The 57,671-nt window shown below is 67.4% G+C and carries 46 protein-coding genes (1 of these 46 running past the window's edge); 18 read left to right on the top strand and 28 right to left on the bottom strand.

Annotation, left to right across the window (positions count from 1 at the left end):
* From Cba03nite_RS36885 to Cba03nite_RS36875, 3 genes are all read left to right on the top strand, one after another.
* A protein-coding gene (locus Cba03nite_RS36885; protein ID WP_203756782.1) for an NACHT domain-containing protein crosses the window boundary here: on the top strand, positions 1–2,444 show its 3' portion. It extends 1,180 nt beyond the left edge of the window; 2,444 of the gene's 3,624 nt are visible here — the last part of the coding sequence; its start codon lies off the left edge, out of view; its stop codon occupies positions 2,442–2,444.
* A gap of 218 nt (positions 2,445–2,662) precedes the next feature.
* Complete coding sequence (locus tag Cba03nite_RS36880; RefSeq protein ID WP_203756780.1) at positions 2,663–4,585, top strand: ATP-dependent nuclease; 1,923 nt, start codon at positions 2,663–2,665, stop codon at positions 4,583–4,585.
* Entirely contained in the window at positions 4,582–6,240 is a 1,659-nt protein-coding gene (locus Cba03nite_RS36875; protein ID WP_203756778.1) for a UvrD-helicase domain-containing protein, read from the top strand. The genes Cba03nite_RS36880 and Cba03nite_RS36875 overlap by 4 nt, the downstream gene beginning before the upstream one ends.
* A 132-nt stretch (positions 6,241–6,372) precedes the next feature.
* Here the strand turns inward: Cba03nite_RS36875 and Cba03nite_RS36870 are convergent, their stop codons facing one another.
* From Cba03nite_RS36870 to Cba03nite_RS36860, 3 genes are all read right to left on the bottom strand, one after another.
* Complete coding sequence (locus Cba03nite_RS36870) at positions 6,373–7,767, bottom strand: hypothetical protein (protein WP_203756776.1); 1,395 nt, start codon at positions 7,765–7,767, stop codon at positions 6,373–6,375.
* A complete protein-coding gene (locus Cba03nite_RS36865) occupies positions 7,757–8,938 on the bottom strand; it encodes a TerB family tellurite resistance protein (protein ID WP_239126294.1) in 1,182 nt (393 codons plus the stop codon). Before Cba03nite_RS36865 ends, Cba03nite_RS36870 begins: the two co-directional genes overlap by 11 nt.
* Positions 8,939–9,380: 442 nt before the next feature.
* Entirely contained in the window at positions 9,381–10,376 is a 996-nt protein-coding gene (locus Cba03nite_RS36860; RefSeq protein WP_203756772.1) for a hypothetical protein, read from the bottom strand.
* Between the two features lie 687 nt (positions 10,377–11,063).
* Between Cba03nite_RS36860 and Cba03nite_RS36855 the strand changes: the two genes are divergently transcribed.
* The 3 genes from Cba03nite_RS36855 to Cba03nite_RS36845 all read left to right on the top strand — a co-directional run bounded on the left by Cba03nite_RS36855 (position 11,064) and on the right by Cba03nite_RS36845 (position 15,718).
* Positions 11,064–12,461, top strand: a complete 1,398-nt coding sequence (locus tag Cba03nite_RS36855) for a hypothetical protein (protein WP_203756770.1) — start codon at positions 11,064–11,066, stop codon at positions 12,459–12,461.
* Positions 12,458–14,890, top strand: a complete 2,433-nt coding sequence (locus Cba03nite_RS36850; RefSeq protein WP_203756768.1) for a phospholipase D-like domain-containing protein — start codon at positions 12,458–12,460, stop codon at positions 14,888–14,890. The genes Cba03nite_RS36855 and Cba03nite_RS36850 overlap by 4 nt, the downstream gene beginning before the upstream one ends.
* A gap of 180 nt (positions 14,891–15,070) precedes the next feature.
* The gene (locus tag Cba03nite_RS36845) at positions 15,071–15,718 is read left to right on the top strand and encodes a hypothetical protein (RefSeq protein ID WP_203756765.1); all 648 of its coding nucleotides are present in this window, start codon (positions 15,071–15,073) and stop codon (positions 15,716–15,718) included.
* 66 nt (positions 15,719–15,784) lie between these two features.
* On the opposite strand, the gene Cba03nite_RS36840 is transcribed toward Cba03nite_RS36845, so the two are convergent.
* The 20 genes from Cba03nite_RS36840 to Cba03nite_RS36745 form a co-directional block, all read right to left on the bottom strand.
* Complete coding sequence (locus Cba03nite_RS36840; RefSeq protein WP_203756763.1) at positions 15,785–16,678, bottom strand: IS5 family transposase; 894 nt, start codon at positions 16,676–16,678, stop codon at positions 15,785–15,787.
* Positions 16,679–16,813: 135 nt separating this feature from the next.
* Entirely contained in the window at positions 16,814–17,341 is a 528-nt protein-coding gene (locus Cba03nite_RS36835; RefSeq protein WP_203756761.1) for an SMI1/KNR4 family protein, read from the bottom strand.
* A 347-nt stretch (positions 17,342–17,688) separates the two neighbouring features.
* Complete coding sequence (locus tag Cba03nite_RS36830; RefSeq protein WP_203756759.1) at positions 17,689–18,108, bottom strand: hypothetical protein; 420 nt, start codon at positions 18,106–18,108, stop codon at positions 17,689–17,691.
* Between the two features lie 350 nt (positions 18,109–18,458).
* Positions 18,459–18,965: a DUF6262 family protein gene (locus tag Cba03nite_RS36825; RefSeq protein ID WP_203756758.1), complete on the bottom strand. Its 507-nt coding sequence runs from the start codon at positions 18,963–18,965 to the stop codon at positions 18,459–18,461.
* Complete coding sequence (locus tag Cba03nite_RS36820; protein WP_203756757.1) at positions 18,962–21,193, bottom strand: tyrosine-type recombinase/integrase; 2,232 nt, start codon at positions 21,191–21,193, stop codon at positions 18,962–18,964. The genes Cba03nite_RS36825 and Cba03nite_RS36820 overlap by 4 nt, the downstream gene beginning before the upstream one ends.
* Positions 21,190–22,353 carry a tyrosine-type recombinase/integrase gene (locus tag Cba03nite_RS36815; protein ID WP_203756756.1) on the bottom strand — a complete coding sequence of 388 codons (1,164 nt, stop codon included), beginning with the start codon at positions 22,351–22,353 and terminating at the stop codon, positions 21,190–21,192. Before Cba03nite_RS36815 ends, Cba03nite_RS36820 begins: the two co-directional genes overlap by 4 nt.
* A gap of 160 nt (positions 22,354–22,513) precedes the next feature.
* A complete protein-coding gene (locus tag Cba03nite_RS36810; RefSeq protein ID WP_203756755.1) occupies positions 22,514–23,584 on the bottom strand; it encodes a TY-Chap domain-containing protein in 1,071 nt (356 codons plus the stop codon).
* 163 nt (positions 23,585–23,747) lie between these two features.
* Entirely contained in the window at positions 23,748–24,035 is a 288-nt protein-coding gene (locus Cba03nite_RS36805; protein ID WP_203756754.1) for a DUF4193 family protein, read from the bottom strand.
* A 158-nt stretch (positions 24,036–24,193) separates the two neighbouring features.
* Positions 24,194–25,144, bottom strand: a complete 951-nt coding sequence (locus Cba03nite_RS36800; protein WP_203756752.1) for a hypothetical protein — start codon at positions 25,142–25,144, stop codon at positions 24,194–24,196.
* Positions 25,145–25,298: 154 nt separating this feature from the next.
* A complete protein-coding gene (locus Cba03nite_RS36795) occupies positions 25,299–26,078 on the bottom strand; it encodes a class I SAM-dependent methyltransferase (RefSeq protein WP_203756750.1) in 780 nt (259 codons plus the stop codon).
* Between the two features lie 251 nt (positions 26,079–26,329).
* On the bottom strand, positions 26,330–26,521 hold the full coding sequence (locus tag Cba03nite_RS36790) for a hypothetical protein (RefSeq protein ID WP_203756748.1): 192 nt from the start codon (positions 26,519–26,521) through the stop codon (positions 26,330–26,332).
* Entirely contained in the window at positions 26,518–27,186 is a 669-nt protein-coding gene (locus Cba03nite_RS36785) for an ABC transporter ATP-binding protein (protein ID WP_203756746.1), read from the bottom strand. Before Cba03nite_RS36785 ends, Cba03nite_RS36790 begins: the two co-directional genes overlap by 4 nt.
* Positions 27,183–27,884, bottom strand: a complete 702-nt coding sequence (locus Cba03nite_RS36780) for an ABC transporter ATP-binding protein (RefSeq protein WP_203756744.1) — start codon at positions 27,882–27,884, stop codon at positions 27,183–27,185. Before Cba03nite_RS36780 ends, Cba03nite_RS36785 begins: the two co-directional genes overlap by 4 nt.
* Positions 27,881–28,816 carry an ABC transporter permease subunit gene (locus Cba03nite_RS36775; protein WP_203756743.1) on the bottom strand — a complete coding sequence of 312 codons (936 nt, stop codon included), beginning with the start codon at positions 28,814–28,816 and terminating at the stop codon, positions 27,881–27,883. Before Cba03nite_RS36775 ends, Cba03nite_RS36780 begins: the two co-directional genes overlap by 4 nt.
* Positions 28,813–29,670, bottom strand: coding sequence for a branched-chain amino acid ABC transporter permease (locus Cba03nite_RS36770; RefSeq protein WP_203756742.1), 858 nt, complete (start codon positions 29,668–29,670; stop codon positions 28,813–28,815). The genes Cba03nite_RS36775 and Cba03nite_RS36770 overlap by 4 nt, the downstream gene beginning before the upstream one ends.
* Positions 29,667–30,452 carry a class I SAM-dependent methyltransferase gene (locus tag Cba03nite_RS36765; RefSeq protein ID WP_203756741.1) on the bottom strand — a complete coding sequence of 262 codons (786 nt, stop codon included), beginning with the start codon at positions 30,450–30,452 and terminating at the stop codon, positions 29,667–29,669. Before Cba03nite_RS36765 ends, Cba03nite_RS36770 begins: the two co-directional genes overlap by 4 nt.
* Before the next feature lie 111 nt (positions 30,453–30,563).
* On the bottom strand, positions 30,564–31,763 hold the full coding sequence (locus tag Cba03nite_RS36760; RefSeq protein WP_203756739.1) for an ABC transporter substrate-binding protein: 1,200 nt from the start codon (positions 31,761–31,763) through the stop codon (positions 30,564–30,566).
* A gap of 17 nt (positions 31,764–31,780) precedes the next feature.
* Entirely contained in the window at positions 31,781–32,389 is a 609-nt protein-coding gene (locus tag Cba03nite_RS36755) for a GTP-binding protein (RefSeq protein WP_203756737.1), read from the bottom strand.
* On the bottom strand, positions 32,382–32,786 hold the full coding sequence (locus tag Cba03nite_RS36750; RefSeq protein WP_203756735.1) for a roadblock/LC7 domain-containing protein: 405 nt from the start codon (positions 32,784–32,786) through the stop codon (positions 32,382–32,384). The genes Cba03nite_RS36755 and Cba03nite_RS36750 overlap by 8 nt, the downstream gene beginning before the upstream one ends.
* Positions 32,783–35,026 carry a sensor histidine kinase gene (locus Cba03nite_RS36745; RefSeq protein ID WP_203756733.1) on the bottom strand — a complete coding sequence of 748 codons (2,244 nt, stop codon included), beginning with the start codon at positions 35,024–35,026 and terminating at the stop codon, positions 32,783–32,785. The genes Cba03nite_RS36750 and Cba03nite_RS36745 overlap by 4 nt, the downstream gene beginning before the upstream one ends.
* A gap of 527 nt (positions 35,027–35,553) precedes the next feature.
* On the opposite strand from Cba03nite_RS36745, the gene tmk reads away from it, so the two are divergent.
* The 3 genes from tmk (at position 35,554) to Cba03nite_RS36730 (ending at position 38,675) form a co-directional block, all read left to right on the top strand.
* Complete coding sequence (gene tmk, locus Cba03nite_RS36740; protein WP_203756731.1) at positions 35,554–36,171, top strand: dTMP kinase; 618 nt, start codon at positions 35,554–35,556, stop codon at positions 36,169–36,171.
* A gap of 237 nt (positions 36,172–36,408) precedes the next feature.
* Positions 36,409–37,782 (top strand): helix-turn-helix domain-containing protein, encoded by a 1,374-nt coding sequence (locus tag Cba03nite_RS36735; RefSeq protein ID WP_239126292.1) that lies wholly within the window; start codon positions 36,409–36,411, stop codon positions 37,780–37,782.
* Positions 37,779–38,675, top strand: a complete 897-nt coding sequence (locus Cba03nite_RS36730; protein WP_203756726.1) for a phosphotransferase enzyme family protein — start codon at positions 37,779–37,781, stop codon at positions 38,673–38,675. The genes Cba03nite_RS36735 and Cba03nite_RS36730 overlap by 4 nt, the downstream gene beginning before the upstream one ends.
* A 117-nt stretch (positions 38,676–38,792) precedes the next feature.
* Here the strand turns inward: Cba03nite_RS36730 and def are convergent, their stop codons facing one another.
* A complete protein-coding gene (def, locus tag Cba03nite_RS36725; protein WP_203756725.1) occupies positions 38,793–39,350 on the bottom strand; it encodes a peptide deformylase in 558 nt (185 codons plus the stop codon).
* Positions 39,347–40,957 (bottom strand): helix-turn-helix domain-containing protein, encoded by a 1,611-nt coding sequence (locus Cba03nite_RS36720; protein WP_203756724.1) that lies wholly within the window; start codon positions 40,955–40,957, stop codon positions 39,347–39,349. Before Cba03nite_RS36720 ends, def begins: the two co-directional genes overlap by 4 nt.
* 399 nt (positions 40,958–41,356) lie before the next feature.
* On the opposite strand from Cba03nite_RS36720, the gene Cba03nite_RS36715 reads away from it, so the two are divergent.
* The 6 genes from Cba03nite_RS36715 (at position 41,357) to Cba03nite_RS36690 (ending at position 49,751) form a co-directional block, all read left to right on the top strand.
* On the top strand, positions 41,357–41,491 hold the full coding sequence (locus Cba03nite_RS36715; protein ID WP_203756786.1) for an FxLD family lantipeptide: 135 nt from the start codon (positions 41,357–41,359) through the stop codon (positions 41,489–41,491).
* Between the two features lie 84 nt (positions 41,492–41,575).
* Positions 41,576–44,671, top strand: a complete 3,096-nt coding sequence (locus Cba03nite_RS36710; protein ID WP_203756723.1) for a lantibiotic dehydratase — start codon at positions 41,576–41,578, stop codon at positions 44,669–44,671.
* A complete protein-coding gene (locus Cba03nite_RS36705; protein WP_203756722.1) occupies positions 44,668–45,921 on the top strand; it encodes a lanthionine synthetase C family protein in 1,254 nt (417 codons plus the stop codon). The genes Cba03nite_RS36710 and Cba03nite_RS36705 overlap by 4 nt, the downstream gene beginning before the upstream one ends.
* Before the next feature lie 16 nt (positions 45,922–45,937).
* Positions 45,938–47,974 carry a methyltransferase, FxLD system gene (gene fxlM, locus Cba03nite_RS36700; protein WP_203756721.1) on the top strand — a complete coding sequence of 679 codons (2,037 nt, stop codon included), beginning with the start codon at positions 45,938–45,940 and terminating at the stop codon, positions 47,972–47,974.
* A 227-nt stretch (positions 47,975–48,201) separates the two neighbouring features.
* On the top strand, positions 48,202–49,230 hold the full coding sequence (locus tag Cba03nite_RS36695) for a hypothetical protein (RefSeq protein ID WP_203756718.1): 1,029 nt from the start codon (positions 48,202–48,204) through the stop codon (positions 49,228–49,230).
* 56 nt (positions 49,231–49,286) lie between these two features.
* The gene (locus tag Cba03nite_RS36690; RefSeq protein WP_203756715.1) at positions 49,287–49,751 is read left to right on the top strand and encodes a PPC domain-containing DNA-binding protein; all 465 of its coding nucleotides are present in this window, start codon (positions 49,287–49,289) and stop codon (positions 49,749–49,751) included.
* Between the two features lie 57 nt (positions 49,752–49,808).
* Here Cba03nite_RS36690 and Cba03nite_RS36685 read toward each other — a convergent pair whose 3' ends face one another.
* A complete protein-coding gene (locus Cba03nite_RS36685) occupies positions 49,809–50,102 on the bottom strand; it encodes an STAS domain-containing protein (protein ID WP_203756712.1) in 294 nt (97 codons plus the stop codon).
* Positions 50,103–50,315: 213 nt separating this feature from the next.
* Entirely contained in the window at positions 50,316–53,030 is a 2,715-nt protein-coding gene (locus Cba03nite_RS36680; RefSeq protein WP_203756709.1) for a UvrD-helicase domain-containing protein, read from the bottom strand.
* Between the two features lie 478 nt (positions 53,031–53,508).
* Between Cba03nite_RS36680 and Cba03nite_RS36675 the strand changes: the two genes are divergently transcribed.
* The gene (locus Cba03nite_RS36675; RefSeq protein ID WP_203756707.1) at positions 53,509–54,825 is read left to right on the top strand and encodes a helix-turn-helix domain-containing protein; all 1,317 of its coding nucleotides are present in this window, start codon (positions 53,509–53,511) and stop codon (positions 54,823–54,825) included.
* A complete protein-coding gene (locus tag Cba03nite_RS36670) occupies positions 54,822–55,550 on the top strand; it encodes a creatininase family protein (RefSeq protein WP_203756706.1) in 729 nt (242 codons plus the stop codon). Before Cba03nite_RS36675 ends, Cba03nite_RS36670 begins: the two co-directional genes overlap by 4 nt.
* A 273-nt stretch (positions 55,551–55,823) precedes the next feature.
* On the opposite strand, the gene Cba03nite_RS36665 is transcribed toward Cba03nite_RS36670, so the two are convergent.
* A complete protein-coding gene (locus tag Cba03nite_RS36665) occupies positions 55,824–57,047 on the bottom strand; it encodes an IS110 family RNA-guided transposase (protein ID WP_203756705.1) in 1,224 nt (407 codons plus the stop codon).
* A gap of 313 nt (positions 57,048–57,360) precedes the next feature.
* On the opposite strand from Cba03nite_RS36665, the gene Cba03nite_RS40700 reads away from it, so the two are divergent.
* Complete coding sequence (locus Cba03nite_RS40700; RefSeq protein WP_373315805.1) at positions 57,361–57,552, top strand: helix-turn-helix domain-containing protein; 192 nt, start codon at positions 57,361–57,363, stop codon at positions 57,550–57,552.
* Positions 57,553–57,671 lie beyond the last annotated feature (119 nt).

The raw sequence follows: 57,671 nt of genomic DNA, 5'->3' as shown, positions 1-57,671 counted from the left end.
AGGTCGCAGCCCAAATCGCAGCCGCAGCCACCCGCTTGCAGCAAAACGCCGCAGACATCATGATCTTGGTGACTACTCGGCCGGGTGCGTCGATCTCCGACGTACTCACCAGCGAGCACTTCCCAACTCTGCACATGCAGCGGCTCACCACTGACCTTCGGCTGGGCTACCTGGGTCGCTGGGCTCAACAAGCCGGGCTACACCCTGACCAGGTCAACGATCTACGCAACACCTTCATCGAGAAGCAGTCTCTCCCCCACGTTCGGGAGCTTAGCTCCAACCCGATGCAGCTGGCGATCCTTCTGCACCTGATGCAGCGGCGAGGAATTCTGCCCGAGCAGAGAACCGAACTCTACAGCGACTACGTGAAGACCTTCCTGGACCGCGAGGCGCCGAAGGAGCCCGTGGTCCGGCTCCATCGACCCATAGTTGAGGATGTCCACGCGTACCTGGCCTGGCACCTGCAGTCTGAGTCCGAGCGAGGCCGAAGCAACGGCGCGCTGACGGCCGACCAGCTCCAGCAGCTTCTCGACGAGCATCTGCGAGACCGCGGCAACCGGGGCCAGCTCGTTCACGAGCTGTTCAAGGCGATCACCGGACGAGTCATCTGCCTCGTCGAAAGACCAGCCGGGATCGAGTTCGAAGTCCAGCCTCTCCGCGAGTACTTCGCGGCGAGGTATCTACATGACGATGCGCCGCTCAAGGGCGAGAAGAATACGAAGGACGACCGGCTTGACGCGCTACTCCGCAGACCTTACTGGTCGAACGTACTGCGGTTCTTCGCCGGCATGCTCTCCAAGGGCGAAGTGCGTGGACTTCCCTCCAATCTTCGCAGCCTTCGGAAAACGCGGCCTTTCAATGTCCTGCCGCTCACGCGTTCGCTGGCCGTCCAACTGCTCGAAGACCAGGTGTTCATCAGGCAGGGAACATTGCCAATTCGCGATGTGATCGACGTCGCCTTCGACGGCCCAGGCGCGGTGCTCGCCGTGGACCGGCTGCTCACCACGACCGGCGGGTCGGTGAGCATCGAGGAAGGTGCAGGGCGCGCTGAACTGCTGGACCACGTTCAGGAGCGGTTGACACGCGAAACCGACCCAGCAACCAGTGCCGCACTGACCAACCTGCTCATGCACAACTCATCCGACTTTCGAGCCCGTTGGCGTGATCAAGTGTGCGCCAACCTCGCAGCCTGGATGTCGGTAGCAGCCGAACTACGGCTGCTCGACGGCGACAACGCCTCATCGATCGAGCGCATGATGACGTACGAACAGAACCGCGGTGACCACGATGAGCCGCTCGTTGGGCTGCTCCTTCGCGCAGGTAGCCAATGTTCCGATGACCGCGTTCTGCAGCTGTGCGCTACGGCTCTTGGCGACGGAGCCGGCGATCGCGGCCTTGGGGTAGGAGCAGATTCGCTGATCTCCCGGATGTACGTCTGGTCGAGCCCGGCACTCTTCTACAGCCATCGAGCGAGATCACCTCGCCTTCCAGCGATCCAGCCGGCTGTCGAGCCTCGAGCGCGACGCCGCAATCAATCTCCGGCTGCAGCGGCTTGGCGTCAACGGCTCGCAACGCTCCAGGCATCACATGATCTAGCAGCAGACTGGACGCTCCTAGATGCCTGGTTAACGGCCCTGGACTCGCAGCACGAACTTTTGGGCGACTGCTGGCTAGTTCGGGAGTCAGCGTTCATCGTTCCGGCCGCGATGCTCCCCCAGCGCGAAGTTGCTGCGATCTCGGCCGGTGCCACGCCTACAACGGTGTTGGCGTGGATACGCCAGGCACGCGACAACTCGGCCGACGCGGCGTGGTGGCAGGCGCAGCTGTCGTCGGCAGCCGACGACCTCAGCCGCAGAACATGCCTGCTTGGACTTCTGATCTACGGGAGAGCGATCGTCTTCTCCGTCTGCGCCGCGGAGATCGACCGGATGCTGGCGGCCCTGAAGCCTGGGAGCGTCATCTCGATGATCGAGGCAGTCCGTCGGCAGCAGAGTTCTCTCTCGATCCGCCAGCTGGATCTTCACAGCCACCTACGCAACAAACGGTACGCGCCCGCCGCACTCACCGCACTGGTGCTGCACGACCTCTGCTTTGAGACATCGCGGGCCGAACTCGCCAAGGTTGTCGCTCTCCATCTTGAAGACCTGATAAGTCTGGCTCCGGCGCTCGGTCACCGCGTTCTTGAGATTGCCTGCTCGGATCAAAGCGGCACCATCCCGATCAAAACGTTCCGCGGGACCCGCAGTGCGTTCGGAGCGAACATGCTGTCCGGCCGCATCAAGGTGAAGAAGATGTCCCGTACCGAGGCGCAGACGATCTTGACGGAGCCGGAACAGTGGCCGACGGACATCGTCAGGATCGCCGCCGAGATGGCATCTGCAGGACTGTCTGATCTTCCGCCGCTGGCCCAGGTGGCCGAGGCCGACGGCTGGTTCATCAGATAGCTGCCTGCCGACCGTGCTCGACCGACTGTTCAGCCTCGCACGAAGTGTCAGGCCGCGACCAAGCTCGGACCCCGCCTCAGTGATCGAAAAACGGCATGTAAAGGTGATGTCCACGGACCGTGGCCTACGCATTACCAGCCTGCGGGACGAGCAGTGTCAATGCATTTCAAAGGCGCCGTTGGGAGCATCGGCGTAGCGATGAAGGTGAACGAGAGCCGATGAAGATCACGACGTTGCGACTGTGCAATTTCCAGTCGTTCGGCCCAGAACCGACTGCGATTGAGCTCGACGAGCTGACCTATGTTCTTGGCCCCAACGGCTCAGGCAAGACCGCCGTCCTGCAGGCGCTCACGCGGCTGTTCGGCCCCCTTGAAGCGCAGCGCAAGATCCGCCTCGAGGACTTTCACATTCCGATCGACAAACGGGCGAGTGAGGTTCAAAGCGGCGAGCCGGCCCTATGGCTGGAGGTCGATGTGAGGTTTCCGGAAGCGGGAAGCACTGGGCAACACGCTTCCGTTCCCGCGAACTTCTCCCACATGGCGATCGACGAGGCAGACGGCGTTCCGGGAATCCGTGTACGCCTGACGGCCAAGCTCGCCGCGGACGGCGTCATCGACGAGAAGATCCAATATGTGCTCGAGGCGGACGAAGCGGGTGAGCCGACGAAGCTGACCGAGATGTCGCGCTATGACCGTCGACACATCGAAGTGCATTACCTTCCCGCCCGTCGCGACCCGGCCGATCACATCGCCTACACGGCGGCCTCGCTTATCGGGCGCATCCTGCGCGCAGCAGACTGGACTACCGAACGGGCGGCACTGAGCGTTCTGGCCGATCAGATCACCACATCGCTTGGCACCAATGCGGCGGTCGCCAGTGCCAGCGCGCAGCTGGCTGGTGAATGGCAGGGCCTTCACAGCGGCTCATACTTCAAAGACCCGTCGATCGCCTTCGGGCAGGGTGACCTTGAAAGCGCGTTGCGTCAGCTCACCCTGATGTTCTCGCCCTCCCACAGCGGTACTCCGCTGCCTTTCGATCGGCTCAGTGACGGCCACAAGTCTTTGCTGTACGTCTCTCTGGTGCTTGCCTGGCAGTCTCTGGCCCGGCGGGTACTCAGTGGCGCCGAGACGTCGCTTGACCCTGACCGCCTGCGGCCGCCGGTGCACACCGTCATCGCTCTCGAGGAGCCCGAGAACAGCCTTGCACCGCAGTATCTCGGTAGGATCATCCGTCAGCTGCGTGGGGCGAGCTCGCACGGAGATGTGCAGTCGCTCGTCGCCACCCATGCGCCCACCCTGCTTCGTCGGGTCGAGCCCCATTCCATCCGTTTTCTACGGCTGAACGGGGTCCGGGAGTCGACCGTCCACCGTGTTGTTCTTCCAACCGAGGACCAGGCCGCCGCTAAGTATGTTCGGGAGGCAGTTCAGGCTTATCCGGAGCTCTATTTCTCCCGTTTCGTCGTTCTCGGTGAAGGTGACAGCGAACAGGTCGTCCTACCGCGGGTCCTGGCAGCGGCCGGGATCGCCGAGGACGACGCGTCGGTGTCAGTGGTCCCTTTGGGCGGTCGGCACGTCAATCATTTCTGGCGCTTGCTTAACGAGCTGCAGGTCCCGCATGCCACGCTGCTTGACCTGGACAGTGGCCGCCACCAAGGTGGATGGGGCCGGGTGCGCAACGCCTGGAAGCAGTTGAACAAGGTTCGGCCGGGCACGCTCCCCGCAGACGAGATCGACGCCTTGCCCAAGTGGGACGCCGACTGCGACTTCCCGGAGTTCACCGACGGGAGCGGCTCAGTTTGGCACCTGGAGACACATGGGGTTTTCTTCTCCCACCCCGTCGATCTTGATCTGATGATGCTGGAGGCGTATCCCGTCGCCTACGATGTCGATCCTGAGGATCCGGAAGACAAGACCGTCGTGGCGGTGCTCGGAAAGAGCCACAAGAACGAAGCCCGCCTCCCGGTCGGGGTCTTCAAACTCTTCGGCGACTACCACGACAAGTTCGATCTCGCGAGCAAGCCCGCCACCCACCTTTCTGCCCTCGCGACCCTAGGGGACAAGGAACTGTTGGCTGATCTCCCGGCGGTTCTCCAGCGGCTGGTGGAGCGCGTGCGGACCGGTCTTGCAGGATTGCCGGAATGATCAAGCCCGAGCTGTGGCGTCCCGTCGACGGTCTGGTCCTCGAACCGAACGCGATGACGGCCGCGACGATGTCGGATGAGAACGTGGTCGTCGCCGCTGGGCCGGGGGCCGGCAAGACCGAGCTGCTCGCGCAGCGGGCCGACTTTGTCCTGCGCACCGGACAGTGTCGCTACCCGCGCCGGATTCTTGCGGTCTCGTTCAAGGTCGACGCGGCCCGAAACCTGCGCGAACGAGTCCGTACTCGCTCCGGACCACACCTGGCGTCCCGGTTCGACAGTCTCACCTTCCACGCTTTTGCCAAGCGTCTCATCGACAATTACAGGCCAGCGCTCACCGGGTTTAACGCCCTGGACCCGGACTATCGAATCGACCCCGACACCCGCGTTGCCCGCAAGCAGATCACGTTCCGCGACCTTGTGCCGTTGGCGCTGGAAATCGTCGAGACCAACGTCTACGTCCAGGAAGGCATCCGCCAGACGTACAGCCATGTCTTCCTCGACGAGTTTCAGGACTGCACAGACCAGCAGTATCGCCTGATCCAGGCAGCGTTCGGCCGGTCGACAGCTGTCCTCACCGCCGTCGGCGACACCAAGCAGCGGATCATGGTCTGGGCAGGGGCGCTGGAGGGGGTGCTGCAGACCTTCGCAGAGGACTTCTCCGCCAGACCGCTTCCGCTCTATCAGAACCGTCGGTCCGCTCCTCGCTTGCGGCGGATGCAGAACCGGATGATCGCGGACATGGACCCCTCGGCGGTCAGCCCCGTCGAGGATCTCACCGGCGACGAGGGCGTCATCGAAGTGCTCAGCTTCGACACCGAGACAGACGAAGCCAAAAGTGTCGCGGACATCATCGAGAGCTGGCTCAAGGACGGCGTCCCGCCACACGAGATCGCGGTCCTCGTGCGACAGCAGCCCCACCTGGTCGCCCGGTCACTGGGCAGCGAACTGATCGACCGCGGCATCCCCTTCCGCAACGAGCAGGAGAGCCAGGATCTCACCGCCGAGCCGGCTGCAGCGCTGATATTGAACTTCATCCGGGTAGTCGCCAACGACCGGCGACCCTTCGCATACGCCGAGCTGATCCGGCTGGCTAACCGACTAGGCGCATCCGAGGAAGACGCCGCTCGGTTCGACAGCCAGTTGAAACGCTCACTCGCCGCGGCCCGCGCGCAGGTCCGCGATCAGGCGTTCCAGATGGACCAGCCCGCGGCCTGGCGCGGACTCGTCGACGAGTTCCTGCAGATGGTTTCGCGACCGGTTCTGACCGCTCTGTCGCCCGGGTACCAACAGGGCCGACGACTCGATGACCTGATCGAGCAGACCTTTGGCGCCTTCAGCAGAGAACTGTCCGTCGATGGAGACCCCGCTCAAGCACTCCAGCGGCTGTCGGAGACGGACGCAGTCCGCTTCCTCACCATCCATAAATGCAAGGGCCTCGAATTCCGCAATGTCATCGTGCTCGGAGTGGAGAGGCAACTCTTCTGGGGCAACGCTGCCGCGACGATGTCCGAGTTCTTCGTCGCGGTGTCCCGTGCCAAGCAGCATCTCGTGATGACCCATGCCTCGCATCGCGAGCGGCCAGAAGGCGCCACCGGCAGATGGGACGAACACCGCGAACCGTACGAGCAACTACTGGCTTTCGCCCACGAAGACTAACCCGCCGAATTCTTGAGGCGAGCACAAGGTCGAACGATTGGATCCTCGTATTGAGATTGTTACGCGCCCACGGTGACGCTCAACCCTCCGGACGTCAGCCGATCTGCCAGCTCTGCCTGGCTGCCTCCTAGATCATCGGACGTCGGCAAGGAGTAGTTCCCATTCCTTGTCCAGTGCCCGGCTGATGCGATGGTCGCGGGCGATGGCTTCTTTGAACCAGGCGATGGTGGCAGGCGCCATGGCGAGGATCTGGTTGTAGTTGAGGGCTGCCGGGTTCATGCCGAAGATCAGCCCGGTCTTGATCAGGGTGCCCGAGGTGGCGATCGTGTGCCCGAGCAGCAGCATGGAAGTGAGTTTGGCGTGCTCCAGCTTCCGCTGTGTCGCGGTGCCGCCAGTGGTGTAGCTCTTGAGCAGCCAGTAGCCGCGGATGACCGCGGACACGACGCCGGGGGTGATGCCCATGGTGAAGAAGTGGCGCAGGTCGTAGCCGTTGGTGTACATGTAGCGGGCGACGTCGGTCCAAGGCACCTTCACGCCGGACGGTCCCAGCGAGAAGGGTGACTCGATCTGGCCGAGCTGGAGCAGGGTGAACAGCGGCGGTTGCAGGCCGGCGGGGGTGTAGACGTCCGACAGCAGGTGCCGTACCTGCGTGAGGAGGGCGTTGATCAGCCCGACTGGGTCGGCGACGCCAGCGACCTGGACCAGCTGCCCTGCCTTGTCAATGTAGGTGCCGGTGCCGTGCATGATGTCCGCGACGCCGACGAGGAACCCCAGGGCCGGGTCGTGGCCGAAGCTCTGCAGGCGATGGGTGGCCGGCCTCATGCCGCTGACCAGTCCCCCGGTGGCCTTCGTGGTGGGGGCGTCGTAGGGCACTTTGGCCAGTTTCTCGAACCCCTTGAAGAAGCGGTCGTGGACGTCTTTGGCCCGGTCGCGGTCCTGGAGCCACTTCGTGAGCGGCGATCCCGTCTGTTTCTCGCCCAGGAAGGTGGTGTCTCGGGGAATCCGGACGAGGATGACGTCCAGCAGGGTCGCCAGGAATCCTGCGGCCAGGACGACCGTCCAGTCGGCCTTGTCCCAGCTGATGTCGCCGTGTTTCTCGGTGTAGCTGCGCAGGCTGCGGGCTATCTGGCCGGTAGGCAAAACCTGCTGGAGCGGGTCTCGGGTCAGGTCGACGCCCAACCGGTCGAGTCTGGCTTCGGCGAGCCTGACCAGCTGGTCGAAGTCGCCGCCGGTCGAGAGGGTCGGCACGGTATAGCGGGGGCGCTCTGGTGTCTCGGCGCTCACGGGGCTCGCCGCGTTCGACGAGGTGTCCGCGGCCGGTACGTGGATGCCCATGGCGTGAAGGCGTGCGCGGACCGCATGGAACTCGGATTCGACCGTGTCCAGGGTGTCGCTGACGCGGTGTTCGCGTTCGAGGACGTCCATGAGATCGAACTCCACCTGGTCGAACAAGCCGCGCAGCTCAGTCAGCGTGACCGCCTGGTAGGCCACAACCGTCGCAGCGGACCGGAGCGGGTCACCCGACACGCAGCGGCTCCCGCCGTTCGAAGGCGTCCTGGCTGGTCTGCAGGTTCACCAGCGCCAGTTGGAACGCGGCCAGCTCGCCTCTGAGCGCGGCGAGCCGCTGCTCGTTCCTGGTGGTCTGGACGAGGTACTCCTCCATCTGGGCAGCCAGACCTGCGATGTCGTCGGCGAGCTCGGCCATCGCCTGCTGATGGCTCCGGATGACCTGCTGGATGAGATGCTCGCGCCGCTTCTCCCGCTCACGCTCGTTGGCCGACAGCAGATAACGCGTGCCCTGATGGACCGCGACGCCGAGGATCACCACGGTGCCGATCCCAGTGACCATCGCACTCAACCCCAGCAGGCCGCCGAACCCGAGGGCCGCCAGACCTGAGGTGATGCCTGCTCCGCTGAGGCCGGAGACGCTGCCAGCGAGGCTGACTGCGGTGATCGGGGCACCGAACGCCGCGGCCTTAGCGGCGATGTCCTTGGTGGTGGACTCCAGCTGACTGGTCGTGATCTTGCCGGTGGCGAACTGCTCCTCGGTGATCACCAGCTGCTCGGTCGCCTGCACGACCTTTCCAGCCGACTCCCGGTACACCAGACCCGCGACCAGCGCGATCCGCTCGCGCTCCACGTCGGCGGCGTGCCGGTCGGCACGGGAGATCCGCACCAGGTCACGCACCAGCACCGTGAACACCGGCTCGCGCTGATCTTCATCGAGCAGGTCGTGCAGCTGCCTGGACAGGCCCACCGTGGTGTCGTGGCCTGCGGCGAGGTCCGCCGCGCCGCGTCGGGCTCCGGTGACTTCGCCGCGCAACGCCGACCGCGCGTCGCCGTCGAGGCCGATCGTCGATGCGAACAGGTACAGGTTCGCGATCTCGCGCGGATCGAGCTGGTCGTCGACCAGCGCCAGGCTCACCAGTATCCGGCAGTAGAGCAGCTTCGCCTCGGGGCTGAGCGCGGACAGGTCAGCGGGGGTGTCGCGGTTGCGGGACACGCGCGCCGCCACGCTGTCCTTCACGTCGGCGACCTTTGCCTTCACTTGCTCGGCGGACTGCCGCACCCTGTCCTGGGCGTCACCTGCGGCGTCGGCAACGCGCTGCCTCGCGACGCTCGTGCTGTCGGCGAGCTTACGCCCAGCGGAACCAGCGGCATCTTTCAGCCGACTGAGCCCCACGTCGCGAGGTTCCATCGCCATCCCTTTCGATCACCGGCCACAACACGGATCGGAGCCGCGCTGATGCCGCACTGGTCGTTGGGTAACCCTACGGACACAGGGAGCTTCCGTGCCGCCGCCGGTGATCTAAAAGTCCGTCAACCGAATGGTCGAGTCATTTCGACTGATGTCCCACGTATTCGAAGGTGACCCGTCCGGTGTGAGAACGCCCTGGAGATACGGAGACACGGTCAGGTAATGCAGGTCCGCGAACCGGCCCGGCAGGTCACCTCCGACGGCTTGCTTCCGGTGCCGACACCATCCGAGGCAGCCCCGGCGTGCCGTTGCCCGCCCTCACCGCCAAACCTTCCAAAGGGCGTAGCCGAAGCCGACGCTGGATCAAGTCCTGCTTGTCGGTTTACACCTGCCCTCGACACCTATTGCCAGGGCGCCGAGGGCAGGTTAGAAGCCCTACGAGTCAGGCGTCGTCGCGCACGGCGACTGAGATCGACGTCCCGGCCAGGTTGGCACCGGCTGGGGTGGTGGCCCACGCGGACAGCTGGTTCTCGTCCTTGGCGCAGAGGTCTAGCAGGTGCACGAGCTGGTCTATGTCTGGCTGCGGTCCGAGGTCGCAGGTGAGTACGCCTTCGTTGTAGTGCCCGTCGGCTTCGCCTGTCTCGTCCCAGCTATCTGGCACCCACTTGTCGATGCTGACCTTCCAACTCGTTCGATGGTGGTCACCCGGTACGGGCGCGGAGATCAACAGGAAGAAGTCTCGCCCCATCATCATCTCGTCGTACATGATCGACATTCGCGATGTCTCCCACTCCGCTTCGTCGTTGACCGTGCGGTCCGTGATCTGCCAGAGCAGGCGCAGGCTGACGAGGGCCTGACTGAGCTGGTCGCCCTCGAACCCGTCTTCGACGTCGTCCAGCTCACCTCGGGTGTGGTCGGTCAGGTCGGGGAGATCTCCGTCCGACACGACATAGGGCCCGTTCCGGATCCACTGGCGTGTGATCGACCGATTCGGATCGAAGCCGTGTTTGTGTTCGTCCAGCACCAATGCGATCTGTTCCGCCTCGGTCTGCAGTTCGGCGGTCACTGCGATCGCGACTGGTGGCGGCACATCGTTGAGCACCTGCTGGAGGTCTCGTAATGCCTTGTGAAGGCCGGTCATGGCCAGCCCGTACCAGAGGCTGTGATCGCCAGCGAGGAGTTCGGCGCTACGCGAGGGGTCGGTGAGCGCCCCGAGGTGGTCGTGCGGGTAGTTGGCGTACCCGTCATCACGGTCGTCGGTGACACTGACCGGGACGGTGGCATATGCTGAGACCCGGTTGAGCGCATCGGTGATCGCGGCTGCGCACTGGGCATCTTCGACGCTGGTCACGGTGGTTGCCGTGATGCCAAGCGGTCCACGATACGTAGCCAGAACCTGCGTTTTGCCACGGCTCGGGTGCGAGGCATAGACAGTCACAGACGTGTCCTTCCTGTCGACGTGCCAGCACGGCAGCGTCGATCCGAGGTGAAGGTGGGTAGGCGGTGGCGAAGGTTCGATCCGACGCTCCGTGCCGAAAGAGATCCGCGGTCGCTCAGGCGCTATCCCGAACTCCATGCGTCTGTCCACTGTAGCGCGTAACGGCGGTCGCGGGAGCATCCGTCACTCGTCTGGCTGTTACCGAGGCCGGGACCAGCACGCCGGATAAAAGATCGGCCACCGCACTGAAGTGACCCCTACCGGCCGGGCACCTCGAGGTCTGTCAACGACTCGTAGTAGATCTTCTCGTAGGTGTCAGGGCTGAGGCTACTCAGAGGGCTGTGCCGCCGGCGCGGGTTGTAGAAGCCTCACGAGGGGGCGAGCGTACGGGTGGCCTACTCTGCCGCTTCGCAGGAGTCCAAGGACGTTTCGCAGCAGGTAGGTTATCGATCGAGCGAATCCAGATGCCCGGAGAGGCCCGCCCGCAAAGCCGCAGGGTCAACATTTCAGGAGGAGTGTCCGCGGGTAGCGCAGCCTCCTACACACCCGTAAGCCCGTGCCGACCGGATGGACATTCGATTGTTGATCGCAGGACCCGCCTGGTCGGCGCGGCCCGATAGCATCGTCGACGCTGGCAGGCAGCCCTTGGCCGTCGAGCGGGTGATCAGCGAGCACGCGGCCCGGCTGGTGCCGGGCGTCATCACGACCACACCTCATGCCCGATACCTGGCCCTGCACACGCGCCTGGCGCACGAGGCGCAGCGTCGAGGCTGGTCTCATGACGACCGCCAGGAGTTCCGGGTCCTGCTGCGTCGTTGCGAGGCGCTGTTCGCGGCGATCGCCGTCTGCCACTATGACGCTCACCCCGCCGAGCATGCCGCGAGGGCGGGGACGTCCCAGCCGCACGGCGCGCAGGCGATGGCCGGCCTGCTGCGCAAGTCGTCGTTCTTGGTGACCGACCTGGCCCGCGTCTACAGCGAGCAGCTCGCAGGATTCCTCGGCACATATGGCGGCATCGAGACGCTGCTCGGCCTCACCGACGGCGGTCCGGTGCCGCGACCGGCCGTCGGTGACGACGTCGAAGGGCTCGCTGGTCTCGACGATCTGATCGCCATGGCCGACCGGTCGCAGGACGACGTCCTGACGCGCGCCGACCTCGCCGATCTCGAGCACCTCTGCCTTTGCCGGGTCGCCGACGCCCCGGACGGCGTGCTGCTTCGGCGGGCGTACTTCGCAGTCGGGCAGCACGCGAAGACCCACCGTCTGAGCGCGGCGCTGCTGTCGCTTGCGTTGCGGGGCGAACGCGATGCTCAGTCCATCGATGATGCGATGGACCTGCTCTGTTGCTTCACCTCGGACCTGCGTCAGGTGTGTCAGGGCGACGACCTCTACCGCCACGCGCTGACCTGGCGAGGTGTGCTGCTGCGCAACTGGTCGGTCTGGGCGTGGCGCATGTTCTGGGCGCGGCTGGTGGCACCGCTAGACCAGCCGGACACCCTCGACAGCGCGGTGGCGTCCTTCGTCGAAGGGCTGCCGCACACGACGGTCCGGCAGGCTCTTCGCCTGGATCTGCCGGACCTGGTCGATCCGGCCGGCAACCTGCTGCCGGCCGAGCATGAGATCCTCGCGCAGCGGCCGGGCAGCGAACGGCTGTGGGATCCGCTGACGATCGTGCGGATGCTCGCCGTCGGAGCGCACCGGCTCGACCACCTCGGCGGCGGCAGTCTCGCCTCCTTCAGCGACGACAGGGACGCCGAAGACCTAGGGCCCAGGTATGTCGCCGCGTGGCTGGCCCGCAACGCCGATCGCCGGCTGGCCGACGCCGTGGCACAGCAGGCACATGCGGCGTTCGGGCGGGCCGATGCGGTCAGCCGCCGCAAGCTGCACTGGACACAGCACGGGTTGAAGATGCCAACGCGCCTACGACGCGAGGGTGACCGCTGGCGGGTGGAGGGCGAGGAGGGATACGGACCGATGTCGCTGCGCCTGAACACCTTCCGCAGCGTGCTGCACCAGCTCGGCGTCCTGGCACCCGACGGCGACCACTGGACGATCGGCCGCCACCACGCGGAGATCACCGCATGATCGACTGGTCCGAGCTGGGCGGTGCCCCGCCGCCGCTGGTCTTCCGCCGACGGCCGCTCGCCGACGCCGAAGAGGTCCTCGTCCTGTCATACACCTGTGACCTGGGGTTCTTCGAGGACGTCTGCCTTCCGCAGATCAGGCCGACCCGAGCCCGGACGACGGTGCTCTATGATGCGGCGCGACTGACCGGCCGGTCCCAGCGCGATCAGCCCGCCGACTATCTTGCCCTGCCCGTGGCCTGCCGCAACGGCGCAGCGTTCCATCCGAAGCTCGTCGTGATCGCCTCCGCCACCGAGGCGGTGATCTCGATCGGCTCAGGCAACGCCACGGCATCCGGCTGGCACCACAACGCCGAAGTCTGGACCCACCTGCACCTGACCGAGCCCACCGTCCCACAGCTGTGCCACGACCTCGCCGACTGGCTCCGCCGCCTGGGAGACATCCTCTGGATGGAAGACATCGGGCGGGAGCGCCTGGAGCGGACAGCCCAGCTGCTGCGGCACCGACCGGTAGCGGGCACATCGTCTGACCTGGTGCTGCTCACCAGCGACCATACCCCGATCATGGACCAGCTGCGCCCCCTGCTGTCACGTGCGACGAGCGCGCGGCTGGCCGTCGCCTCGCCGTTCTTCGACACGCAGGCCGAAGCCCTGCGGACGCTGGTCGAACTGGTACGACCCGAGTCGACGCAGCTCCTGCTGACACGGCACGTGCAGGGCGACCCCGTCGCGCTCAAGTCCGCCCTCGCCCGAGCCGGAACATGGCAGGCCCGTCCGCCCTTGCACTACGCCCGCTACCACCACGGCAAGATCATCGAATGGATCACGCCGGGCGCGGCCTGGGCGGTCACCGGCAGCGCCAACTGCACCCGCGCCGCCCTGATGCGAGCGGCCGACAGCGGCGGCAACTGCGAGCTGGCGCTGCTCGCCCCCATCGGCGCATCGCTGGTGGAGGCCATCGCCGACGACCCGATCGACCTGGACTACGTCGAATACGTTTCGCCCGCGCCGGAATCCGAACAGACACCGCCGCTGCTTGTTCTTGGCATACGCGCGCACGGAAGTTGGGTGGAGGTGAACGTCCTGGTCCATCGCGGTGCCACGCCGCAGCTTGTGGAGGTGGGTGGGCGGAGCCTGGCACACGCCCGGTCGTCGGGACGGGTGCACACCTACGTCACGGAGTTTGACGCCGAATGGTTCGCCGCGCTGAGCGGCACGGCACGAGTGTCTTGGAGCTCGGGCGACGAGTCCGGTGACGCCGAAGCCGTGGTCACCGACGTCGGCCGAGCCATCGCCCGCGTCGAACAGCCCTCGCCCCTGGAGAACAACGCCTGGGACAGAGTCATCGGCGACGAGGCGCTACGGGCGGCGCTGTTGTACGCGCTCGCACACCTGCGAACGGTACGCCCGGAGGAGCTGACCAGCCCGCATGCCAGCATGTCACGGCGGCGGCTCGTCACCGACGCCATCACCATGGCCACCGGACCGGCGTTGCTGCGGTTCACTCTCGGAGGCGCCGTAGCCCGGCCGGACGACCGCGGGGGCGAGGAACCAGGCGACCAGGCGGACCGTTCGCTGCCGCCACCGACCAGCCGGGACGTCGATCAGCGGCAGCGGGCCCGGCTGCGCCAGTTCGCCCACCGGGTCCTCGACGCTATGGACGGCGCCGCCATGCCCGCAGCACTCGCGTCCGCTCGGACGGTGTTGCTGATCATCGCCGCGGACGTGTTCGACGAACCTGCCGAGTGGCTGGCCCTGCTTGAACGATCCGTGCTGCTGGTCTGGACCACGCCGACCGAGCAGGCGTTGGAGGCGGAGCAGGCCGCACTGACGACCATCGGGCTGGTGGCCCTGGCACGAGGACTGTCAGCGTATCCCGAGGCGCATCCTGACCTGCGCCGTTCTTTTGAAGCGCTGCGTGACGCGGGCCGGCAGCAGGTTGATCACCTTCGTGGGGCGCCCGACGAATCGCTGCGCGGTTACGCGGCCGACCTGACCGGGTCGGCGTTCGGGTACGGATTCCCCTGGCTGGACTTCCGTGATGAGCTGAGCTGGATACTAGCCCGTAGCGCCCTGGCTGACGCGGTGGATCGGCTGCCCGCTGCGACCCTACGGGACGGGGTGGTGAACGTGGCTACCACCACTGTCCTCGCACGTCGGGTGCTGCTTCACGCACTGGACGAGTTGCGCCAGTTCCCGGATACGAGGGTCGTCGTCGAAGGCGTGACAGCGATGTGCGGCTGGTGGAACGGGCGCCGCCTGCTCCAGGTGATCTACAAGGGCGGGAGGTGGCAGGCCGAGGTGTGGCACAACCTGCCGACGGGCATCGCCGCTTACGCCCGCGGCGTGGCACAGTTACGCCGTCCCGACCGCCAGTGGACGGTCGACGACCCTGTCCTGGCACTTGAGCAAGCCGACCGGCGACCGTGAGCAGCGGTGGGCATGCGACCGCGATCGCGCCGCACGCCCATGTTCGATCAGGCATAAGGCCTGGCGGGCTTGAATCACCTTGTTACGAACAGTTCTGGAGGCACCGCGATGCGGACCGCGCCGGGTATGCCCACGTCAGCCGAAGCCTCGGTCTCTAGTCCGGAGCACGCGGTCGATAATGTGACCAGCGCGTTCGCCGGGCTCATCGGGTTCCTGCACGAGCAGGATCTGACGACCCGGATCAGGCAGATTGAGGAACGTTACCTGGGAGTGACCGCTGCGGACGTGGCGGGGCTGGCCGAAGCCGCGTCGCTGAGCCCGCAGCTTCTGCACGCCGCGCTGCTGGTACGCCAGCACACCGGCCGCATCAACGACCTCATCCATGCCGCGGTGATCGCCCAGGCCCTTCCCCTGATCCTCGAAGCCGGCGAACGGGTCGACCGCAGACCGTCGCTGGCGTCCGGCAACGACGACAGCCGCCGGTTCGACCTTCAGACCGATCGCCGGGTCGCCGAGTTCAAGGTGTCGCAGTGGAAGGGCAAGGACTCCATGCGCAAGCGGATGGTCTTCGCCGATCTGGTCAACCTGGCGATGCACGCCGACGGGCTCAGAGCACAGCTTTACGTGACCGGACCCAGGCCGATCCGGTACCTGCGCACCGCTACCAGCTCCGCGCTCGCGGTCTTGGGCCGTTCCTCACCGCTGCAGCGGGCCGAGTTCGAGAAGCGGTTCGGCGGCTACGACATGTCGGTCCGCGAGTTCACCGCCGGACCGGCCGCTCATGTGGAGATGATCGACCTAGCGACTTTCCTACCCGCCCTCGCATAGCGGCCGACTGTTGCCGACAGCCGCGGCGTGTGTCCAGCTTGGCTAGCGCGTGTTTCATAAGTGGGGTCAGAGCCACTCGTTCATCGCGGCGATGGTGTAGGTGGCCTGGTAGCGGACGGCGAGCTTGTCATACCTGGTGGCCAGCCCGCGGTTGCGCTTGAGCCGGTTGATGCCGCACTCCACGGCGTGGCGCTGCTTATAGATCTCGGGGTCGAACGTCGGCGGCCGTCCGCCCTTCGGCCCCTTCTTGCGCCGGTTGGCGGCCTGGTCGTCCTTGATCGGGATCGTCCCCTTGATCCCGCGCCGTCGCAGGTGCTCCCGGTTGGCGGCCGAGCTGTACGCCTTGTCAGCCAGGACCCGGTCCGGTCGGGTCCGCGGACGCCCGCCACCGGGCCGCGGCACCCGGATACGGGCCAGGACCTTCGTGAACTGCGGGCTGTCGCCGCGCTGCCCACCGGTCACCACCACCGCGAGAGGCTTCTGGCCCTGCTCACAGGCCAGATGCAGCTTGGTCGTCCACCCGCCCCGGGACCTGCCGAGGGCGTGGTCGGCGGGTTCGTCCTCGACGCCGCCGGGCGGCTCCTTTTGTTCCTGCGGCCGGGCCCGGGCGCCGGCGGCGTGCTGGTGAGCACGGGCGATCGTGGAGTCGACGCTGACGTCCCAATCGATCAGCCCTGCCGCATCGGCGTGGGTTTGCAGGCCGGTGAGAATCTGCTGCCAGACCCCGGCTCGCTGCCAGCGGCGGAACAGCCCGTACACGGTCTGCCAGGGCCCGTACATGTCAGGCACGTCCCGCCACGGGCAGCCGACCCGCACCCGCCAGCGGATACCATCGATGAGCTGGCGTTTGTCCCACTTCGGCGGACGGCCTGGCCTTCTGCCCTTGGGCAGCAGCGGTTGCAGCGCGGCCCACTGCGCGTCGGTCAGGTCGTGCCGCCTCGCCGCCGGTATGGTGGCCACGAGGTCTCCGGTTTTCGTTCTTCTTGGTCGTTGAACGGTCTACCGGAGACCTCGCTGTTCATCGATCAGCGACACGCCGCACTGATCGGCCGTGTCGGCGAACGGCCGCACAGTTCAGGCGCTCGCCGTGGGTGTCTAGGACCTTTCCCAGCTCTCATCGGGTAGTGGGTCGGCGGTCTCAAGGATGTTCGTTCCGTCGGTCAGCCAGGCGCTCAGCCATTGCGCCAGCGTGACGTCGAGCTTGTAGCGGCTGCCCTGGTCCCACCACCACATGCGGCCTTCGGGGTATCGACAGTCCAGCAGCGCCCACATCGCGCAGCCGTAGTCGCACAGCATCAGGACCTTCGGCGGGACGGGGGGCTCACCATCTGGCCATCCCGCTGAGTCTTGGCCGGCGTGATAGTCGGCGACCAGGTCGCCGCCGTCGCCGACGTACCCGTCCGGTGGCAAGCCCAAGATCCCGAGGAACGGTCCGACGCCACCGTTGGCGACTTCCAGGTAGATGCGTCCAAGCAGGGTCGGCAGCTTGAATCCGAGACCGGCTTCTACGTCGTCGAGGTCGGCAGGCGATGCCACTCGCAGCTCGGGCGAGTACGTGCTGGCCGTAGGCCGGCCAGCCGCAACCCGGCTACGCAGTGCTTCGATGATCTCGTCGTCGGTCACGCCGTGATCATTCCGCTTCTCCATCGAGGTTGCTACGGGCGCAACCGGACAGGACCACGGCCAGGTGCTACTTCTGAAACACGCGCTAAGGCCCTGGGGATCGCGCTGTCTTTCCCGACGGTCCGGGCCGGTCAGCCCGGACCGTCGGTGCGCCGCAGGTGTCGCCGACTTGCGCGCTACATACGTCACTGACATAATCATCGTAGTTAATGCGGTGCGAGCTGGTGTGGTGGGGCGGCTGTCGGATGGCGCCCCACCACACCGCGGCCGCAGAGCCGGCGCCCTCCATGCCGAGCCCGGCGCGCGTCGTGCATGGCACAGCCGGTCGGCAGCCGCCCTTCTTGGCCTCATTTCGCCTGGTCGGAACTGAACCTCCGGCGAATGGCCACCAGGTCCGCGTGAAGCCTGTCGACAGCTGCGTGGATCGCCGCCTCCGCCGGCCCATGGGGGTCCAGCCACGGCCGGCCATCAACTTGGTAGTGCTCCAGCCCTTCATGGACCGTCTCACCGACGACATAGGACAGGAATTGGTCGAGCCATCCGACCTCATCACGTGGCTGGCCGTCATCGGGAGCGTCCCACTCGCCGGATGACTGAAGCTGGCCTCCGTACGCACACGGAATCGGCGGACCCGACATCGAGCCGATGCCGATCCGTCGCGGCATGCTGGTGTGGTCGTAGGTCAACCGGAACGAGATCCGCGCTGCCGCCCGCCGTGCCGCATCGTCCGACGCCTCCTGCGGGGTGGGTTGTGGCTGGTCGTTCATGGCTGGAGATTAGCCATGGGCTCGGACATCCAGTGCCGGGTCGTCTGTTCAGCGTGTCGGCCAGGACACCACGAGTACTTCCTTACCCACGATCGGAAGAATTGAGGTTGAGGCTGCGGCGCTATGCTGTTACTACGGGTTCGTTCTGGCCGCTTCCCCCGTTCTTTGGGGGGTCGAGTGTGGCGGCACCGGTAGTCGCAGTTCGTCGCCCGCTTTGACGAGTTTTCCAATGCAACACATGTTGCGCGGGGTTGACACGCCGCGTTTATGGAGTGAGATCTCCGAGGTTGGCCTTCCCCCGTGGGCCAACCTCGGTCTCGTTTAGCCCCTTCACCTGCGCGCGGCATGCGCTATCTGGCGTTCAACTGGAGCATCAGCTCCCGGTTGGCGGCTCGGGCTGCGGTCAGGTCGCGGTCGCGGTCCTCGATCTGGCCGGTGAGTTCAGCATTCTGTTGCTCCAGTTCGACGATCCTTCGCTGGAGGGTTTCGATGTCGGTGGGCGCGCCGAGGCCCGAGTCCCGCCATGCTTGATCGCCCATGAGTTCGGACAGCCGCCGTTCCAGTAGTTGGCTGCGTGCTTGGAGACGGCGGTTGCGTTCGTGTGCGTTGGCGAGGTCGGTTTGCAGCGACGCCCGGCTGATCGTGACAGATGAGCCGGCTGCTGGGCTGCACTGCGTTTGGTGGATAAGTTCGAGCAGGTCACGGTGCCGGTAGAGGTAGGAACGGTCAACGCCGGCTCGGCGGGCGACGGCGGAGACGCTGAGGTCGCCGCCTGCCTGCTGAGCCTGGAGGATGACCTTGGTGACCTTTTCTCGGCGTCGGACGGCGTCGTTGACGCGGCCACGGCCCATATTCATGCGGCCCTCGCCGGTCGAAGGTCGTCGTGTGGCCGCCGGTCGGTTGGTGTGATGCGCAGGGCGATCCGGCCCCGGCGGACGACGGCGACTGCCTGCTCGATCTGTTCGCGTTCGGCGTCGGTGAGGTCGTCCAACTCGCCTTTGATGCGGGTGATGAGCCGCTGGACGCGGGTGATCTCCTCGGTCGAGGGAAGCGCTTCGGCTCTGGCCCAGTCGTCGGCGTCGATCCCGGTAGCTAGGATGCGTTCGCGGTTGCGCAGCAGGTCGGCCAGGTATGCCTCCAGATCGGGAAGGTAGGAGGCGTCGGTGCGGAAGTGGCCGCAGCCGACGCATCGAAATCTGATCGGGCAGGCCCCGCCACCGGCGTTGACGTTGCTCGGTTCGCTGCAGCCGCCGTAGGGGACGGCCACCTCGCCGACGGCCAGACGCATGCGCTCGTCGTCCAGCAGAGCGGTCGCATCACGCCAGATCCGAGAGCCGTGCCGGTCGAACTGCATGAGTGCGACCCGGTCGACGGCCTCGCGGCGTCGTTTCTCCCCGATGCGGTAGTACCGCTGCGTGGTGTCCATTCTGAGGTGGTCGAGCAGTTCCCGAAGGACGTCGACGGGCACTCCGGCGTCGGCGTGGCGTTGGGCGTAGGTGTGCCGGTATGCGTAGACCGTGATCGTCGCCATGTCGTATGGCAGCGATACGACGACGGCCTTGCCGTCGGAGGTCGTCTCGGTCGCGACGGTGACCTGCGGCAGCCCCATGATCCATCGCCGGTGCATGCTGGACACGTTCGCCGGGCTGATCGGGCGGTGACCATGGGGGTTGTTCCTGGTCGATGGCAGTAGCTTGAGCTCACCGACAGGGGTGTCGGGGAAGCGTTGCCGCGCCCGTGCCTGCGCGGCGCGGATCAGATCAGCGGTGGTAGTGGCGACGGGCAGGCGACGACCGAACCGCTTGGACTTGACGTTGTCGTAGATGAGCACCGGCTGCCCGTCGGCGTCATGCTGCAGGCAGTCCCACGCCAGTGCGCAGATCTCGCTGGGCCGCCGTCCGGTGTCGATCAGCAGTTCGACTGCGGTCTGGATCTCGTCGTTGGCCTGCTGGCCCAACTGCGGCAGGTGCCGGCAGATGACCTGCATGACTTCCTTGGGCAGGTCTTTGCCGGGTTCGTCGTCTTCGCTGTCGTCGGGGATCTGTCCGCGACGTATGGCGAAGTCGTCGGGCAGTCCGGACAGCGGCTGTCCGGGCCTGGTCAGCCCTAGCCTGCGGATGCCGTCGAGAACGACACGGGCCATCAGGCAGGTGCTCAGCCGTAGCCGCGCCGAGACGACGCCCTGCGCCTGCAGGAACGCCAGCCGGTTGCAGAACGCGGAGATGTCGGCGGCGCCCAGGATGGTGAAGTCCTCGCCGCGGTCCTGGCGTTGCAGCCGCAGGCTCGCCGACAGTTTGGCCACCGCCATGACCCGGGCGCGGACCTTGCCCACCGGGGTCTTGCCCTGACGGGTGGGCAAGAAGTCCAACGCCCACCGTTTGACGGCCTCACGCAGCCAACCCTGGCTGATCTCGCTGAAGTCAAGGGTGCCGCCGTAACCGAAAGCGCTCATCTGCCAGACGTCCTTGCGCCTCTCGATTTCGGGATCGAGCACCGCCTGCCGCACGGCGGCGACGATGGTGCTGTGCAGCGAGTCCTCGCTCCTGGGCGGCAGGTCCTCCATCGACGCCGCGCCAGCCATGCGGATTCTGCGCACCAGATTGCCCAGGGCGCGCCATGAGGTTCGTGCGCCCCTGCGGCATCGGTGCTGTAAACCGTAGAGAAGCTCAGCCACCACCAGCTCGGGTAGGCCGTGCAGGCTCACCATGCCAGGCACGAGCTCGGCCTGGACCACCGTGCGCCAGTAGGCCTCGTCGACGCCGCTGCTGGGACCGCGCGTCGCCCTCCACTCGACGCGATGAAGTTCGCAGTAGCTGCCATTTCCCTGCCGGTCTAGCGGACAGCGCCCCACCGCGCAGGAGCCGCTGCCAGCCGCCACCCGCGCCGCCCAGTCCGCGAGGGGATCGGCCGGGCCGTCCCATCCCAGCAACGGATGCCTGGTCGGGAAGACAAGCGCCTTGCGCACCTGGACCCAGCCGGCCTCGGCCAGGAACTGCGGGGAGATCAGCGCCCGCAGCCGATGCGTGCGATGGTGGTCGGTGCCGGGCACGTCCGAGGCGACGGCGGCCAGGGCGGCTCCGGTCATCGCGTCGGCTCCAGATCCCACGCGCGTGGCGAGGCCACCCGCTGCACCGCCTCGCGCAGCCGTGCGGCGGAGGTGTGCAGGTAGGGCTGCGCGGACCACGGGCTCTTCTGCCCGAGCAAGGTCTGAATCTCGTCAAGCGCGCCGCCGGCATCGGCGACGTTGCTGGCGAAGGCGTGCCGCAGCATATGCGGAGTCAGCGCCCGCCCCAGGCCGGCGCGCCGCGACAGGCCCTCGACCAGTTCGTTCAACGCGTCCGGGCGCATCGGCGCTCCGACCGGTGCCCGGAACAGGTTCACCAGCAAGAAATCGCTGTCACGGGCAGCAGCACAGTCCTGCCGCTCGAACGCGTACTGATCAGCGGCGTGCACCAGTAGAAAGTCCACGGGCATCGCTCTGCTGCGCCGCGACTTCGCCCACGCGCCGTTGATGTTGTCCCGCCGCACCACATGCAAGTGCGAACCGTGCATCGCACAGCCCAGTTGCCGCGAGTCGGCCATCAGGTGCATGTCCTCCAACCGCAACCCGGTCGCCTCGCCACGACGCAGCCCCACCCGCGACAGCAGCAAGACGACCAGCCTGTCGCGTGCCGACCGACACGCACGAAGCAACGCCACGACCTCCTCATCGCTGGCCCTGTCCACCGCCCGGTCCTCCTCAGCCAGGTGGTGACGCGCCGCCATCCGGAAGAGCATCTGCCCGTCCTCGGACTGCGCCTCCACCGGCAGATCCCGCACATCGCCCACCTCGTAAAGTGAACCCAGGACAGCCGCCGGCACATCCTTGTACGTCACCGCCGAGGCCAGGAACAAGCGCACCGCCGACAACACCCGGTTGATCCGCCGCGCCTGACGCACCGGCCGCGCCCCCGGCCCAGCCACCACCGCCGCTTCGGCATCCAGGTCCGAAGGTGCGAACCGCAACCACACGATGAACGCCGCCATGTCCGCCGCCGCCGTACGCCAGTCACGCCCCGTCCGAGCACACCACAACAGGAACAGCATCACCCCACCGGCGTGCGCCTTCGTGGTCAGCTCAGCACGATCCCGCCCGAAGCGTTCGTCTCGCAGAAACCGATCCGCCGCCGGAACCGGCACCAGATCATCATCCAGCACCGTCCAATACCGGCCACCCGACGGCATCCGCACCAAAAAGATCTGCACAAGGAACTCCGTATCGTCGTCGCAAATGCCACAACGCACGACAGAACCACAACCGCAGAGAACTGTCGGAAACCCGCTCCTAACAGACCCTCACGCCACAAATAGCGGCAGGACAACCACCCCCAGAGAACCCCCGTGGCTGCCAGAACGAGCCCGCTGTCTATGGCCGGGCCGTTGCCGCAAGCCGTGGTGCGTCGCCGCCTGGCAGTGCGATCGAGGCGCCGTCGAGCTTCTCGGGTGCCAGCAACATCGTGGTGATCCTGATCCCGCTGCCGCCGGTCGACGCCTCGATATGCATGGCGCGCACCGCGTCGGCTCTACCCGAGGCCAGCAGGCCGCTCATCCGCTCCCGCAGCGCTGGATCGGCGTGCAATGCCGCGGCCAGAGCGGCGCTGTGTTGGAGCAGGTATCGGATATAGATGGGGTTTCCCTGCTCGGCGCGCAGCGGCCGCCCAGGCCGCGGCGGGTGGTCCGGCACGAGGCGGCTGCCCGCTCGTCCGCCGGGGGCGACGTGGGACCAGATCGCGAGGTGCGGGTCGCCGCCTTCGACAAGGACGATCCGGTCGAGGAAGTAAGCGCCGCTGTCGTGCTCGGTAGGCCGGCGGTCCGCGGGCATCACATCGACCACGACCAAGGCGGCCGTGATGCTCTCCTTGTCCATGACGAACGCGGCGGCGGAATGATGGAGCCTCAGGTCAGCCAGTCGCAGCGACACATCGGCGCACGCCCGCCGGTACTCGATCGCCGACATGGGCAGTTCGTATCGTTCGCCGCCGCCGAGATTGAAGGCCCTGATCTGCAGCCCGGCAGCGGACTGCACACCGAGGTGGACGTGCAGCGTCACCGTGATCAGCACTGCGAACATGTCGAACATGTCCTGGCTTGGCTGCCATCGGACGTCGCGGTTCCAGGTGGGCTCGGCCCGGGTGGGGGCTTGCCATCCTTGATCGGCGAGGGCGGTCCGTTGATCGACGGTCAGCGGCTGCTCGTCGTTGTCGCTGATGTTGACGGTGATGCTGTCGAAGTTTTGCACCCACTGCAGGAACCTGCCGCTTGCGATGTCGATGATGACGGCGTCGTTCAAGCTCGCACAGCCGGTGCCGGCAGCGATGCTCGCTGCGAACGCGAGCCATCCTTCATCGCCGAGGGCTTCCGGCGCGATCTCACGATGCAGGGCGGCGACAGTGGTGCTGGCAGCGGCAATGTCCTGCATCTCGCCGAGCTGGTTCATCGGGCCTCCTCATGGCTGGTACGGACTGGCCGTTTCAGGTCGTGGGCGGTGTGTGTCGTTGCCCACTCGACGGGTGCTTCTCGCCCCGGTAGGGCCGCCGCCTGCGCCGCGGCTGACACATGGAAGGGCCGCGGGCCGCAGCAACGGCAGGTGACCCAAGGTGTCAGCAGCAGTCGATGCAGATGGCCCGGTCTGGGGCGGCGCGTTGTACGCGATGCCTGACCAGGAAGCATCGGTCGCACCGGAACTCGTCGAGCTGCATGGGCACGACGTCGACCGTCATCTCTTCGTCGAGATGTTCGATGTCAACAACCAGGTACTGCGTGACGTCGCCGTCGTCGACGTCGAGTGTCTGCGCGGCTTGGGAGGCTCGACGTTCCTGAAGTTCTTCGAGGCTGTCCTCGTTAATGGTCTGCTCGCGTGGAGCGTCGTAGTCGGTGGTCGTTGCCATCGCCGGCCTTTCGTGACAGTTCTGGTCGAGCGGCAGCGGTCTCGTTGATGCCGTGCAGACGACGTAAGCCGCGACGACCGAATGCTTCGCGTGCGGGCTCGGCTGAGAGTGTGAGGCGACCGCCTGCGCCGGCGCGGCACCGGCGATCGCCCACCCGCTCAGGTCAGGGTGCCGACTCCTGGCAGCCAGGTCGGGATGATGGTCGACGCCGGCGTCGGTTGCGGGTTCTGAGGCCCTGCCCGGTCGGTCCAGACCGCGGGTTCGAGCAGCGTGTAGCCGAACAGCCTGTCGCCGATCATCGAGCGCTTGGCCAGCAGGTCGCCTGTCTCCGGATGGAAGTACAGCGTGATGGTCTCGTTGTCGGTCTTGGCGCTGAAGGCGATCGCCGCGCGTCCCTGGATGTCGGCGGACCGTTCGTGGCTGAACTCGACGTCGGGTTGTGCCGCGAGCGCGCGAAGGATCGCCTGGCGCATATGCTTGGGCACGTACTGGCTCATGTAGATGCCGGCGAGTTCGTCGATGCGGACGCGGGCGATGGCGGGCTGCCACTGGCGGCTGCTCTGGACGTACCAGGTCAGCTCCTTGACCGCGTCGCCGGTCCCGCTGAGGGCCAGGTCGGGGGTGCGGTTCTCGCCGGTGAAGTCCATGATCAGCGGCGGCTGCGCCTGGATGGCCTGGATGGTCTTCACCGGGTCGAACCCGGCTATCGGCATGTTGTCCTTGGAACGCTGCTCGGCGTAGTGCACGGTCCCGTCCTGGGTCCGCCAGGTGTCGCGGGCCGCGATCTCCATGGTGCCCTGAATGTTCTGGCCCCACACGACGCTGTGCAGCAGGGTGTAGGTGCCGGTGCGGTGGTCGGCGGGCGCGTCGGTCAGACCTGCGGCCAGGGCTTCCAGCAGCTGCTTGCCCGACATGGATGCTTCGCCGGGAACGGTGCCGGTGGCTGTTGCAGCGTCCACCTGGCCGGTCGCGGCGCTTGAGCGGACGACGGCATAGGCGCCCCCGACGGCCACGATCAGCGCGGCGGCCAGTGCCAGCCACAGCCAGCGGATTCTGCGGCGCCGTTGGTCATGCTGTGCCGCCGGACGTTCGATCGGCTCAGTGGTCATGATTCCTTCTCCCATGGGTGAGGTTGATCGACTGCTGGTTCTGGGTTGGTTCGTATTCCGCCGTGGCGGTCCCTCAGGTGGCACCACGCCGTGCACCACAGCGGCCTGGAGTTGCCTTGGGGCGTGGCTCGGTTCGGGCCCGTCTGCCGCACCGTCATGCGGTGGCCGTATGGCGCGTCAGCTGGACCCAGTAGGACGGGCCGTCGGGCCGTTGCCAGAGGCGGCCTATGTTCCAGCCGCTGTCGGCCTGCAGTCCCGCGAGCTCCCGGGCAGGCAGGTACCACAGCGGGGTAGAAGCGGTCGCGAGCGCGCGGTGGCGAACACGTACGACGATTGCGCCCGGGGGTATTCCGAGGGCGGCGTTGTGTCGTTGGTAGGCGAGGTCGTCGGGGTCCTCTGTCGCTGTCGGGTCGAAGCCTTCGGCCAGAATCTGCGCGCCGTCACCGGCAAGCGCTGTGAGGGATGCAAGGAGCTGCGGAGCGAGGTGCGGCGACCCCAGCAGGCCGAGGTTCCCGCCGAGTAGCAGCAGGGTGTCGAATCGGCCGAGCGGCGGCGGGTCGTAGATGTTGCCCAGGAGAGCGGTTATGCCTCGCTGACGGCAGACCTCCACGGCTCCGGCTGACACGTCGATTCCCAGGACGTTCAGTCCTTGGTTGTGCAGGTACAGGGCGTGCCGTCCCGCGCCGCAGCCGATATCCAGTACCCGCCCGTGGGCCAGGGCCAGGACGTCGTTCTCGATCTCGTCGCCGCCGACCGGGGCGAAGTAGTGGCAGGCATCGCGTGCCGAGATCATGCCGTCGTCTCGTTCGGTGATGACGTAGGCGGTCGCTGGCTGGCCATCGCGGGCGGCGGCGGCCAGCAGTGCCTGACCGAACGCATCTGCGGTTTCGGGATGGCCGCCGCGGACCGCGGCAGATGTCGAGCCGTCGTACATCGGATCCCTCTATGGGCGGTGGGTACCGCTGGCGATCGCCAGCTGGTGTGTCTTCGGCCGATGCGGTCTGGTCGGCTCGTTGGCGGCGTGCTGGGCGGGGGTGGTGACCGTCTCGGCCGGGTCGGATCGCGCGCTGCGGCTGCGTGGTGGCCGCACTGCTGCGGACTCCGACCCGGCCGGGAGGCTCCCGAGTCCCCTCATCACTCGGGAGGTCGGCGCTGCCACGCCCGAAACTGTCAGCTGGGCACCGTTCATCGCTGTGGCCATTCAGCGGCGGCCACATGGCTCGAATGAGCCGACATAGCCGCGCCGGAGAGGATGTCGGCGACGTCGATGGTGTGGACCCAGCCGTGGATCTCATCCCAGGTCGCCTGCCGGTCGCAGGCCAGGCAGGGCGCGAGCGTGCCGATCGGCGGGGTCATCAGCTCCAGTGGCCGCCTCATGGCCGTGCTCCTTGTGCGTCGGTCGCCGCAAGGACGGGTGTCAGGAGGCCGCGGCGCAGTTCGTGGTGGCGGGCATCTGGCCAGGCAGCGGTGCCGGTGCCGGGTTCGGTTACCAGCACCGTTCCGCCGGCTGCGGCGACGTCCGCGATGACGCGTACCAGTTCGCCGACGACCGTGGCAGCGAGGCCCTCGGCAGGTTCGTCGAGCAGCAGCAGTCGCGGTGAGCGGACCAGTGCCCTCGCGATCGCGAGCATCTGCTGCTCGCCGCCGGACAGCTGCGACGGCCGGTGCCGCAGACGAGTGCGCAGGTGGGGCAACCGGTCCAGGACGTCGTCGACGGCGCTTGCGTCGGTGGTGGCGAGGCGTAGGTGTTCTGCGGCGGTGAGGCCGGCGAACAGCCCGCGGTGCTGCGGGACGAGCGCGATGCCTGCGCGGGCCCGGCGGTCGGCGGGCCACCGGCTGATGTCTTGCCCGTCGACCCAGATTTGGCCTGAGGTGAGCACGTGTCCGGCGATGGCGTTGATCAGGGTCGTCTTCCCGGCGCCGTTGGGTCCGGTGATCAGGACGATGTCACCGTGCGTCGCGGTGAGGTTGGTCGGGCGAAGGACGCGGTGGCCGGGGTAGCCGCCTTCGAGCTGGTTCAGGTGCAGCGTCGCGGTGCTCATGCGGGGCCGCCTTCGGCCGTGGGTTGTCCGGCGTTCAGCTGCAGGGTCGTGGTGGTGATGCGGGCTGCGACGGCCGGATCGTGTTCGACGATCAGCACGGTCATGGTGTCGGGCAGGGCCGACAGCATCCGGGTGATGCGCTCGGTTTCGTGGTCTGACAGGCCAGCGGTGGGTTCGTCGAGCAGCAGCAGCCGGGGTTGGCCGGCCAGGGCCATGGCCAGGTCGAGCTGGCGGCGGTGTCCGTAGGACAGGTGGCCGGCAAGGTGTGTGCCGACCGTTCGCAGACCGGTCTGGTCGGCCAGGTGCAGGGTCATTTCGCGCATAAGCCGGGCTGCTGCCCGGCGTGGCGGTAGCAGCGCGGTTCCCGTGCGGTGGTGGCGGTGTACGCCGAGCAGGATGTTGCCCAGGACGGTGTGCCGTGCCGCCACCTGCGGGTGCTGGAACACCCGGGCGATGCCGGCGCGGGCCCGCCGGTGGGTGGGCCACGTGGTGATGTCGGTGCCGTCGTAGATGACTTTGCCGCTGGTTGCGGTGACGGTGCCGTCGATCAGTCCGAGCAGGGTCGACTTTCCGGCGCCGTTGGGTCCGGTGATCGCCAGCCGCTGCCCGGCGGCGACGGTCACGTTGATCCGTCCGACGGCGGTGATGGCGCCGTATCGGCGGATGATGCCGTTGAGGGCGAGCAGCGGCGGGTTCATGGCCTCACCTCGGCTGGTGTCGGTGTGGTGCGGCGGCCGGCCAGCGGCAGGAAGGCTGCGGTGAGCAGGAGCAGGCCGAGCCACAGCGGCCCTTGCCCGGCCGGGGGCAGGTGGCTGGCGGCGACGTCGCGGGCACAGACCAGTGCCGCAGTCGCGGTGATCACGACGATGGGTCCGTGGTGGTGGCCGATGGTTGCTGCGGCCAGTGCCAGCGCGGAGGTGGTCAGGCCGAGGTCGGTGGGGTTGAGGTAGCCGGTGGCGTGGACCCACAGCGCGCCAGCGGCTCCGGCGACGGCGGCCGAGTGCAGGTGTCCCCGCCACACGGTCCGGGCAACGGGATAGCCGAAGGCGTTCATGCCCTGGTCGATGTCGCCGATGGCGATGGCTGCGGCGGCGAAAGGCGAACGGGCGTGCCAGGCCAGCAGGCCGCAGATCCCGAGGACGACTGTGGCCAGCCACAGGTAGCGGGTGCCGACCGGGGCGAGGGAGATGCCGAAGGGCCACAGCTTCGGTGCTGCGGCGGCGATGCCGTCGGTGCCGCCGGTGACGGTGTGCGCGCTGGCGGCGTACGCCGCAGCGAGCATGCCCACGGCCAGGCTCGCCAGGACGTAGGTCAGTCCGCGCAGGCGGGCCAGGGCCACGGCTATCACTGCGGCTGCGGCCGTGGCTGCGGTGATAGCGGCTGCTAGCTGCAGGGGTGCGCTGTCGTGGCCTGATTGGGCCAGCAGCGCGGTGGTGTAGCCGCCGACGCCGAAGTATGCGCCGTGGCCGAGGCTCGCCTGCAGGGTGCGGGTCGACAGTAGGTGTACTGCGACGGCCAGCAGCCCGAGCGCGAGGATCCGGGCGCCTACGGTCACGGTGTAGGTGTCGGCGACGAACGGCAGTGCCACCGCCACGGCGGCGACGCCGGTGACAGCAAGGCGGCGGGTCATGCCCACCTCCGGCTGCCGAGCCCGGACGGGCGGATCGCCACGACGGCGACCAGGACAGCGAACAGCAGGAACGGCGCGACCGCCGGGGCCGTGATGACGCCGATGGTGGTGACGGCTCCGGTGACCAGCGCGGCGACGAACGCGCCGCGCAGGTCGCCTGCCCCGCCGAGTACGACGATCAGCAGGCTCGTCACCAGCATCTGTCCGTCGGTGCCGGGCCCGCCGGGCACGATCGGTGCGGCAAGGACTCCGGCGAGGACGGCAAGGACGGTGCCGGCGGCGAAGACGAGGGAGTGGACGAGCGCGGGCCGAATTCCGATCGAGGCGGCCATGGCCGGGTCGTCGGCCACCGCCCGGACCGTCAGACCTGCCTTTGTTCGCGACATTGTCACCCACAGGATGAGGGCGATGAGCAGCGCGGCGGCAATGAACAGCAGTCGGTAGGCCGGGTACCGGGCGCCGGCGATGCTGACCGTCGTGTCCAGCGGCGGTGGCGGGGTGGCGGGCAGCCATCCGCCGCCGGTCGCCGCGGCGAACGCCTGGGCGGCGATGAGGCTGAGGCCGAGGGTGGCCAGGGCCTGGGCGAGGTGCCCGTGGCGGCGCAGCGGCCAGGTCAGTGCGGCGCCGACGGAGCCCAGTGCGATGCCGGTGGGGATCGCCGCGCCGAGCGCCGCCAGGTACCCGGCCGGGGTGTCGGCTTGCAGCTGCCAGGCCAGCCACGTTCCGGCGAGGTAGGCGCTGCCGTGGGCGAGGGTCAGCACCCGCAGGCTGCCCAGGATGAGGGTGAGCCCGGAGGCGACCACGTAGTACACCAGCCCGCAGGCGACGGCGTCGACGATCCCCACTGCGGTCACTGCGCTCGCCGCCCCGTGGTGCGGGTTATCAGGTACGACATCGCGGTGAAGTCGGGGTCGTCCATCAGGTTCCGGAACCGGTCGAGGTCCGCGGCGGTGAGGCCCGTGTCGAGCAGCTGTTCGTGCAGCTGCAGGGTGTTGATCGCGGCCAGGCGGGCCCAGGGGTCACCGCCGCGGCTGCTGACCTGGGTGGCGGTGGTGTCGACGTCGACGAAACCGGCTCGGGTCATGGCGGCGTGGGCGGCGGTGCCCCAGTCCAGCTGTGCCCCGGCGGTCAGCAGGACCCGGTTGATGCCCGCGATGACCCGCTCGTGCAGGGCGGTGTCGTCGGCGCCGCCGTTCAGGACGGTGCGGCGGGCCGTGCAGTCGAACTCGTGCAGCATCAGGTGACCGCCGGGCTTGAGCGCCGCCAGCAGCTTGCCGAGGATCTTCTCCCTGGCCGGGAGGTGGATCATGACGAGGCGGGAGTGGATCAGGTCGTAGTAGGCGTCGGGCAGCGGGTCGGCGGCGATGTTGTGCGGAACGGTGGTGAGGCGCTGTCGGGCCGGGATGCGGGAGGGGTCGATGTCGGTGGCGGTGACCATGCCGTCGGCGCCGACGCGGTCGGCCAGCCAGGTCGCGATGGTGCCGGACCCGGCGCCGATGTCGAGGATCTGCCAGTCGGCCTGGATGTCGAGGCTGTCGAGTCCGGCGCGGGTGAACGGGTCGCAGGCGTCGGTCAGGGCCTTGAGTTGTTCGTCGACGGAGGTCTTCCCGGCGAACGCGTAGGCGGTGCGGGTCATGGTGCTGGCCTTTCGTGGGTGGTTCGGGGTGGGGTGTGCCCGGCTGCTCAGCTCCCCTGAAGCGCTGACCTGCCGGGCACACCCCGTTTCGGGGGAGGATCCGTCTGGTGGTCAGCCGCCGATGGTGGCCAGCTCCTGCAGCACGACGTTGGTCAGTGCGCGGCCGTCGGTGCGGACTTCGCGCAGGTACCACGTCTGCACCGGGGTGTGGGTCTTGGTCGAGAACTGCCACACCCCGCGCGGGGAGTCGATCTGGCCGAGCCCGGCGACCGCTTCGTTGATCGTCTTTCCGGTGACCTCGCCCTTGGCCGCGGCCGCCGCGATCGCCTTGTCCAGCACCGCGCCGGCGTCGTAGGACGCCATGGCGAACGTCGTCGGCAGGGCCTGGTACTTGGCCTGGTAGTCGGCGACGAAGCGCTTGTTGGCGGCGTTGTCGAGGTCGGGGCTGTAGTTGAGGCTGTTGCGGATGCCCTTGGCCGCATCGCCCTGGACGCCCAGCACGCTGCCTTCGGTCAGGAACCCGGCCGCGAACAGCGGCAGCTTGTCCCCCACGAACTGGCGGTACTGCTTCACGAAGTCGATCGCGGCGCCACCGGCGTAGAAGGTGTAGACGGCCTTGGCGTCCGACTGCAGGATCTGCGTCAGGTACGGCTGGAAGTTCTTCGTCATCGGGAACGGCGTCCAGACGATCTTCTGGTCCGGGTTGGCGAGTTTGCCGCCGGCCCTCAGGAACGCGTCTTTGAAGCCGTTGCACTCGTCGTAGCCGCCCTGGTAGTCAGGGCATATCACCCACACCGGCCCGCCTGCCTGCTGGGCGACGTAGTCACCCATCGCGATGCCGGGCTCGGTGGAGATGTAGGACGTCTGCCAGACCCAGTCGAGGTTGGGCATGCTGGTCGGTCGGGCGTTGGAGCCGATCAGCGGGATCTGGTGCTGGTCCAGCAGCGGCTTGATCGCCGCGACCGAACCGCCGCCGACGACCCCGGTCAGCGCGACCGCCTTGTTCGAGGTGATCAGCTTCTCGGCCGCGGCGCGGGCCGGGGCGCCGCCCTCGGCCTCGTCCTCGATGACCAGGTCAACCGTCCGGCCGCCGAGCTGGCCGCCGTGCTGGTCGAGGTACAGCTTCAGGCCGTTGACCATGTCGTCGCCGACCGTCTTGTAGACACCGGTCTGGGACACGACCATCCCGATGACCAGCTGCTGCTCGATGGCCGTGTGGACGTCTTCGATCGCCGAGCCGCTGCAGCCTGTGGCCAGCAACACCACCGCGGCGGTCGCTGCGGCGGCAAGCCTGCGTGCACTGTCTCTCATGGTTAGGGGTCCTTGTGTCAGAGGGGATGGTTGGCCGCCGCGACGCGGCGGGGATCACGGAGCTGGATCAGGTGCTCAACCAGCTCGATCAGGACGCGTTTCACGCCATCGCGGACACGGGCGTCACAGGTCAGCAGCGGCACGCCAGGATCGATCGCCAGCGCGTCACGCAGATCGGCGACGCTATGATCTTTAGCGCCGTCGAACTGGTTGACCACGACGATGTAGGGCAACTGCCGGTGCTCGAAGAAGTCGATGGCGGCGAAGCTGTCGGCCAACCTGCGGGTGTCGGCCAGTACAACCGCGGCCAGCGCGCCTCTGACTGCCGAGTCCCACATGAACCAGAACCGTGTCTGGCCCGGGGTGCCGAACAGGTAGAGGCGGATCTCGCCGAGGTCGACCCGACCGAAGTCGAAGGCGACAGTGGTCGTTCGTTTGTCCGGCACCAGCGACAGGTCGTCTACGTCCTGGCCTGCGGCGGTCATCGTGACGTCGGTGGTCAGCGGACCGATGTCGGAGACCGCCGACACGAACGTGGTCTTGCCGACCCCGAACCCACCGGCGATCACGATCTTCACCGACACGACATCCGGAACCTGCTGCACCGGCGCTGCCGCGCTAGCCATGGCGGGCCGCGACCGCCAACGCGGTCTTGCCGACCCGGTCCGACAGCAGACCCAGCTGATACACGACCTGGCCGATGTCGCTGTTGGACCGGACCACCGCCGCCAACCGGGCACCGCCGGGCGTCTGGGTGATCAGCACGTAGCCTTCCGACAGCTCCACGGTGATCGACTGCAGACCGCCGCCGAGCAGCTCGCCGTCGACCTGGTTGGCCAGCCCGGCGAACCCTGCCGCAGCGGCGGCGATCCGTTCGGCCTGGTCGCGCTCCAGCGTGCCGGTGTTGGCCAGCAGCAGTCCGTCGCCTGCCACCACGATGGCGTGGTTGACGCCGGGAAGATCGGCCTTGAAGCCGTTGAGCAGATCCGTCAGGTAGTCGTCTTCGACATCGGTGCGGGTCACGGCAGATCTCCTTCACGAGGTTGGGTAGAGGTTCGGCCTGCGCGCGCGGCCAGCTGGCCGCGCTGGATGGCCGACAGCGCGTGCGCTCGGGTGAGCGCGTCACGGGGGGCGGTTACGGCAGGTGCGGCAGGAGGTGCGTTTCGCGCTTCGCGGTCCCGGACCGGTAGACCCGCCGAAGTGACCGTCGCCGCAGCAGCGGGCGGCGGTGCGGCGGGCAGACTCCGAACGGCTGGCGCACCAGCGAGGCGGTCCAGCAGCCGGGGCGCTGGGGCGCCGACCACCGACTCGGGCAGGCGGTGACTGGTTGGCTGCAGCACACCCCACGGCAACGTCACCTCGGCCGTCACCCCGGGGACCCCTGTACTGGTATGGAGCAGCACCTCGAGACCATGTTCCGCGGCCACTTTCGCGGTGACCTGCAGGCCCATGTGCCGCACGCCAGCCTCGGCCGCGACGCGGCCCGCGAGCAGGTCATTGGCCGCTACCAGGTCCTGCTCGCCCATCCCGACACCGGAGTCGGTGATCTCCACGACCACCCGGTCACCGACCCGCCGACCACTGATCTGCACCCCGACGTGCGAGTACGTCAGCGCGTTGTCCAGCAGTTCGGCCAGGGCCTGCACCACCGCCGCGATCGCGGGAGGGCGGATCAGAATCTCATCGACATGGGTGATCGTGATCCGGGTATAGCCTTCGACGTGGGAGGTCGCGGCCGTCAGCACGTCCGACAGCGACGCCGGGACCGAGTAGGTGACCGCGATCGGCACCCCACCCAGACGCAGCAGGTTGCGGTTGTACCGCAGCATCCGTGCCGCCAGATGGTCGATCTGGAACAGCCGCTCCAACCGCTCGGTGTCGGTCTCCTGCCGCTCGGCGGCGTCGATGCGACTGAGCAGCGCGTCGATGAGGATCTGCTGACGGCGGCCCAGGTCGACGATCAGACGAGTGACCTCATCGCGGGCGCTGACCAGCGCGGTCGCCTGCTCCAGCGCCGTGGCGACGATGTGGTTGAACGACTGGGCCACAGCAGCGACCTCGTCATCGCCGACAACCTCGAGCACCACCGCCGAACGGGTATTGCCAGCCGGTCCAGCGAGCGCTTCGGACGGGTGGGCTGCCAGCGCCGCGACCGCCTGCGGCAGTCCGGCCTGAGCAATGCCCGTTGCCTGGTCACGCAGTCGTTCCAGCGATCGCGCCGTTCGGCGGCCCACGAACGAGGCAAGTAACACCGACAGCAGCAGAACGGCTAGCGATCCCCCGCCAGTGGCCCCAGCGATCACTGCACGCTGGCGGCGCCAGTCCTCCAGCATCGCGACGACTGCACCGTCGGCGGTGGCGGTGACCTCGTGCAGGCGCTGCTGTCGCGCAGCTTGGGCCTGCATCCACTGCGCAACGGGCAGGCTGAGACGCTCCCCTACCGGCGTACGCGACACAACTCCGTCAAGCCGCTGAGCGGTGAGCAGTTGCTCGCCGCTGAGGGCCTGGTCCAGCTGGGCGGTCCACTGCGGCATCGCGGCTGCGTCCCAGTCGCGCAGCGCCTGCGAGTAGGTGGCACGCACCGACGCAAGCTGCGATGCCGTCGCCGGGCTCAGGGCGCCCATCGTCGTTGCCCGCGCCACGCCGCTCTGGAGCATTCCGGCCGCCTCGGCGGCCTGCGACAGAGCCACCGCCGCGCGGATCCGCTCCGCTGTCTGCGCCGGGGCGCCGGCGACGACCAGACCTTGCCGGATCTCCAGCAGCGCGGCGATCACGAGCTGGTAGCGCAGCAGGACCACCGAGAATGCAGTGTGTTGCTGTCCGTCGGTGACCGCGATACGAAGGTCAGGCAGCCCGTCCATGAGGGCCTGCGCTCTGCGTGTCGCATCGCTTCGATCGTCGTCGGCGACTTCGGCAGCAACGGCTCGCCACGTCGTCATGGCGTCGTCGACGCTACGGGCGCTCTGGCCGAGTCCGGCCGGCTGGCCCAGCAAAGCCAGCGCTGCTGACGCACGCTCCTGCGACAGCGCGTCAGCCAACGCCCCAGACGCCTGCGACAGCCTCGCGAGTCGCACGAGGCGATCGGCGTCGACCGTTTCCCGCGTGCTGCCGTACACGGTCAGCCCGGCCAACACCAGCAGCAGCGCGGCCGGGATGACGAGGATCGACCAGAGCTTGCGGCGAATCGGCTGGTACTCCGGCAGCCACCATCGCCACGTTGACCGCCCACGACGACGCACAGCGCCCGTCGTTGTTGCCTTCACTTCGTCGCCTCCCGCTACCAGACGGTCCTGATGCCGACCGGCCCGCCGCAGATCATGCGGCGGACGGCGCTGGAGTCCATTTGGGAGGACCGCGTGCGTTGTCGGCTAGAGCAGATGCCAACGATTGACAATCCCCCGACATTTAGCGTCTAGGCTACGAACGGCACTGCGGCCCCCGAACTACCAGGCCAGCGCCGGTCTCGAACGGGATGCTCGGTCGAATGTTGTATCGATGGTCCGCGTCCGGGGATCCCATGGAAGCTACGGCTTAAGCATTGTCAGTGGATTGTCGGAATAGGCGCCTGCCCCTATCCGACACCGACGCCCGCCCGATGTACTCGTGTCTACGACAGCGGCGAGCACTAGGCGATCCACTCGCAGGCGTGCTCAGCGGCTGCCGCTCCGTGACCTACCCTTGGAGAACCCGCGATGAAGTCGTTGATCGACGACGGCCACTCCGCATCGTGCGCCTTCCGCACGAGCGTCGGCGTTGACGGGCTGGAGTTCCTCCTGCTGGCGGCGACCCGGTGACCGCGGAGTTCGTCGCCGTCGAGGGCCCCACCGGGTCCGGTAAGACCACCATCGCCGGCCTGCTCGCACACCGTCTGAACGGCTGGCGCGGACACGAGGCAGTCCTGACCGCCGAGCCGACACGCAGCCCGTTCGGTGACCTGGTACGCGCCTCCGAATGGATGCTGCAGGGCAGAGCGCTCGCGCTGGCTCTGGCCGCCGACCGCGCCCACCACGTAGAGTCGATGATCATCCCAACGCTGGACAGCGGAAAGCACGTCATCACAGACCGTTACGTGCAGTCATCGATGGTCCTACATCGCATCGACGGACTGGAGCCCGACGAGATATGGACCTACAACCAGTATTTCCTGCAGTGCACCACCGTCTACCTGGTCGACCGGCCAGAGGTCATCGCGTCCCGACTGGCCGCGCGCAGCAGAGCAACCCGGCTCGAACTCACCGGCACCCCCCAGCGGCAGCTCGAGTACTACCGCGACGCGGCAGCGTTCCTGGCCCACCCCGACCACAACTGGATCCAGCACACCATCGACTGCTACGGCCGCCGACCACCAGAGATCGTCGACGAGATCATGCGGCTGCTCAACCAGGATCGGATCCCGGGTCACCTGTAGGCCTCACCCAGGGCAGCAGGCCATGCTCCGCCGGTTGGGCGGCTGCTCGTAGTCAAGATCGGGCATGGCGCCCGGTCGTACTGCCAGGTCACTGCTCTGCGGCCGTCTTCATACGCGCCGATGTCGGAAGAATGTCGGAAGATTGTTGGAGTTTGTCAGGCAGCGTCGCCGAGCCTCCTGCGGTCCAACCTAGTTGGGGCAGACTGTGTTCCGAGGTTCGCATCGCGGAAGGTTGAAGTGGCCGAGGATCCCGTCAGCATTGAGCAGGCGCGCGCAGCCCTGGGCAGCCACCTCGCCGCGCTGCGCGCCGCGGCGGGGTACACGCAAGCCACGTTCGCACGGCTCACCTTCTACGGCCGGTCCTCGATCGCCAACATCGAAACCGGTCGGCAGGTGGCGACCCGTGATTTCTGGACGCTCTGTGACCAGCTACTGAGCTCAGGCAGCCTTCTCACTGCTGAACACGACCGTCTGATCGATCTGCGATCCAAGCATTCTCTCGCGTTCCAGCCGGCAAGCGGGCTCGTTACGGCCCTGCCCGAGCATCAGGACACCGGGCTATCGGGCGATGAGCTTCTCACGCACTTGGCAAGGGTTGCCGCAGCATGTGGCCTCGGACCGAACACCCTGGGACGAGGGCGTCGCCGAATCGGCCAGACCGACATCACCCGGCTGCTCGCCGTAACCGACCTCTACCGGTCCGTCGATCGCGAGCGTGGCGGCGGCACCTTGCGCCAAAACCTCGCCGACGTCGCCGAGTCCGCGACTCTCTGGCTGGATCCAGAACTGGCGATCGTCGACCCACCAAACGAGCAGCGGCTCGCCAGCGCCGTCGCCGGAGTCCGCCTCATGGCCGGCTGGACGGCATTTGACGCCGGCTACTACGAGGACAGCCACCGCCACTTCGTCCTAGCCGAACGTGCGGCCGTAAAGGCGCATGATCCACTGCTCACCGCGAGAGTGAGATACTGCCAGACCAGACAGCTGCAGCACCGCCATCACAACGTCGATGCCCTGCACACGGTGCAGTTCGCCCGGACCGAACTCGGCACATCGGCTACGCCAGCGGTCCTGGCCATGCTCCTGGGCGCCGAAGCAGCATCGCTGGCCGCTCTCGGGCGCAGCAATGACGCACGACGGCGCCTGGACGAGGCCAGCACCGCCTTCGCCAGTATCAATCTCCACCACGAGCCCACATGGATGCACTTCTACGACCACGGCGAGCTGTGCGCCCAGTACGGGCGCGTCTATCGCGACTTCGCGCGCAAGCACGACATGGGCCGTCGTCCCGGAGTGCCGAAGCCAGACCCGCAGTACGGCGCGCAAGCAGTCCATTGGGTCGAACAGGCACTTGCCGGGTTCAGCACCGACAGCATCCGATCCTCGATACTCAACCGCATCGGCTTGGTCAGCGCGCTGATGCTCGCCCACGCACCCGATGAGGCCGTGACCGCGGGCTACGAACTGAGTGCCCTGGTCGGCACGGTCGCCTCCCACCGGGTTGCCGAGCGCGTCCGCAATCTTCCTCGCGACTTCGGATCCTACGCCCGGCGCCCCGCAGTCGCTGAGTTCACCAGCACGGTCATCAGCCCGCCACGGACCATGACATGACCAGCGGACGCTTCACCGAAGAGATCATGACTGCGGCGATGCTGGAGATAGCCTCCCGACACGGCTTAAACCCGGCGGGAGCGACGCTGCTCAGGCTGACCAACAACGCCGTGTTCGCCCTTCCGGCATCCGATGTCGTCGTGCGTATAGCCCGCTCGCACCAACCCGGCAACCGCGTAACCAAAGGCGTCGCGCTCGCCCGCTGGTTCGAGCAGGTCAACGCACCCACCGTTCGACTGGCGGGCCCGGAGCAGCAGCCACTGGCTGTCAACGGCATGCTGGCAACGGTCTGGCGGTACCTTCCAGCACGTCAACCGCTCACGATTCGCGATCTTGGCCCGGCACTGAGGGAGTTTCACAGACTCGAACTTCCGCCGTTTCAGCTACCAGACTGGGATCCCGTTGCCGATTCACGCCGAAGACTGGTCGACGCCGAAGGCCTTCGAGACGCCGACCGAGGCGCCATCGAAGCATGGTGTGACGACCTCGAACCGCGACTGGCACAACTGAGGCACAGGCACCCTCGGAGCCTGGTTCACGGCGACGCCCATGTCGGCAACTTGCTGCACGACGGCCAGCGGGTCGTGTTCTGCGACTTCGACCCCATCGGAACCGGCCCTTGGCAATCCGATCTTGCCGCTGTCGCGGTAGGTGAGGCCCGGTTCGACCGCCCCGGCGCCCACCGTCAACTCGTCGAGAGTTACGGCTACGACGTACAAGAAGATCCCGACTGGCCGCTGTTTCGCTCGGCGCGTGAGCTGAAGATGGTTGTCGCAGCCGTTCCCCTTCTGGCCAGCGGGCCGGGCGTGGAGCGCGAGTTCCGTACACGACTCGACACCATCCTCAGCGGTGACCACAACACGCGATGGACACCGTTCGCTGATCTACGTTGATCACACGTCGCAGGGGAACCTGATCTTCTCCAGTCTTCCTTAAGATGCAGGCGTACGTACTCGACCGCAGTCGGCGCGCCGCGGCGACCCTGGAGGTCCTGATACGCCGCACATGCACTATGGCCGGTGATGCGTCAGGTAGTTGGCAACGGTGGTGATGCTGTCCATGGAGGGCATCCGGTTGAGGAACTCAACACCGGCGAGGTGGTCGACCTCGTGTTGTACGACGCGGGCAGCGTAGCCGTGAAAGTCGTTGGTCACCGTGTTGCCTGACTCGTCGAGGTAGCTCACTTGGATGTGCTGGTGACGTGGCACGAGGCCCATGAGCCCGGGAACGCTGAAACAGCCCTCCCAGTCGGTGACCAGTTCCTCTGAGTGTCGAAGGATGACGGGGTTGACCATCTGCGTTAGTGGGTGTTCAGGGCGGTCGGGGAAGACGTCGGTCTTGCGGACCTCTACCACGACCGCTTTCACTGATGCGCCGATCTGTGGAGCGGCCAGGCCTGCGCCGTTGAGCGCCCTGAGTCTCGCCACCATCTCATCGAGCAGGGCCTCCACCTCGCCTATAACGTCGACTGCGGCCGTGGGTGCCTTGAGGCGGGGATCACCGATGGTCACGACGCCTTGGCTGGCGATGCCGGCGATCCAGTCCTGGCTGCTCTTGTACGTGGTCATCGGGATGCCGGTTCCTTTACTCTGGTCATGGTCGACAGTGAAGCGTGAGAGTTCCGGGCGCTGGCGACAACGTCCTCCAGCCTTGCCACGACTCGCCGGTACGGTGGGTAACCGTGAAGGTGACGCGGTCCGAGAGTTCCCTCCTGGCGCAGCAATTCCAGCGACATGAATCCGCACGTCACGGCAGAGTCGAGCATGTCGACAGCTGCCAGAACGTCGCCGAGTTCGGCGAGCGCGTGGAACAGTCGGTAGCGGATGTAGCCGTTGGTGCCGTCTCTGGCCAGGAGGTAATCGATACACTTCCTGGCAGCCGTCTCGTCACGGGCCGCGGCGTAGAGGTTGGCCATCCAGGCGATAGTCCGATGATTCGCGCCGACGTGGTCCTTGTCGAAGCTGTCGGCGCCCTGTTGCCACGTCTTCTGCGCAGCGTCGTGGTGCCCGCGGAGCATCTGCAGGTAGCCAAGCAGTAGCCAGATCGTCACGTCGGTGGGGTCTGCCCGGAGTGCTTCTTCGGCGATGCGCACGGCGTCGTCGATGCCAGCGGGCAGATGGGCAGCGGCTAGCGCCAGCGCCCATCGGGTGTTGGCGTCGCCGCGGTTGACCTGGAGGTACGGACGGCCTACGTCGATGGCATCCTGGTGCCGGCCGAGCAGCAGCGCACACCAGATCTTCAGCTTTGTCGCAGATGGGTGCGTCGAATCCTCTGCCAGCACTGCGTCTGCCAGGGTGTTGGACAGCTCGGCCATGCCGGCGTTCATGAGGGCGCGGGAGTAGGTGATCGTCGCGTCCAGGCTGTCGGGCCGGTTGAGGTAGATGGTCCTGCCAGCCTGGAGGGCGCGGTGGTGCCAGCCCATGTCCCAGCACGCTCGAACGAAAGTCGCGTACGCGGCGACCGAGTCCGGGTCGACTGCCAGCGCCGCCTCGACGTCGCGGAGGGCACCGGCAAGCGCCACCTCCGGTCGGTCGGTCCATCCGGCGAAGTACTGGCGCCATCGGGTGTAGCCGCGGTCGGCGATGGCCAGGGAGAGGCGAGGGTCTCTTCCGACGGCACGGTCGAGCAGCGCCTGGGCTGTCTCTATCTCGTGGCGCTGGTTGCCGTGGAGCATGCCGTGGCCGCGGATGTAGAGCTCGCGGGCACGGTCGTCGATGGCGAGCAAGAGGCGGTCACGGCTGGAAAGCGGAGCCAGGTCTGGGCTTGGCGCGATCAACTCTGAGCCAGCACTCGCGTTGTACGCCGGGTCGGTCAGTCTGGTGGCCGGTCCAAACTCCGGGGTGCCATACCAGGGCATTGACCGGGCGGCAGGCAGTCCAAGCAGCCTTTCGTGTGCAGCGGCCTTTGCGGACCGGCGGCGGTCGGCTTCTGCGAGGGTTTCCACCTGGTCGTATGCGGCGATCAGCTCGCCGTTGGCACCGAGGATCTCGTCAGCGGCGACCCAGAATGCGCGGGGAACGTTCTGCCTGGCTGTTTCAACGTTGGCGATGGAGCTGCGGCCGTAGTTCGTCAGACGGGCCAGCTGCTTCTGCGTGTACTTGGCGGCATCACGGGCAGCTGCCAGCTTGATGCCGAGAGCGAGCCGGGCGTTGTGGACTTCATCTGATACAGCCATGAGCCCTCCGACCCCGCGCTCGGAACACTCGGGGCATTTGACCCCACGTCGAGCCGACAACCACGCCGGCACGCCAAGCATAGATGTCGCACAGATCGATCCCCACCAACAATGCGGGGCTCCATGTCAGTGCAGTGTCGGCACTCATATGGATCTTGGAAGGTGTTTGCCGACAGGAGTGGACGCCGCCAGGGTAGCCGCGACACTCCACGGCGCGGCGATTGTCAGTGGAATGTCGGAGTCGGGGTCGTGGGGTTACCGACATTGGCATCCGCGTCGCTCAATGGACCTTCCTCGCTGCATCACTTGCACTTCGCCTGCGGCGCAGCGCGGGAGCACCACCTGTGTTTGAGCCGCGTCCGGCAGATCGCCGGCGCCATGCCCCTCGAAGGAGGAACCGTGCAGAACCCCACGCTCCACGATGAGGTCGACCTGGACCTCGACATTCAGACCGCCGCAACCGGGCCCGTCTCGTCGGTGCTGATGTCCAGCACCGACGACGGCTGCGACACGGTGAAGACCGGCGACTGCTGAACTCGCGCCTGGTGCCGGGCCCACATCGCGGCTCCGGCACCAGGCCACACCTGACCTGATCTCCACGACTTGAAGGGCGGCAGGGTGACCAAGCAACCGCGGCAGGTCTTTCGCCCGATCGACGCCGCCACCATCCGGGTCAGCACATCCGTGCCCAGTGATGCCGCATGGCCGGAAAGCTGTGTCGTAGCCACAGCCCAGTGGCTGGAGTGGCTCAAAGCTGCCTGGAGGCGCCCCTTGGTGGCGGCAGCCGTCACAGCGGCAAGCCCAGTTCTCGCCGACCGGGTAGCTGCGGCGCTGGAACCGTCGGCCAGGGTGTCGGACCTCGACATCCGGCGCCTCGTGGACTCGCTTGCCAAGTACCTCGTGCGCATGGACGGCCGCGCCACACCGTTCGGCCTATTCGCCGGCGTCGCTCCGCTGGCATTCGGCGATGTGCGCGTGCGCCTCGGTGACGATCACCGCCCTCGCACCCGCTGCGACAGCTCCTGGATCAGCGCAGTCATCAACCGGCTTGAGCGCTGCAGCGCCGTACGAGCGTTGCTGCTGGTTACCTACAACGACCTGTGCTTCGTGCGCGGCGACCGGCTGGTCGTGCCGTGGCAGCCCCATTCCGGTATGCCCCGCCCAAGCACCGAGGAACACGACCGCAGCCGCGCAGCTCATCGAGGTGTTAGCAGCGGCTCTGAACTGCGAACCCTGCGGCTCGGTTCGGCGGTGCGCGCGGTGCTGCACGCCGCCGCCACTCCTACGCCCGTCCCCGATGTGATCAAGGCAGCCGGCGAGGCTGACCCATCGAAGTCTGCGGCGTACTTCGACGCCCTGGTCTCGGCATTGATCGACTCAGGGGCTCTGATCACTTCGCTGCGGCCGACGGGAACTACCCCGGACGTCCTCGCGCACACGCTGACCGAACTCGACCGGTCCGGTGCCGCCGACCTCCCCGAGATCGCCAACCTCGTCCAGGAGCTTCGCCAGGTTCAGGCGCTCATGCAAGAGGCCGACCAGCAGCACTGCACCGACATGGAGGTACGTGCTCGCCTGCGGCGCGACATGCTGCGCATCAGCGATGCCGCCGACCAGCCGACTGTGGTCGACCTCCGCCACGACAGCACCATCACCCTGCCGCCGGGCGTGGCCGACGAAGCCACCGCCGCCGCCGAAATTCTGTTGAGGCTGGGGCCAGGCCCAAACATCCACTGGGCTGCCTACCGTGAGGCGTTCGCGGCCCGATACGGCTTCGGTGCCCTCGTTCCGGTACGTGAGTTGACCGACCCTACCGTCGGCCTCGGCTTCCCAGCACACTTCGCCGCCACCTCCGCCAACAGTCCCGTAACACCACGTGATGCGCTGCTGCTGCGGCTGGCCCAGCAGACGTCGATGGACGGCCGCGGCGAGCTGGTCATCGACGACCGACTATTGCAGACGATCGAGGCCGACCCGACGGGCATATTCCGAACCGCCTCCAACCTCGACGTCGCTTTCGAGGTGCGCGCGCTGACCGCCGCCGACCTTGCCGATGGGCGCTTTGACATGAGAATCCGAGGTGTAGGTCGGTCGGCCGCCTCGACCACCGGACGGTTCCTGGACCTGTTCGAAGACTCCGACCGAGGCCGGATGTTGAACGCCTATCACAGCGTGCCTGCTTACACCGTCGGCGAGATCGTCGCCCAGCTTTCTTCGCCACCGAACACCGCCGGCTTGGAGAACGTCGTCCACACCCTGCCCGTCGTCGACCACGTGATCGCACTCGGTGAGCATCGGCCAGTCCTCGCGCGACATCTTCAACTAGACGATCTTGCGGTGATGGTCGACGACGTCCGGTTCTACCTGGTGTCGATGGCGCGACGGTGCACCGTGCAGCCGTTGATGGGTAACGCGGCGGCGCGGCACACCATGCCGATGATCGCAAGGTTCCTGGCGGAGGTAACCCGGGCCACGGCGGCCCCGGTACGTCTGTTCGACTGGGGTACGGCTGCGCGGCACCTGCCGGTTCGGCCCAGGGTCCGCTATCGGCGCACGGTCTTGAGCCCAGCGCAGTGGCGGGTCGACGGCTTCGAAGGCTTGGACGCCGACGGATGGAAAGCGCGTATCGAGGAGCTTCGCCAGCGCGGCGTCCCAGGCCGGGTGGAGGTCGGCCGCGGCGACCAGTTGCTACGGCTGGACCTCGATCAGGCCCGGGACCGAGCCGTGCTGCACCAATACGCCCGGGGCCGATCCAGCCTCACGCTCACCGAAGCACCCGCCCGCCACGACTTCGGATGGCTCGGCGGTCGTGCACACGAGGTCGTCATCCCACTGATCTCCACCGCCGCGCCGTCGCCGACGCCGCAGGTGCTCACGTCCCGCGCGCCTCTACCGATGGTCACCGTTCGGGACCTGGTCCTGCCCGGCGACGGCATCCTGCTGGCCAAACTCTACGGGCCCCGTGAACTCGTAGATGCGATCCTCCTCGACCACCTGGCAAACCTGTTGGCGATGTGGCAGCGGCCGCCACAGTGCTGGTGGATACGCTTCCACGACACATCCGACCATCTGCGCCTGCGGCTGCACACCGACGACTACGGCCACGCGGCCAAGCGCGTAGGGCTTTGGGCAGCCGAGCTTCGGGAGCTCGGCCTGGTCACCAGGCTGGTGCTGGACACTCATCAGCCGGAGACCGCCCGCTACGGCACCGGCCCCATCATGCGTGCCGCCGAGGACTTCTTCGCCGCCGACTCGGCCGCCGCCGAATCACAACTTCTGACGCTGCGGACGCATCGCCATTGGCCGCGCGAAGCCCTCACCGCGGCGAGCCTGCTCGATCTCAGCTGCGCCATCACGGGAAGCCGGGCAGACGGGCTGCAGTGGCTAGTCGATCACCCAGGAAAGGAGCCCGGAGGCCGGCGGCCCCGGCTGCACCCGGACATCGTGCGCCAGACCCGCTCACTGGTGGCGCAGGCGCCGACGGAGCTGACCCAAGCGTGGCAGCACCGCCGGGTAGCAGCTGCGGCCTACGCCGAGCTGCTGCGCGAACCGGACACTCACCTTCGGCCCGACAGCGTGCTGGGTTCGCTGCTTCACCTGCACCACGTCAGAGCGTACGGCATCGACGGCGAGGACGAGTCCCGCACCTACCGGCTCGCCCGCGCCGCCGCACTGGCCGCAGTCCGAGACACCTCCGACAGGACTGGCCGATGACCCTGACCAGCAGCCAACGCGCACGAGCGGCAGCGATCTCGCAGCAGTTAGCTGATCAGCTCACCGAGCCGCCACAGCCGAACTTCGACGACGGTCCCGCCAGTGGCTTGTGGCACGGCCAGGCTCTGTCGAAAGGCGCGATCGGGGTCGCGGTCCTGCACGGCGTCCGGGCCCGCGACGGCCTGGGCGACCCCGCCCGCGTCCTGCCGTGGGTCAGAGCCGCCACCTGCGCACCGTTGTCGGTGGCGGCCGGGTCGGGGCTGTGGTTCGGAGCCCCCGCCGTGGCGTTCGCACTGCGCACCGCAGCTCCCGGCCGCTATCTGCCCACCATCGCGAAGCTCGACGCCAGCATCGACGACGCCACCGCCCTGCGCCTCGACGCCGCCGAACAGCGGATCAGCGACGGCCGGCACCCGACCGCCGACGAATTCGATCTTGTCCGAGGTCTCACCGGACTGGGCACCTACCTGCTGCACCGCAGCCCTGCCGATCCGCTCCTGACGAGATTGCTGACCTATCTGATCAACCTCACCGCACCATTGCCGTCGCCGCACCCCGGCGGCGCAGCCGTGCCAGGTTGGTGGACACCGTCCCCGCTGCCAGGACAGACCGGACCAGCCGACGGTGGCCATGCCAACCTCGGTGCCGCCCACGGCATACCCGGTCCACTGGCACTGCTGGCGATCGCGATGCGCCACGGCATCACGCTGCCCGGCCAGGCTGAGGCGATCGACACCATCAGCAGCTGGCTCGAACAGTGGCGACAGCCCGGACCGGCAGGCCCATGGTGGCCCGAGCACATCACCCTTCCCGAGCTACGAGTCGGCGCCACCCGCCAAGTAACGTCCCGCCGCCCGTCCTGGTGCTACGGAACGCCCGGCATCGCCCGAGTCTTGCAGCTCGCAGCCATCGCTGCCGGCGACTCCGAACGGCAGCAGTCAGCCGAAACAGCCCTCGTTCGCTGCCTGAGCGACCCCGGCCAGCTCCGCCAGATCACCGACCCCGCACTGTGCCACGGCTGGTCCGGCGTAGCCCTGACCGGCCTGGCCGCCGCGGAAGACGCCCTGACCGAACACCTGCCGCAAAGTCTCACCTTCGCCGTAGACGAGCTGCTCGAACACGCCCTCGACCCCATGCCTGAGGAGTATCCAGGCCTGATACTCGGCAAGGCAGGCATCGCGTTGACCCTGCACCAACTCGCCCATCCTCACAGCGAAGCAGCCTGGCAAAGCTGCCTGCTGATCAACTGACGACAGGCCCGCGGCGATGACATCCGAATTCGGTACGACCTGGCGGCAGCTCAACGTCTGCTGCGCCGACTGGCAGCACGCTGAACAAGCCGGCATCCTTCTCGGCCCGGTGCTGGACACAGCCCAGATGGAGGGGCAGATCAACAGCTGGTGGTTCGTACGCAAGCGCCAGTGCTGGCGCGTGCGCCTGCATTCAGCCGACACCGACCCACTCCCCGTAGCGGTAACCGACCTGGTCGAGCAGCTACGAACGACCGGTACCGTCCAACGCGCCGACGAGGTCATCTACGAACCCGAAGTACATGCGTTCGGCGGCCCGAACGGCATGACCCTCGCCCACCACCTGTTCCACCAGGACAGCAGCCAAACCCTGACCTACCTCGCCACAGCAGGCAGCCCTCGTCGGCTCGAGCTCGGGCTACGGCTGGCGATGCGACTGATGCGAGCAGCCGAGCTGGAGTGGTACGAGCAGGGCGACGTCTGGGCACGCATCGCCGCCCACCGCCAGACACCTGCAACCCGGCCTTCGACACGGACGGTGCAGCGCATCGCGCACCTGATCACCGCACGACACGAGACAGACCGAAGCCCGCTCCACGCACAACCAGCCTGGCCTGCCGCATTCGACGACGCCGGCACGCAGCTCGCGGCGATGGCCGCCGGCGGGCAGCTGACTCGCGGACTGCGAGACCTCCTCACACACCATCTGCTCTTCGCGTGGAACCGCCTCGGCATCCCCGCAGCCGAACAGCACCTGGCCGCCGACACCGCCCGAGCACTCGTCTTCGACTACCCGCCACACGCCCTGGCGCGCATCCTCGATCCGCGCCCCGACCCAGATAAGGTGACACCGATGCCGACCGCCACCACAAACGCCGACCAGCTCCGCAACCAGCTGGCCGACACCATCGCCGCCCGCGGAACCTTCAAGACCCCAACCGTGGAGGCCGCGTTCCGCACCGTGCCGCGCCACCAGTTCCTGCCAGACGTCCCACTCGCGGACGCCTACGCCCCGCGGCCCGTCGTCACCCGCCGTGCCGCCGACGGACAGTCCCTGTCCTCGGCCTCCAGCCCGAACCTGGTCGCCGAAATGCTCGAACAAGCCGGACTGCTGCCCGGCCACCGGGTCCTGGAGATCGGCGCCGCCACCGGCATCAACGCCGCCCTGATCCGCGAAATCGTCGGCGACACCGGCCGGGTGGTCACCATCGAGTACGACCCCGAACTCGCCGACGGCGCCCGGGACGCCCTTGCCCGTGCCGGCTACACCGACGTCACCGTCATCGCAGGCGACGGAGCGCACGGAGCGCCTGACCACGGCCCATACGACCGGATCATCGTCACCGCCGGCGCATGGACCATCGCCGACGCCTGGTGGCAGCAGCTCACCCCCGACGGCCGCATCATCGTCCCGCTGCGCCTGCACGAAAGCGGCCTCACCCGCTGCCTCGCCCTCGACCGCACCACAGCCGACCACCTGACCAGCACCACCAAACCGCTGGTCTGCGGGTTCGTCCCGATGCGCGGCCTCGACGAGCACGACGACCACCACGTCGTCCTCCACGGCGACCTCGCCATCCGCCTCGACAGCGCCGACAACCCCGACCGCGGCGCCCTCGCCACCGCCATGGATCACCCACGTCAGGAGTCCTGGACCGGCATCCAGGTCGGCGACCACGACCCCATCGGCCACCTCGACCTGTGGCTACTCACCCACACCGACAAGCCCTTCGGCCGGCTCAGCGTCGGACCGAACGCCAAAGCCGCCCAGCTGGCCACACCCGCCTACCGGTGGGCCGGTGCCGCCATCTACGACGGCGGCACCATCGCCTACATCGCGTTCCGCAACACCGGCCCGGACGTTGAGGAACTCGGCGTGATCGCCCACGGTCCGGCAGCCCAGACCGTCGCCACGGCGATGATCGCCATGCTCCAGCAGTGGGACGGCGCTGGGCGGCCGGACACCCCCACCGTTGACGTCCACCATGGCACCGCGAGCCGCACCGCAGCCGTCTTCACCAGGCAGAACTGCCTCATCAGCGTCGCCTTTTAGTTCACCACGAAGGCCAGGCCGTTCCCGCACTCCTGCGGAGCGGCCCGGCCTTGGCATACCCACCGCGCCGCCACCCCCGCACCGCCAGCAACGCCCCTCCACCCGCGCCGTTCATGCACGGAGCACTCACTATGACTCGCCAGTTGACGGCAATGGCCGCCCGGTTCCCCCTCACACCCCGCACGCGACCTCCGGCCCGGCCCCTCGAAACACGTACGACAAGGTTGGTGGGCCTGGCTACGTCTGCGCACGACCGCAACGACGCCGAGCAGGCATCCACTGCGTTCAACGGCGCAGCCCTACTCGCATCGGACTGCGGCGACGCCGACCTCGCCGCACACTGGTGCCGCTGGCACGCCAACCTCTACCTAACAAAACCGAAGATCGACGCACGCGGTATCCGCTACGCACTCGAACCCGTGGTCAACCTCGCCCGCCTGCTCACCCGGGCAGGCGACGGCAGCAGCGCACACCGGCTCCTCACCAACCTGCACCACGCCGTCACCACCAGAACCGCAGCCAGCATCGGCGGCGTCGACATCCCAGCCGACCGCTGGGACCCAGACATCGCGCACCACCCCGAACTGCTCGACTGGCTGCAACGCGTCCTGCTCACCGATGGCACCCGTGCCCTGGTCACCGCAGGCCAATGGCAGCGGGCCGCCGAACACGCCCACCAGCGACAAGGGATCACCGACCAACTCCACGAGGGCCGCCAAGTGGCAATCCTGGCCGCGACACTGAACGACGACCCCGGCCAGGCCACCGAGCTCCTACTCGCGACACGACCCCACGAAGACTGGGAACGCTCGATCCAAGCAGTCCTGCAGGCAATGTGTAACCCGCTCGGAAGAAAAGACCTCCGCCGGACAATCCTCGGCGTGATCGCGCGACAGCAGCCAACAACGGGACAAGGACTTGCGGTCTACCGCACACGTCTCGGGCTGACGGCCATCGACCTGGCCCTACCAGCCCTAGACGCCGACTCCCATCGCTACTACCAGCAGCTCTGCGACGAGGCCCTGGCCGACCAGGACGGACACGCCATCGTCGACCTCCTGCGTCATCCGCTCGCACCATCAGACACCGACCACCCGCTTCACGAATTCCGCAGGGCCTGCGGGCTCGGACGCGGCGAACTACCCGTCGACCAGCGGACCCAACTGCGGGCCGCGCTACATCAAGCCGCCCGTGCCATCGCCGACGACGTCCCATCGCAAGCTGCCTCGCACTGGGCCGCCTTCGACCCCACGTAGGCACCAGCGACCATGGTCGAGGCACTACGACGATCGCCATCTGACAGGAGTACATCATGCGCAGCGTGCAAATGGCACTCGGCCGCACCTTCGGGGTGACGTTCGACCACGGCGAGGACTTCTTCGCAGCCCTCGCCGAGTTCTGTACGGCCAACGACGTCAGGCAGGGGATCATCCCCAGCTTCATCGCGGGGTTCGCCGAAGCGACGATCGTCGGCACCTGCAGCAAGATGGAGAACCCGCAAGCACCGCTGTGGGACTCGGTCTACCTCACCAACGCCGAAGTCCTGGGAGCCGGGACCGTCGCCTTCAACCCCGACGACGACACGATCTCACCGCACATCCACGTCGCGATCGGGCTCAAAGAACGTAGCGCGGTCGGCCACACCAGCCACCTACTCGAGGCCAAAGTCCTGTTCCTCACTGAGATGACGTTCGTCGAGGTCTTGTCGCCGGACATGCGGCGCCCCCGCAACCCGGACCTCTACGACGTACCCCTGCTCACCTTCGGCGCCAGCTGACCCGGCCCAACAGCCCTGCTCGCATCCAGCGTCGCTCCTCAGCCCACCGCAGGGCCGCTACGTGATGCCGAGCGCGTTGCCCGTACCCGTCACGTCGATGATCTTTCGAGGCTGGGCGTTGATGTTGACGACCTTCAGATGGACGCCGTTGCCTCTGGCGAATGCCGCGGTGTCGAGTAGGACGGCCAGGCCGTGGGCGTCGATGAATTGCACCTGACCGAGATCCAGACACGTACGCGCAGGACCAGCTGCGATCGCTGCACGCAGCCGGATACCGGCGCATTCTGCGGTCAACAGATCGAGGTCCCCCGCCAGATCGATCTTCGCGAGACCGTCGACGGTCACCGTCACTTCGGCAGTGTTCCCCGAGTCTTCTGCCATATCCCAGTCTCCCGTACCCGGCGCCACCTCTCCTACGGCCGCCGGACCGATGGCCGAGGCCGCGTGCCCGACCTCCCATCGGCCACCTGCCCCCTTCTTCACACCGACCGGACTCACTCTGCCGACGCCGACAACCACATCAGGTGGGCTCGGGCTCTGTAGGACTCGAGAGCCTTAAGGCTGTCAACGGCGCCTGCTGCTCGGTCTGGCCGTCGGGCGTCTCTGCTGCGGGATGTTGATCGTGGCCCTGCAGTCGGGGAACGAACTACAGGCCAGAAACGGACCATGGGCACTGACGCGCTGGACCATGACACCCAGGCCGCAACGCACACATGCCTGAACCGACGACGGCACGACGGCACCGGCAGTGTCGATCTCGACCGGGTCGATACTGCCGTCTTTAAGCAGCTCTGCCACGAACACCGACTCCCGGCCGTGTACCGAGATCAGCACAGCCTGGTGGCGTGCCCGGGTCAGCGCCACGTAGAGCAGGCGTCGTTCCTCGGCGTGGGGATACGGGTCAGGTGCAGCCATGGCAAGGTTGAGCACGGGATCGTCGACGACCTGGGAGGGAAAGCCGAGCCGGCCCCGGGTCAGGTTCGCCACGACCACATAGTCGGCTTCGAGCCCCTTGGCACCGTGGACGGTCTTGAACGCCACGTCGAGGTTGGCCGGATGCGTTGCGGGCACGAGGCTGCGATCGGTGCGGTAGCGGCCGAGGACCAGCACTGATGTGCGCCGATCACTCTCGGCGCGATCGTGTTCGGTGGCCGTGCTGATGCGTTCGAGTTCGGCCGCGACCGCAGCCCGGATGTCGCCGGCGGTGTTATTGGCGGGATAGAGCAGCCGAACACGTTGGCCGCCGGGCCCGGACGCCGCTTTGACAGTCTTCGGGATCTGCCGGTCGTTCTTGCCGACGAACGCGCTGGACACGTCGCAGATCTCCTGCGTACAGCGAAACGTCGTCGACAGGTGCAGCCGCGGCCCGCGGCCGAACCAGCGCTCATGCTCGCGCATGATGCTCAGGTCGGCGCCGGCGAAACGGTTGATCGCCTGCCAGTCGTCGCCAACCGTCAGCAGGTATCTGTCTGGCTGATTGACCAGTGCCCGGACGATACGGGCACGGGCCTGGCTGGTGTCCTGGAACTCGTCGACCAGGACCATGTCATAGGGCATCTGCGCCGCACCGCTCTCCAGCATCTGAGCGGCGGTGACGAGCATGTCTTCGAAATCGACGCCGCCTTCGTCGGCCAGGGCCTGCTGCCACGCCCGGTGGACCGGCCAGTACACCGACAGGAAATGCCTGGTCCGGGCGGTGTCCAGCACCGGTGATGCACGCAGCTTGGCCTCGACGGCTTCCTCGGTCAGGTCGCCGGCCTTGACGTGTGCCATGAAGGTGCGCAGCAGCCGGGCCATGTCTTCGTGGGACGCGGGGACCGCGTCGCGGTCGACGCTGGGCCGGTCGGGGTTCCAGTCCAGGCTCAGGCCTACCGATGTCAGCTGCTCGCCGAACGCGACGAGGCCGTCCGCGCCCATGATCGACGCCCACGTCGTCTCGATCAGCCGAGTCCCCGTGCGCTGGTGCAGGTCCCGTTTCCAGGCCATACCTTCGGCGTAGCCGCGGAACTCCGCTGGTGACCGCCCGTCGGCGTCCAGCGCCCAGTGCTCGTGCCAGACGTCGACCGCCGGGTAGTAGAAGTCGGGATGGTACTGGCCGTGCTCGGCGGTGGCGGTGTCGACGACGAACGGCCGCTCGTACTCGAAGCCGACGCCGTTGAGGTACAGGAAGTCGGCGATGATCTTCTCGCCCTGGCTGCGGACCAGGTGGCCGGAGTACGTCCGGTGCCGGGCGGTCTTGCTGTCGCGGTCCCAGGCGTCTCCGTCGGCGCCCTTCGGGTCGTCGCTGGTCCGGGCGTACAGCAGCCGGTAGGTGTCGTAGGCGTAGCGGAACCTTGTGGAGGAGTCGCGCAACCGGTCGACGATCTGCAGGATCTTGTCCTGGCCCTGGCCGCTGTCGACCCAGGAGGCGACCCTCGGTTTGCGGCCGGTGACCTGACCGATCACACCCAGGCCGAACGCGTGAAACGTCGACGCGGTCACCCCTTCCGCGCGTAGTCCGACGGCGGCAAGCCGGCGCTGCAGCCGCTGCTGGAGCTCCTTGGCCGCGTCCTGGTTGAACGCCAGCAGCAAGATCCGTTCCGGGGCCACGAACCCGCGGGCGATCGCGTACGCGGTCCGGGCCACCATCACCGACGTCTTACCCGACCCGGCTGCCGCGACCACGTTCACCCGGTTGTCCATGCAGACCACCGCACGCGCCTGTTCGAACGTCAGCGGCGTGGACTCCACCCGCCGGAACAGATCTCTGCGAGCCTGCAACTCCGAGCGAAGGATCTTCTGGTTGGCCTCTGCCAGCCACCGCACCACGTCCAGGCGCCACAACTGCAACGCGTCACGCTCAGCTTCACCGAGCAGATCCCACACCGCATCCAGCCGGCCCCGGTGCTGCTCGCCCTGCGGTCGGCCGTCGACCAGCCGCCGCATCGTCTCCGTACTGATCCATCGTCCGTCAGCCTCCGCCTGGTCGGCGGTGGCCAGCACGTGCTGTGCCCATGCCGAGATCTCCGCGATGTGCGGCCATGCGGTGAGGAAGGCCTGCAGCCGCTCGGCGGGGCGGCGACCGACACCGGTCAACGTCCTCAGCTCCCGGCCGACCTGAACCTCGACGACGTGACGCAGCCACCGGCGGATGACACGGACTTCGCCTGCGGCGCCTGGCCGAAGGGTGAGCGTCCGGTCGGGCAACGTCAGCAGCAGCTGCCCGCCGCGTAGCTCCAGTTGCCAGTCGCGCGTCCCCCTGCGGCCGGTCCGTCCCCAGGTCGTGTTGCTCGTCTCCATGTTGCCGGGCCTCCCCCATGCCGACATCCGCGCATCGGGCCGCGGATCCGGATGAAGTTGTCGCCTCGGAAACACGGCGCGCCCGACCCGCGGTGCCGCCTGTCATGCCGCCATCAATGATCGCTTGCACCTCCATCAATGGCCACTCCCGCAGCACGCAAAGGCTTGAGTGAACACTCGCCGGCAACAGCGCGTACAGGCATTCAGCCATCGCGAGCAGCTCGCGCAGCGTCATCGACACCTCGCGGCGTTGTCGTGCACATGCTGCGAGCATCGCGACCAGGTGGCCTGCGGCCGCGTCGAGGACGTGACCAACGCCTGCGGCCACAGCACGCCGCTGCTTTGGCGCTGCGGCAGCCGCCGTAGCTGCGGTTGTCGGAGATTGTCGGAAGTCGGTGCTGACCGCTTGCGGACCGTGCAGGTCTGGCATTGACTTCGGACAAACTGTCTATGCGTGCCACCTCACACGGGGGTCGTCGTGACCAACACATCGGATAACGCAGCCGACGCCCGCCTTGCGTTAGGTAACCGGCTCGCGCGGCTGCGCCAAGCCGCAGGCTACACCCAAGAGTCCTTCGCGCCGCGAACGTTCTATGGGCGATCTTCCATCGCCAACATCGAAACCGGTCGCCAGGTTGCGCCTCGTGAGTTCTGGATCAGATGCGACGAGGTCCTGGGCACTGGCGGCGTCCTCACCCAAGCCCACGACCGGCTCAACTTCGCCGAATATCATCGCCACGTCGGAGCGCTGAGCCTCGACAGTGCATCCGGCCTTCCCACTGACTCATGGGGCCTGACCAGTCAGGAAGTCGGGACGACCAGCTCATGCCTGATCTCGTGCGGCGATGTCATTCATCGCGGTGACCGTCCCTGTCCCGAGCAGCGACCACCGGTCGATCTTGGATACGTTGAGCACTGGAACCGGCTGCTCAGCGTGCTCGTCGCCTCCGGCAACGCTGCCGGAGGCCACGGGCTCATCGACATCGTCGCTCACGAGGTCCGGATCATCGCCGAACATGCTCGATCTGCTCCAGGCCCCACCGCGACGGCACTTCGGCTGACGACCGCACGGTGGCTGGAGTTCGGCAGTTGGGTCGCCGACAACCAGGGCAAACACGCCACCGCGAGTACCTGGCTCACCCACGCCCACGACCTCGCCGTCGCCGCAGACAACGAGATCATGGCCGCCTACCTGCTGATGCGGCGAGCCCAACAGGCCACTGAAAACGGCGACCCCCAGACCTCGCTCGCCCTGCTCGGTCAGGTCAACCTGGCACGGATGCCAGCCCGGATCGGCGCGCTGCTGGCGACCCGATCCGCGCAGGCCCATGCCGCACTGCGCAACGGCCCAGCCGCCCGCCGCGACATCCGGCGCGCGTTGAGCATGCTCGACCACGGCGACACCTCCGACGCCCTCGACACCGAACTGGCCGACCACAGCACCGTCGAATACGTGCTCGCACATGAAGGGATGTGCCTCTCGAGCCTGGCCGAACCCAACGGAGCGGTCGCCGCCCTCGAAAGCGTCCTCAGCACCTGGCCGCACACCCAACGCCTTGACGAGGGCCTATTCCGAGCACACCTCGGCTTCGCGCACGCAGGTACCGGCGACCACGACGCAGCCGTCACCGAGACCCGGCGAGCGCTGCAGATCGGCGTGCAGACCCACTCAACGCGTACGCTGCGAGTCGTCGGGCAGATCATGAATCTCGACCTGCGGGGCGCGGCCGACCACGCCGACCTCGCCGCGCAGTGGACCGCAACCAACGAGCAGAGGGCGATCCGGCAGCGATGAACATCCTCCCCACGACCACCGCAGCCGAGGTCGCGACCCAAGCAGCACGCGTGGCCGTCATCCCGGTCGGCAGCTTCGAGCAGCACGGCTCACATCTGCCGCTGTCCACCGACACGATCATCGCGTGCGCGATCGCCGAAGCGATCAGCGCCACCTACGGCCTGTTCGTGCTCCCGCCGATCCCGATTGCCTGCTCGCACGAGCACGCCGCCTGGCCCGGCACCGTCAGCATCAGCTCCGCCACCCTCCACCGGCTGCTCAACGACATCATCGACTCCCTGCGCCGATCCGGAGTCCACAAGGTCGTGATCGTCAACGGCCACGGCGGCAACTACGTGCTGGCAAACGTCGTGCAAGAGCTGTCGGTCGACGGTCCCGACGTCGTCCTGTTCCCCGGACGCGACGACTGGGACAAAGCCCGCGACGACGCCGGCCTTGCCTCGAGCGGGCACGAAGACATGCACGCCGGCGAGATCGAAACGTCGGTCCTGCTACATGTCGCCCCAGAGGCTGTCAGGCCGAACTACCGGCAGGCCGACAGCGACGGCACCGACCGACGAAAGCACCTGCTCACCCTCGGACTGCAGGCCTACACCCAGTCAGGTGTCGTCGGTCGGCCCTCCCTCGCTGACGCTGGCAAGGGCAAGGCGGTGCTCGACAGCCTCATCGAGTCCTTCGGCGAGTACCTGATAGTCCTGAACCAGGACCGTCACACACCGCGGTGATGACGCGGCCGCACCGGACCGGAAGCTGGACCGTGGGCGGGCCGACCGGAATTGGTGGCGGGGCCGAGCACGGCTGCTAGCCCAGGCGGTGTCACGACCCGTACTCCGCGAGCACTCGCCAGCCATCCTGGGCTGCTTTCACGAGCCAGCAGCCAGCTGCGGCTCCGGCCGAAGCGGCTGGCCAGGACGGGGGTCGGTGCGCCATCTCCCGCGTGAGGGCTCCAAGGCCCCGGGGCAGTTAGGGCGTCGCCGACCCCCGACCAGACCAGCCGATCAACCCTCGTCCGCCGTGGCCGGAAACGCCGCGTCCTCGTCGTACACGGTCGCGTGACGCAGGCAGTGGTGCAGGCAGTTCAGCAGCCGGGCGTACACCCGGCGCAGCGCCGCAGCATGGCCGTCACCACAGCCCCGCCGGTGGTCATAAAGGTCCCGGACGCCCTGCGACCGCGTGAGCGCAGAAAACGCCCACCGGTAACCGATCGTGGCCAAGACCGGATTGACCTTGCGGCGATGGCTGATCTTCGTCGCGGTCCCGCTCGCCCACGTGATCGGCACCGCGGCACAGAACGACCGCAGGCTGCGAGGGTCGGGAAAGCGGCTGAGGTCGTCACCGAGCTCACCGAGCATCCTGGCGGCAAGGACGGTGCCCATACCTGGGAAGCTGCGGTAGACCTCGGCGTGCGGGTGCCGATCGAACAGCTCCTGCAGCTGCGCGAGCTGCTGCTCGCCGATGGCAAGGTGGGTGTCGAGCTGATGAAGCAGAGTGAGGGCGATCTGGCCCATGGTCTCTTCAAGCTCGACCGGTTGGCGCAGCTGGCGGGTGGTGAACAGTGCATGTAGCCGGTCGGCTTGGGCGGCAACGAGCCGAATGCGGCCTCCGCCGACAAGCAGTGCACGCAGCTTGGTCGGCGTGAGTCGCGCAGCTTGGGTGGGGGTGGGTGCCGCCGAGAGGATGACTCGGGCTTCACGGCGGGTGATGCCGCCGTCATAGCCCGCCCACGCCGTCACGGCGGCGGGAAAGTAGGAGTGCAGCAGCGAGCGTAGGCGTTGGCTGGTCAGTGTTGCGGACTGCACGGTGCGCCGGTGGGCTCGGGCCATCTCCTGGACCGCCTGGGCGTGGACGGACGGCTGAGGCTGTACGGGCTGCACGTGGCCGTCGACGCGCAGGATGTTGGCCAGAAGCAGGGCGTCTTGGCGATCGGACTTCTTCGGTTGGGCGCTCCACCGGTTGCGATAGTTGGCGACCCGCGTCGGGTTCAGAACGACGACCGTCTGACCTGCCTGGCGCAGCCCCGCCACCATGAGCCCCCGTCCGGTCTCGATCGCGATCGGGATGGAGCGGCGGTTACGGCGGACCTCACGCAGCGCGTTCAGCGCCGCGTTCAGGCCATGCAGGTCGTTCGTGACGCGCAGCTGGACCACGGGATTGCCGGCATCGTCGGTGACGGCCAGGTCGTGGTGGTACACGCCCCAGTCCAGGCCCGCCCAGAACCGCATAGGCATTAAGGCGACCCTCTCTTGGCCAGCACACGTAGGAACGTCAGGCGATGGGGCGCAACACGGCGAGCACCATCCAGCACGATGGTAAATAAATTTACCAGGAGTGTCGACTTGGACTCCCCGCCGTCAATAGCCAAGCCTCTGGTGACACCGACCCGAACATCCCGGAGGCGACGTGCCGCGCGGCCACGGCGACCAACCACCCCGCACCTACATCACCAGCGGACAGTGGCCCCACGCCACCCTGCACCCCGACGCCCCACCCGGCGCCCACTACACCCAAGAGATCGCCCGACGACTGGCCGCAGCCATGACCGCAACTCCCACCAGCGCACGCGCACTGGCCAAGCGCGCAGACATTAGCCACCCCATCATCGGCCGCATCCTCAACGGCGAAGGATCAACCGACATAGGCACCATCGCCCGGCTCGAGGTCGCGCTTAACACCCAGCTGTACCCCACAGGCATGTACCGGGAACTAGGTTCGCCAGGCACGGAGTAGCAGCCGTTGCCACGCGGCAGCAGGATGCCGTCTGCCGCGGCCGCGCGCTACGGCGGCACGAGCCGGCATCCGAGGCGCGACAAACCTCAGCCATCCTGTCCGAGCCTAGGCCGTGCCAG

The sequence above is a fragment of the Catellatospora bangladeshensis genome, assembly GCF_016862575.1.
GTDB classification, from domain to species: Bacteria; Actinomycetota; Actinomycetes; order Mycobacteriales; family Micromonosporaceae; genus Catellatospora; species Catellatospora bangladeshensis.
Note: the sequence above shows the minus strand (reverse complement) of the source record. Positions and strands in the feature narration are given on the sequence as shown.

Coding starts and splice junctions, on each gene's coding strand:
- Cba03nite_RS36875 (WP_203756778.1), top strand. CDS start 4,582: ATGATCAAGCCCGAGCTGTGGCGTCCCGTCGACGGTCTGGTCCTCGAA.
- Cba03nite_RS36825 (WP_203756758.1), bottom strand. CDS start 18,965: ATGAATATGGGCCGTGGCCGCGTCAACGACGCCGTCCGACGCCGAGAA.
- fxlM (WP_203756721.1), top strand. CDS start 45,938: ATGACATCCGAATTCGGTACGACCTGGCGGCAGCTCAACGTCTGCTGC.
- Cba03nite_RS36720 (WP_203756724.1), bottom strand. CDS start 40,957: ATGGCTGTATCAGATGAAGTCCACAACGCCCGGCTCGCTCTCGGCATC.
- Cba03nite_RS36810 (WP_203756755.1), bottom strand. CDS start 23,584: ATGAACCAGCTCGGCGAGATGCAGGACATTGCCGCTGCCAGCACCACT.
- Cba03nite_RS36805 (WP_203756754.1), bottom strand. CDS start 24,035: ATGGCAACGACCACCGACTACGACGCTCCACGCGAGCAGACCATTAAC.
- Cba03nite_RS36760 (WP_203756739.1), bottom strand. CDS start 31,763: ATGAGAGACAGTGCACGCAGGCTTGCCGCCGCAGCGACCGCCGCGGTG.
- Cba03nite_RS36755 (WP_203756737.1), bottom strand. CDS start 32,389: ATGGCTAGCGCGGCAGCGCCGGTGCAGCAGGTTCCGGATGTCGTGTCG.
- Cba03nite_RS36705 (WP_203756722.1), top strand. CDS start 44,668: ATGACCCTGACCAGCAGCCAACGCGCACGAGCGGCAGCGATCTCGCAG.
- Cba03nite_RS36795 (WP_203756750.1), bottom strand. CDS start 26,078: ATGTACGACGGCTCGACATCTGCCGCGGTCCGCGGCGGCCATCCCGAA.
- Cba03nite_RS36765 (WP_203756741.1), bottom strand. CDS start 30,452: ATGACCCGCACCGCCTACGCGTTCGCCGGGAAGACCTCCGTCGACGAA.
- Cba03nite_RS40700 (WP_373315805.1), top strand. CDS start 57,361: ATGACCGCAACTCCCACCAGCGCACGCGCACTGGCCAAGCGCGCAGAC.
- Cba03nite_RS36690 (WP_203756715.1), top strand. CDS start 49,287: ATGCGCAGCGTGCAAATGGCACTCGGCCGCACCTTCGGGGTGACGTTC.
- Cba03nite_RS36865 (WP_239126294.1), bottom strand. CDS start 8,938: ATGGAACCTCGCGACGTGGGGCTCAGTCGGCTGAAAGATGCCGCTGGT.
- Cba03nite_RS36680 (WP_203756709.1), bottom strand. CDS start 53,030: ATGGAGACGAGCAACACGACCTGGGGACGGACCGGCCGCAGGGGGACG.
- Cba03nite_RS36830 (WP_203756759.1), bottom strand. CDS start 18,108: ATGAACGACCAGCCACAACCCACCCCGCAGGAGGCGTCGGACGATGCG.
- Cba03nite_RS36850 (WP_203756768.1), top strand. CDS start 12,458: ATGATCGACTGGTCCGAGCTGGGCGGTGCCCCGCCGCCGCTGGTCTTC.
- Cba03nite_RS36780 (WP_203756744.1), bottom strand. CDS start 27,884: ATGAACCCGCCGCTGCTCGCCCTCAACGGCATCATCCGCCGATACGGC.
- Cba03nite_RS36800 (WP_203756752.1), bottom strand. CDS start 25,144: ATGACCACTGAGCCGATCGAACGTCCGGCGGCACAGCATGACCAACGG.
- Cba03nite_RS36880 (WP_203756780.1), top strand. CDS start 2,663: ATGAAGATCACGACGTTGCGACTGTGCAATTTCCAGTCGTTCGGCCCA.
- Cba03nite_RS36790 (WP_203756748.1), bottom strand. CDS start 26,521: ATGAGGCGGCCACTGGAGCTGATGACCCCGCCGATCGGCACGCTCGCG.
- Cba03nite_RS36730 (WP_203756726.1), top strand. CDS start 37,779: ATGACCAGCGGACGCTTCACCGAAGAGATCATGACTGCGGCGATGCTG.
- Cba03nite_RS36775 (WP_203756743.1), bottom strand. CDS start 28,816: ATGACCCGCCGCCTTGCTGTCACCGGCGTCGCCGCCGTGGCGGTGGCA.
- def (WP_203756725.1), bottom strand. CDS start 39,350: ATGACCACGTACAAGAGCAGCCAGGACTGGATCGCCGGCATCGCCAGC.
- Cba03nite_RS36665 (WP_203756705.1), bottom strand. CDS start 57,047: ATGCGGTTCTGGGCGGGCCTGGACTGGGGCGTGTACCACCACGACCTG.
- Cba03nite_RS36785 (WP_203756746.1), bottom strand. CDS start 27,186: ATGAGCACCGCGACGCTGCACCTGAACCAGCTCGAAGGCGGCTACCCC.
- Cba03nite_RS36670 (WP_203756706.1), top strand. CDS start 54,822: ATGAACATCCTCCCCACGACCACCGCAGCCGAGGTCGCGACCCAAGCA.
- Cba03nite_RS36820 (WP_203756757.1), bottom strand. CDS start 21,193: ATGACCGGAGCCGCCCTGGCCGCCGTCGCCTCGGACGTGCCCGGCACC.